Origin of the sequence: Oleiagrimonas soli (assembly GCF_000761445.1) — a bacterium.
Classification (GTDB): Bacteria; Pseudomonadota; Gammaproteobacteria; order Xanthomonadales; family Rhodanobacteraceae; genus Oleiagrimonas; species Oleiagrimonas soli.
This window is the reverse complement of sequence record NZ_KN196470.1, coordinates 1-55,184: the sequence shown is the minus strand read 5'-3', so window position 1 is coordinate 55,184 and position 55,184 is coordinate 1. Positions and strand designations below refer to the sequence as shown.

Here is a 55,184-nt window from a genome sequence, read left to right as displayed (position 1 = left end):
GTCGCTGGCGCCGAGCATCACCTGGGACGGACTGAACGTGCAGCGCGTGCGCGCCAACCTGCACGCCAGCGAGGCCAATGCCGACGCCGCCGAAGCGAACTATCGGCAGACCGTGCTGCTGGCGATCGAGGACGTCGACAATGCCGTGACCGGCTTCAACCAGGAACGCGTGCGCGTCAACGAGCTGCTGGAACAGCGCCGGCAGAGCCGCCGCGCCGCCGAACTGGCGCGCGTGCGCTACCGCGAGGGCGCGACCGGCTTCCTCGAACTGCTCGACGCCGAACGCACGCAATTGGCGGCCGAAGACGAGCTGGCGCAGGCCGAAACCGCGATCAACACGCGTGCCGTGGCGCTGTACAAGGCGCTCGGCGGCGGTTGGCAGGCCTGCGGCGACGTCGCGTGCAGCGCCGTCGCGCAAGCGGACGGGACGCCGTGAACGCGCGCGCCCGTCCGGGGCCGACGGCGACGCCGGTGCATCGCGTGGCGCTGGTCAGCGGCGCCAATCGCGGGCTCGGTTTCGAGGTGGCGCATCAGTTGAGCGCCACCGGCATGACCGTGCTGCTCGGCGCGCGCGATCTGGACAAGGGCCTGATCGCCGCGCGTCGTCTGGCTGGCGCGGCGGGTGAGGTGGTGGCGGTGCAGCTGGACGTCACCCAGCAGGAGCAGGTCGACACGCTGGCGCGCTGGGTCGACATCACCTACGGACGGCTCGACGTGCTGGTCAACAACGCCGGCGGCTACTACGACCACGACGCCCACGCCAGCGCCAACGACCTGGCCGTGGCGCAGGTGGCGATGGACACGCATCTGTACGGCAGCTGGCGCGTGACCAGCGCGATGCTGCCGCTGATGCGCCGGCATCGCTACGGACGCATCGTCAACGTCTCCAGCCGCTGCGGCGCGAGCACGTCCAGCGGTCCGCACTGCGTCGCCTACCGCGCGTCGAAGGCGGCGCTCAACAGCTACACGCGCACGCTGGCCGACGAACTGGACGGCAGCGGCATCACGGTCAATGCGGTCTGTCCGGGCTGGGTCGCGACGGATCTGGGCGGGCCGGGCGGGCGACCGGTGGAACGCGGCGCCGAGGGCATCGTCTGGGCCGCCTGCCTGCCGTCGCCCGCGCCGACCGGGCGCTTCTTCCAGGACGGTCAGGCCATCGGCTGGTGACGCCGGCGCGGTGGCGCGCTCAGCGTCCGACCAGGTGGGCGAACCACTCCCAGCCGCGAATGCGCTCGGCGATCAGCTTCACCGTGGTCAGCATGGGCACCGCCAGCAGCGCGCCGGCGATGCCCCAGATCCATGCCCACAGCAGCAGCCAGATCAGGATCGCGACGGGCGACAGACGCATGCGCCGGCCCATGATCATCGGCGTGATGAGGTTGCCCTCGACGGCGGTCAGCGCGGCGAAGCTCAGCGCCGGCGCCAGCGCGTCGAGCAGATGGTCGAAATGCATGCTGCCGGCGATCAGCAGCACCAGCGTCGTGCTGATCGCGCCGACGTAGGGCACGAAGTTGGCCAGCGCCGCCAACCCGCCCCACAGCAGCGGGTCGGGCATCTTCAGGCTCCACAGGATCAGCGCCGTCAGCGCGCCCAGCGAGATGTTGATGCAGGTGGCGGTGAAGATGTAGCGCGACACCTCGGCCTGGATGTTGCGCACGATGGTGACCACGTGGCGTTTGCTGGTGAACGAGGGCGAGACCTCGACCAGTTTGAGCAACATGCGGTCGCCGAAGATCAGGAAGAAGAACACCAGCAACCCGACCGTGAGCGCGAACGCCAGCACGCGCGGCGTGACCGCGATGACGTCCCAGACGTCCAGTCGTGCCGCTTGCGGCGCGGCCGTGTGGCGCACGCTGCCGTTGCCGACCAGCGACTGGGTGGCGCGGTTGGCTTCGTCGAGCTTGCGCGTGAACGGTTTGATCTTCGGCGCCAAGTCATGGCGGATCGCGCTCGGTGCCTGCTGCAGCCACTTCACCGCCGGCGGCGCCAGCAGCGTCACCGCGCCGACCGAACCGGCGGTCACGGCCAGCATCACCACGATCGCGGAGAGAAAACGCGGAATGTGCAGACGCGCCGCGCCAGCGACCAGCGGATTCAGGCCCAGGCCGAGAAACATCGCCAGCATCAGCGGCACGACCAGGGTCTGGCTCAGTGCCAGCGTGTAGATCAGCGCCAGCACCAGCAGCGCGGTCAGCATCAGGCTCATGGCCTGCGTGGGGCGACGCAGTTCGAGCGGACCGGAGGTCTTCTCCGTGGTCTCGCTGGCGGCGGCCGGAAGGCTCGCTTCGCCGGATGGGATGTCGTGGTTCATGGTCGTTTTCCGGCGCGGCACGGGCGCATGTCACCGCGCTCGAACCTTCGGCGGCGGCTCATTACAGCATGCCGCGCAGGAAGTGGAAGCCCCAGCGCCAGGCCAGCGACCAGGCGCGCCGCGGCGGACGCCAATCCGGGCGATGGCGGCCCAGCAGGAAGCCACCCAGCGCGGCGGCGCCGAGCGGCAGCGCCGGCGCGGCGCGGTACTGGCCTTCGAGCACCTGCACGGCGGCACGGGCGCGCACGCGATGCGCGGCAACCTCGGCGTGGCGCATGCGGCATTCGATCAGGGCGCGACGGTAACGCATGATGTTCAGTCCTTGGAGGCGTGTTTGCGGGCGCGTGCGAACAGATGGCGCATTTCGTCGCGGGTGGCCGGCATCGTCATGTTGCGCGCGGTGCGACGCAGCATCAGGCGCGCGACGACCAGCAGCACGACATGCACACCGACCAGCGCCGCCAGCGCCAGACCGACCGAGTGCGTCAGCAGGTACAGCCCCCAGCCGATCAGGGCGATGAGGCTGGCCCATAGCGACAGGCTGAGGCCGACCAGCACCACCAGCAGCGCGAACACCAGCGGCCAGCTGACGCGCGCCAGCCGCAGTTCGCTGCGCGCCAGCGCGAACAGCGAGGCGACGAATTCGCGCGTCGCGTCGAACAGGGTGCGGGCCGCTTCCCAGGCGGCCGGAATGTCCAGACGATCCGCCCCCGCCGAGGCCGCCTCGTCGCGAGGCGTCTCGTCGTGCGGGGCGTCGTCGCCCGGTCCGGGCCGCGGTTCGGCGGAGTCGGTCGATGGCACCGATTCAGCGCCGGCGCAGCAGGTTGCCGATCAACCAGCCGCCGGCCACGGCCATCGCCAGCGACTTGCCGGGATTCTCGCGCACGTAGTCGAACACGCGGTCCAGCGACTGCTCGGCGTAGGCGCGGCCTTCGGCCCACTTTTCCTGACCCTTCTCGCCCAGCTGCGCGGCGCGCTCGTGGGTGCGCTGCGCAGCCGAGGCGGTGGCGTCGGTGGCGCGATGCAGGGCGCGCTCGGTGCGCTCGGTGCCGCTGACCACCGCGTCGCGGGTGGCATGCAGGGCGGCCGACTCGCGCTCCTTCAGGCGTTCGGCGCTCTCGGCGATGCGGTCGTCGAAGCTCGTGTCTTTGTTCTTGCTAGCCATGGGAATGCTCCTGTGTCGTGCGTGGAATACAGCGATGCCGCTATGCGCGCTTGCCGCGGATCAGGGCGACGATGAACAGCACCAGGAAGATGATGAACAGGATCTTGGCGATGCCGGCCGCCGCGCCGGCGATGCCGCCGAAACCGAGCACGGCGGCGATGATGGCGATGATCAGAAACGTGATGGCCCAAGAAAGCATGTGCGATTCCTTGTGGTTGGCGCCGCGAGATTGCGGCGTCGACGCGTCATCGATGCATCGACAAAACCATCCTGAATCCGCGGCAGTGCACCCGTCCTGAACACTTGCATGGTGCGGCCGCGAGGGTTCAGCTAGGTGACTCGCCGCTGAACCCTCGAACCGCGTGGCCTCAGCCGGCCAGTCGCGGATTGAGCGTGTAGGTGCCCATCCATTCGGCTTCGGCCAGCACATGGCCGTCCATCGCGCGGCGCAGATCGGCGATGTCGAAGCGGCCTTCCAGACCGAGGCTGGGCACGTCCAGCGCGTACAGCCTGAAGTGGTAGTGATGGATGATGCTGTCGTTCCACGGCGGGCACGGACCGTCGTAGCCGTAGTAGTCGCCGGACATGCTGTCGTCGCCGGCGAACCAGCCGGTGTAGTCGTTGACGCCCTGCTTCGAGCCGGGCGGTCCGACCGGATCGCGCTTGCCGTGGGGTGTGGTGCCCTCGCAGCACGCGCCGGCCTCGAATTCGCCGCACTCGGCCGGAATGTCGGCCATGACCCAGTGCACGAACTCCACGCGCGGCAGGTCGGCGGGCACTTCGCGGTCGGCCTGATTGACGTCGTCGGGCTTGCTGGGCACGTCGGGGTCGACGCAGATCAGCGCGAACGAGCGCGTGGCGTCGGGCGCTTCGGACCAGGCCAGATGCGGGCTGCGGTTGCTGGAGAGCTCGACCGGATCGCCGATTTTGCCGAACGCGAATTCGGCGGGAATCGGGTCGCCGTTGGCGAAGCTGTCGCTGCGAAATTTCATGGCATCTCCTTGGCGGAATCGGTGGGATGGAAGGTGGGGTTCGCTGCGCCGGATCGCAAAGGCGTCACGCGCGCCGGGCGGGCGATGTCGGCCTGCGGGCAGCGTGGGTCGTCCAGCTCGGCCGCGGCGATCACGATGTCGGCGACCGATAGGTCACGCGGTAGACCGCGCCGGCCAGATCGTCGCTGATCAGCACGCTGCCGTCGGGCAGCGGCAGCACGTCGGCCGGGCGGCCCCAGGCGCTTTCGTTCTGCTCGAAGCCGGTGACGAGCGGCACCTGCTGCAGCACGTGGTCGCCCTTCACGCGCACGGCCATCACCCGGTAGCCGCTCTTCTTGCTGCGGTTCCAGGAGCCGTGTTCGGCGATCAGGATCGCGCCGTGGAAGCGCGCCGGGAACATCGTGCCGGTGTAGAAGCGCATGCCGAGCGAGGCCACGTGCGCGCCGAGCTTGGCCGCGGGCGGCGCGTAGTCCTTGCACGGATGGCCCTTGCCGTATTCCGGATCGGGCGTGTCGCCCTGGTGGCAGTACGGGTAGCCGAAGTGCTCGCCGAGGCGGTCGACGCGGTTCAGCTCGTCGCTGGGCATGTCGTCGCCCATCATGTCGCGGCCGTTGTCGGTGAACCACAGCTTGCCGCTGCCCGGCTGCCAGTCGAAGCCGACGGTGTTGCGGATGCCGCGCGCGACCAGTTCGCGATGACTGCCGTCCGGGTTCATGCGCCACAGCGCGGCGAACGGCAGCGGCGGTTCGCAGATGTTGCACGGCGCGCCGACCGGCACGTACAGCTTGCCGTCCGGGCCGAAGGCCAGAAACTTGCCGCCGTGGTGCGCCTTGTCGGGCAGCTGGTCGGTGACCAGCTGCGGTTTCGGCGGATCGCTCAAGTGATCGCCGATGTCGCGCAGCACCAGGATGCGGTCGATGGCCGACACATACAGGTCGCCGTCGTGGAAAGCGACGCCGATCGGATTGCGCAGTCCGCGCGCGATCGTCCGCACGCGGTCGGCGCGACCGTCGTGGCCGGTATCGGTCAGCGCGTAGATCTGGCCGGCGTTGGAGCCGACGTAGATGGTGCCGTCCGGGCCGCGCGCCAGTTCGCGCGCGCCGGGGGTCTGGTCCGAGTACACCGCGATGTGGAATCCCGGCGGCAGGCTCAATCGCTGAAGGGGCGGGGCGGCCTGCGCCGACACGGCGAGGGCGGCGAGCACGATACCGAACAGCATGCGCATGGGGCGTGGCTCCAGGGACGTTTCGGGCCTACCAGACTACACCGCCGGGCATGAAACCGGCGTGACCGCGCGCGGGCTTCTGCTATCGTTCGCGCGATACGTTGGGGGACGCATGAACGACCTGAAGGACCTGGGCACGCTGGTGCGCGCGGCGACGCCGTTGATCGTGATCGAGACGCTGGACGAGCAGCGCGTGATCGACAGTTTCCGTCACGTCATCGGTCAGCACCTGCGCCCGCTGTGGCGCTGGACCATCACCGACGGCCTGACGCGGCTGGATTTCGAGCAGCCCGAGACCCACGTGGTGCCGGACGTCTCGCGCACGCTGGAAGCCATCCGCGAGCACGACACCGCCGGCATCTATCTGCTGTTCGACCTGCAGCCCTACCTGGGCTACGCGATGACGCGGCGCATGCTGCGCGAAATCGTGCAGCGCCAGCGCAGCGCGCCGCACACGCTGGTGCTGGTCGGCGCCAAGATCGAACTGCCGGACGAACTGGAACGGCTGGCGACCACCGTGCGCCTGAGCCTGCCGGACCTCAAGGCCATGGCCGGCCTGCTGCGCAGCGAGGCGGTCGCCTGGCAGCGCGAGACCGGGCGCAAGCTGGAAGTCGACGGCGAGGCCGCGCGCCTGATCGTGCGCAACCTGCTGGGCCTGACCCGCGTCGACGCGCGGCGCATCGTGCGCAAGCTGATCCACGACGACGACGCGCTGGGGCCGGACGATCTGCCGCGCCTGATGCAGGCCAAGTTCGAGCTGCTCAACCGCTCCGGTCTGCTGCATTTCGAGTACGACACCGCCGGCTTCGCGGATGTCGCCGGGCTGGCCCGGGTCAAGCAGTGGGTCCAGCGCCGGCGGCCGGTGTTCCTCGGCGGCGAAAACGCGCCCAGGCTCGATCCGCCCAAGGGGGTGCTGCTGCTGGGCGTGCAGGGCTGCGGCAAGAGCCTGGCGGCGAAGGCCATCGCCGGCGGTTTCGGCGCGCCGCTGGTGCGGCTGGACTTCGGCACGCTGTACAACAAGTTCCACGGCGAGACCGAGCGCAACCTGCGCGAGGCGCTGCAGTCGACCGAGCTGCTGGCGCCGTGCGTGCTGTGGATCGACGAAATCGAGAAGGGTCTGGCCGGCGGCGGCGAGGACGGCGGCGTGTCGCGGCGCGTGCTCGGCTACCTGCTGACCTGGATGGCCGAGCACAAGGCGCGCGTGTTCGTGGTCGCCACCGCCAATGCGGTCGACCAACTGCCGCCGGAACTGCTGCGCAAGGGCCGTTTCGACGAAATCTTCTTCGTCGACCTGCCGAGCGCCGACGTGCGCGAGGAAATCTTCGCGCTGCACCTGCGCCGGCGCGAACTGGACCCGGCGAACTTCGACATGCCGGCGCTGGCCGCGCTCAGCGAGGGCTTCTCCGGCGCCGAGATCGAGCAGGCCATCGTCAGCGCGCTGTACGACGCGGCCGGCGGCGTCGGCACGCTGAATCAGGCGTTGCTGGAGAACGCGCTGCGCGGCACGCGGCCGCTATCGGTGCTGATGGCCGAGCGGGTGCAGGCGTTGCGGGAATGGGCCAGCGCACGCTGCGTGCCGGCCGACTGAGCAACGCGGCGCGGCGTTCGACAGTCATATGGCCCAGCCAAGGCGTCAGAGAGCCGCGGCACATGGCCTTCGGTGCCATCGAAACGCCGCGTGCAGGGCGAGCGCTGCCCATGCGCGAGCAGATGGCGAAGCGCACCCGCCCGATGGGATGCGTTTCAGGAACGGTCGGCGGCGGCGTTGAAACGCGCGGTGATGTAGCCGTCGGTGAAGCTGCGCAGCTTCCAGTTCTCGATGAAGCTGCAGTGGCCGCCGTACGGTGCGATGTCCAGCTCGACCTCGGGCGGCAGCGTCAGTTCGCGGAATTCCTTCACCGGGATCACCGGATCGTCCTCGGCGGTGAGGATGGTGGTCGGCACCTTCAGCTCGGCCAGGCGCTCGCCGCTGACCGAATAGCCGTCCAGATAGGCGTCCAGCGTGCCGAACTCGGTGTGCCGCTCGACCTGCACGCGGGTCAGGCCGCGCAGGCCCTGGCGCAGGTCTTCGTCGGTGAAGTAGTCCTGCTGCGGGTACAGCTTCTGCTTGCGCTTGAGCGAGCCGCGCCACTTGTGCATGAAGTACCACTCGTACATCCACGGCGCGGTCTCCAGCGAGAACAGGCCCGCGTGCGGATCGATCACCGGACACACCGCGATGGTGTGCGCCAGCGGCAGTTTCGAGTCGGGCGCGCGCAGCGCCACGCGCAGCGCGAAGTTGCCACCCAGAGAGAAGCCGGCCAGCGTCACCGGCGCGTCGGGCGCGCGGAAGCGAGCGATGGCCTCGGCGGTCGCCTCGACCACCTCGTTGATCAGGCACGAATGGAACAGGCCGACGTTGAGGTGATGGGTGTCGCCGTGGTCGCGGAAGTTGAGGCGGAACACGTCCCAGCCGGCGTCGAGCAGGCTGGCGCCGGTCTGCAGCACGTAGGACGAGTCGATGCTGCCTTCCCAGCCGTGATAGACGATGGCCAGGCCGCGCGCCTTGTCGCGCACCTTCTGCCGGGTGATGGCGCCGGTCAGGCGCACGCCGTCGGACAGCGTGAAGCGCACGTTCTCGCTGCCTTCGTTGACCTTGCGCGCCAGCGGGCGCAGTAGCAGACGACGCAGGCTGCTGGAGGACAACATGGTCTGCATGTGACCGTTGCGCAGCAGCCGCGGCGGCTGGAAGTCGTTGCCGCGAGGCAGGCTCACCGATCCCCCTCGCCCACGCCGTCCAGTGCGTCGGCGATGGCCTGGCGCGCGGTCTCGGCCATGCGCTTGCGGCCCGCCTCGAAGCGAGGCACGGGCTTGAGGAAGTGCACTTCCACGTCCAGCGGCGGATCGCCGAGCAGGCGCAGGAAGTTGCCCATGAAGCTTTCGTCGGGCAGGAAGCCGGCGTCGTAGCAGCGCACGCCGTTGCGCATGAAGCGCAGCGCGGCCGGCTGCACCTGGGCGTCGGCGTCCAGCGCGGCCTGGAAGATGCGCGCGTGGAACACCTTCAGCGTGCGCCCGTCGTTGGTGCCGCCCTCGGGGAACACGGCCACCGAGCGGCCGATGTTCAGGCGCCGGGTCATCTCCTTCATCACCACGCTGAGCGAGTGGTTGTTGCCGCGACGGTGGAAAATGGTGCCGCCGGTGGACGCCAGCCAGCCGACCAGCGGCCAGCGCGCGATCTCGGCCTTGGCCACGAAGCACACCGCGCGCTGGGTGTGCATCAGTTCGATGTCCAGCCACGAGGAGTGATTGCACACGAACATGGCCGGATCCGGCAGCGGTTCGCCGTAGCGGTAGACGCGGAAGCCGAAGATGCGCAGCAGCACGCGCGACCACCAGCGGATCAGGCGGTGCGCCAGCGGCTCGCGGCCCTTGTCGACAGTCTGTCGCGCCCAGGTGAACACGCTGATGGCCAGCACGACGGCGACGATCACGTGCAGCAGCAGCAGCGGCACGCGATACAGGTAGCGAACGACGCGCCAGGGGTCGCGTGCGCGGGCGGTGGACGAGGCGGAGGTGTTCATCAAGCTTGCAAGGATACGCGACGCGCCGTGTGCACTGCCAGCAGGTTGGCGGGCGATGCGTATCGCGACGGTTTCCCGGTTGCCCGTTTCTGCCACAGGCGGCGGCCATGTTGCGTGCGGCAGGCGCGGGGTGACTCGCTGCACTCGCCTCTTTGGGGCCGCCCTTCGGATGCTCTGCGTGCTTCGCGTTTGTCCGGCGTTCGCCGGGATCACGATCATGGCAAGGCCGTGCAGCGCGATGTGTGCGAGGACGGCGCAGGCATCGCCGAGACGTCAGCCTCGCTCAGCGGGCCTCTTCCAACTGGGTCAGCGGCAGCGACGCCGCGCGCTTGACCGTGCGCAGCACGAAACTGGAATTGACGTCGGCCACGCCGGCCGTGTTCAGCAGCTGATCCAGCAGGAAGCGCGAGAAATGCTCCAGATCGGCCACGTGGATGTGCAGCAGGTAGTCCATGTCGCCGGTCAGCGCGTGGCAGGCGGCGACCTCGTCCCAGCCGTTGACCAGATCGACGAAGCGCTCGATGGTCTCGCCGTCATGCTGCTTGAGCTGCACGCGCACGAAGGCCTGCAGACCCAGCCCCACCGACTGCGGATCGACCTGCGCGGCGTAGCCGGCGATCACACCCGCTGCCTCCAGCCGCTGCACCCGGCGCAAGCACGCCGAAGCCGACAGACTGACCTGCTCGGCCAGCTCGGCATTGGTGATGCGCCCCTCGCGCTGCAGCACTTCGAGAATGCGCCGATCCGTGCGGTCAATGGCCATGATGCGACATCAAATCGTCAAAAAATGACATTTGTTGAAAGAATATTGCGCCTTGAGGGTTGTTCAGCGCAAGTCGGCAACCATCTTGCGCGCGCATCTGTCTATGCTGATGAGGCCTACACGTTTCATCCGGAGTCACGCCATGAACACCCCACGACGCGTCGAACACCAGCAGACCGATCGCGGCACCATCCCGGTCTACGCCACTGGCGTGGTCGAGCAGCCGTGGGACGACTACACCAGCGTCGATCACCACGTCTGGGGCGAACTGTTCGCGCGTCAGCGCGAGGTGCTGGCCGGACGCGCCTGCCAGGAATTCCTGGACAGCCAGAACGTGCTGCAGATGACGGCGGATGCGATTCCGAAATTCAGCGAACTCAACCCGATCCTGCGCGAAGCCACCGGCTGGGAGCTGGTCGGCGTCGAAGGCCTGCTGCCCGAGTACACCTTCTTCGAGCACCTGGCCAACCGCCGCTTCCCGGTCACCTGGTGGATCCGCAAGCCCGAGCAGATCGACTACATCTCCGAGCCGGACCTGTTCCACGACCTGTTCGGCCACGTGCCGCTGCTGATGAACCCGATCTTCGCCGACTACATGGAAGCCTACGGCCGCGGTGCGCTGAAGGCGCACGGCATCAGCGAGGAAGCGCTGCTCAACCTCACGCGGCTGTACTGGTACACGGTCGAATTCGGCCTGATCCGCACCGCCGCGGGCCTGCGCATCTACGGCGCCGGCATCGTCAGTTCCAAGGGCGAGTCGATCTACTGCCTGGAGTCGGATGCGCCCAATCGCATCGGTTTCGATCTGGAGCGCATCATGCGCGCGCAGTACCGCATCGATACCTATCAGCAGACCTACTTCGTCATCGACAGCTTCGAGCAGTTGTTCGAGGCGACCTTGCCGGACTTCACGCCGATTTATGCGCGGTTGGCGAATCAGCCGTCGATTCGGGCGCGGGATGTGCTCGATTCCGATGACGTGATTCATCGGGGGACGCGGGAAGGGTTTGCGACCGACGAGGACGCCTGACGCCTGACGCCTGGTTGGTGCTTGGCGTGTCGTTGGGGTTTTTTAAGAGCGTTCCGTCCGGCTGCACCGGCCGGGTTCATTTTCTTGCTTCTCCAAGAAAACGAACCAAAAGAAGGAGACCCCAGCGTCCGCGCCCTACGCGCCTGCGGCGCTCCGGGTTCGCTCCGGGCTCCGGGGGTTCGCCGACAGGTCATCCTGACCTGACGACGAACTGGCGCACATCCCTGTGCGCCACCCTGCGGGCCTGATCCTCCACCCTCCGCCGCTGCCGAAGGGGAAGAATTGCAGGCTGGATCATCTGGCAAGAAGCAGCTATTTCGCCTTCATTGAGCGACAGGCTACTTCCGGTCAGGCGTGGACGTTCAGAAGCGCGCCTTGCGCCCAGCTTTCACGGGTCAAGTCCGATTTCAAACGCAGGTAGGCGAACCTGGAGCCATTTTTTTGCCGAAAAATTACCGTAACCATTGTTCGTAAATGGATCGGGTCGCTGTTGGCACCGAGGATGGGTTGATCATTTTCGCCAGCTCTTTAAATGCACTATGACAGCGGGGATAGGACCTTACTCGATGTCCAAGGATGGTGTCTGTGGTTGTGGAGAGTGTAAGCATGATTGAAACTTCTGCTGGCGAGAAGTTTCGTATTATATGATGGTAGAAGGGTGTGGCGGCGTTTGAAATCCCATATTGATTGCCTACGGCGCAGGTAACAACTGTTGTCACTAATTCATTTTTTGCTGTATCTGGAATTGCGCCATCTGAAACGAGATAAAATACGCGCTCAGCAAATGGTGGTTCATTATAAAAGTTGTCGTATGCTTGGTGGACGCCCATTAGCCGCTTACAAGCATTAGAAATTAGGGCGTGCCTCTCCGAATCTCCGAGTAACCCCAAGAGCCCAAGCTTTTCAAAAAATTGCTGTGATGCTTTGTGCCGTGCTCCGTCTCCACCAGCGATGTAGTCTTGGTGCCGATCGATAAGCTGGGAGCGCGTGGCTGGAGATAGGGTGTCGCGATAATTTTGTACTATTCCCAGAGCATTGAGTCTCGCTTCTTCACTGCTTGATGGGTCACAGTAAATTCCGTGCATGGAACCAAAAAGGAGCTCCCGCTGAGCTTGGTGTGTGTTATTTAGTCTTTGAATCCACTCATTAGCTTGCTCTTGGCTGAATCTTCCTACTTTCAGGGCGTTCATGAAGCCTTGAATATCTACTCCGACAGGGTTTTGCTCGTTGCCTAAAGCGTATTTCGCGCAGCGGCTCACAAAGACAATGAACTCATGATCATCGATGTCGCCGATGGTGGGATGTGCTGCAGAAAAGTTGTTTCTTATATCTCGACATTGGTCAAGAAAGAAATATCCATCCTCCGTTATTAAGTTCAATTGTAGGCAAAGAGATAGAAGTTCAGCGGATTTGAGGTCATTTAACTTTGATTCGTCAAAATCTTTTTTAGTAGTGACTTGCTCAACGACATTCAGGCCAAAACGCTTGATCTTATTACGAAGCTCTACTTCTGAAGCATTCCAGACGTAGTTGATGGCACTATCGAATAATCCCGAGGCGACTGCGACACACATGCGAGCCATGCCTTTATCTCTGAGCTCGGGTGGTATTCGTTGCATCGCTCGCGGAAGGTTTCCCCAAGCAGCTTGAATTTCATCATCGCTTGCAATCACATCCCGTGGCACACCAAGAGCTTGCGTCAAAGCGATCAATGCTGGGCTCGTGTTGTGGATCACAGCTGGTAAATTTATGTCATTCATCCTTTTTTCTTCCAGTTTGTTGAGTTCATCCATGGGTTGGGTTTTCTTCGTAAGTTCAACCTACCGCTCCGCATGAAGATACTTTCTTAACGGGAGTGGTTCCAGGTTCACTTATAGCCGCTTGATTTGGTAATCGGAATCCTTGCATCTTTGTGACTTGCGAGGGCGTGCGCAATGAATGCCTGCCGTAGCTTTCGGCGTGCGGATCCGTCCCCTTCGGTAGCGGCGGAGGGTGGAGGATCAGGCCCGCAGGGTGGCGCACAGGGATGTGCGCCAGTTCGTCGTCAGGTCAGGATGACCTGTCGGCGAACCCCCGGAACCCGGAGCGAACCCGTAGGAGCGTAGCTCCGTAGGGCGCGGACGTTGGGGTGTCCTTGTCTTGGTTACTTCTATTGGACAAGCAATAGAAGTAACCCGGCCGGCGCAGCCGGTCGGAACCGCTCTTGATAAAGCCACAAACTTTGAACCGAACACACCCGCCATACTAGGCTTCCCCCTCCCCAGGAACGAAGCCAAACCGTGACCGCACCTACCATCCGCGCCGCCACCCACGACGACCTCGACCACCTGGTCGACTGGAACGCGGCGATGGCCGCCGAAACCGAACACAAGACCCTCGACCGCGCCGTACTCACGGCCGGCGTGCGCGGCGTGTTGGACGAGTCGCGGCGCGGCTTCTACCTGATCGCGGAACGCGACGGCGAAGCGGTCGGCAGCCTGCTGGTCACCTACGAATGGAGCGACTGGCGCAACGGCGACTTCTTCTGGATCCAGAGCGTCTACGTGGTCGAATCCGCGCGCCGCAGCGGCGTGTTCCGCGCGCTGTACACCGCAGTCGAACAACGCGCTCGCGAGGCCGGCGCAGTGGGCATGCGCCTGTACGTCGAGCACGAGAATCACCGTGCGCAGAAGACTTACGAGGGGCTGGGCATGCAGCGCTGCGATTACCACATGTACGAAGTGACGTTCGGCTGAGCGTTGCAACGTCAGGCCGTGTCGTGGGCGGATGGCGTCACCGTTGCCGGATGACCATGCTCCGATACCACTTCAAGTCTTCTTCCGCGCCGATTTCGTAGCCTTGGGCTTTTTGGGCTTCGGCCTCGGCAGCGCCTCGGTCGTGACGCGCAGCAGGCGTGCCAGGGTGTCGCTGTCGTCGAGGTATTCGTCCAGCACGAGATGCGGTTTCGCACCGGGATAGGGGGCGTCTTCCTCGACGCGTTCGAGCAAGGCGCGCGCGGCGTCGGTGGGTTTCAGGAACACGCGGTTGTCGCACACCAGCGCGACCACTTTGTCATCGAGATACAGCGCGTATTCGCCGAACATCTTGCGATAGCGCAGCGCGTCGCCGAGGCCTGCCTGTTCGTGGACGTAGGCGACGAAATCGGCGTCGGTGGCCATGTGTGTCTCCGGTGAGCGCGGTGTCTGAAAGCAGTATAGGTGCGGTGCGCGGCGCGAAGGCGGTTAGCGGCTGCGCAGCCATTGCGTCATGTGCGGATAGGCCGGCGCGTCGTTGGGCGCGGCCGCCGCGCCGACGTGGGTCAGGCCGATCTGCGCCAGGCCGAACGCGCCCGGATACACGCCGAGCAGAAAGGTCTGGATCAGACCCTGCGAACGGCCGTGGTAGCCGCCTTCGTGGAACAGCACGCTCGGCGCCAGGCGCAGATGGCACAGCGCGGCCCAGGCCCAGGCGGTGGCCTCGATCTCGGAGGCGTGCGGGATGTCGGCGGGCAGTTCGACGTCGCCGCTGAGCTGCGCGCGCAGGTCGGGCGGCGCCACGGCCAGATGGCCGGCTTCGTGCAGCAGGTCGCCGGGCCAGCGCAGCGCGGCGCGGTCGAAGATCAGCCCGCCTTCGTGCACGCGCACGCCGGGCAGGAACGCATCAGCCGGCACTTCGCCTTCGCGGGTGTCGATGCCGATGCCGTTGAGGAAGGCGACGATGCGTTCGAGCGGCGTGTCGGGCAGCACGTTCACGAGGCGCTTCCCGAGGGCGTCGTGGTCCCGCGGTGCCAGCGCGTGGCATCGTCGAGGAAGCATTTGCGCATGGCCGCGCTGTCGAAGGCGCGTGCCGGAACGATCATCGCGTTGCCGTTGCGGCCCGCGATGATGACGTTGTCTTCCCACGCCTGCACGGAGGCGATCTGGCTCCAGGGGCGCGAGCCTTCCTTTCTGCCGATGCGCGTGGACCAGCCTTGCGCATCGACATCGAGCGTACGCACCTGGGGTTTGTAGAGCGCTTGCGGAACGAGCGCGAAGATCGCGATGACGACCGGCAGCATCCACGCGAAGACGTTCAGGAAAGCGTGCAGCGATACGGCGCCTTGCGCGTCGGAAGCAATCATGAAGGACAGGAACACGGCGGCCAGGGCGTGAATCATCCACAGACGCCGCTTCCAGGCGCGCAGGTACCAGCGCCAGACTTCGCCGCGCGTGGCGCGATAGCGCAGCGTGTAGGTTTTCGGCGGCGTCACTTAGTTCTCCGAAGACGAGGCGGCCGCGGCCTTGCGTCGGCGCGCCCGCTGCGCGGCCTGCGCGCGCGCCATCATCGCGATCACGAGGCCCCACAGCGTGTAACCGGCCACGGTGGCGCCGATGCGCAGGGCATGCGTGTGCGCCAGCGCGGTGAACCACTGCACCGGCAGGCGCAGCAGATAGGCCAGGTGGATGAACCCCGCGCCGATGCCGTGCGGAATGCGCGGTGCGTTGCCCGGCGCGTGCAGCCAGTGGCCGATGGCGTCCAGTCCCCACGCGATGGCGTAGACGAGTACGGCGCCGAGGACGATGTTTCTCAGAAAGCGCAGCATGGTGGGCGAGACCCCTTCGGAAGTGGGATGCCATGGGTCGCGTGAGCGCGATGCGGTGCGCCGTGTCGGCAGGCGTTCAAGGCGCGAACTCGGCACGGATGCGCGCCGAGCGCAGGCGCACGAGAATCCACGCGAACACACCGGCGATCGCCAATCCCTGGAGGATGGTGAACACGTAGATCACCGTCACGAACGCATGCATGTCGGGCATGTTCGGCATCGCGTCGAACTGGGTCTGCATCGATGCCATCGTGTAGTGCTGCAGCACGATGGCGGCGAGCTGCCAGGCCACGCCGATACCCAGCATGACCATGAACAGTCGACGCGCCCATGCACGGCGTTTCAGCAGCCCGATGGCGGCGATCAGGGTCGCGGATGCCAGCGTCAGACCGAGCAGGGCGAACCCGGTGTAGTGCGCGAACATGAACTGCGACACCGGCGAAGGGCGCGGCATCGTTCGCAGCAGGTGTTCGAACGCCTGCGTCTTGAAGACGGAGACGGAGACGACACTCTGCACCAGCATCATGAAGGTGGCGAAACCGGCGAGGCCGATGAAGGTCCACGCGACGATGGTGACGAAGGTCGAGCGAGCGGGCGGGTGTTCCATGAGGCCTTCTTCCCCCGAGAAGACAGGGTTTAAGTCTAACGCCGAACCGGCAATGCAAGGCGCGTATGAGCGCAGCGCAAGGCTTGCCGCTTGCCTGCTTCACCTTGCGAACATCATCACGCCAGAGGATTCGCGCAGCAGTGACTTTCTGAGGCGTAACCGCGCAGCCAGGGCGATGCACAGTAGCCATGGAGTGCGCGAGAGTTTGTCCGTCGATGAATCGCGCTCAGGAGAAGCGATTCATCCCCGATGGATAATCGATTGGTTAAGTGCCTCGATGACGCCATCGATGTAGCGCCGATCCTTGCTGGTCAATGCTTGCGTTTCACCGGAAGCACTGTTGAGTACGACGATCCACTCCGATTTCTGGCTGAACCACCAGAGTGCGGCGATGCTCAGTGCGATGAGTCCCCACATCACGCCGCTCGATCCCCCGAAGAGCAGTATCAAACCTAGAATCCCGAGCACGATGGGCAGCAGTCGGGATGGATGTCTGACGGATTGCTTGACCGACGTGACACCGTTCATGGCATAGGTCTGACCGCGAACCATGAATCGTGCATTCGAGACGCTGACGCCGCCTTGATTGAAAAAGAATTTTTCTTCCATGTCCCCCTCCGTGTGTTGAACCACCGTGAATGAACAGTGGCTGCTCCTGACGCCATCCTGAGCGCAGCTCGAATCATCAAATACATGCGGACATGGGTCAAGAAAGTAAGGCACGAGGGGTGCATCTATGCGATGGCCTTTGGAGCGCGCGGGTAGAGCGGCCGCGCGTAGAGCGTATTTCCATGGGCGACAGGTATTGAAGCGCACAAGGAAGACGCCTTTTCATTAGTCGGCGCCGACGATGCTGCCCATGAACAGCAGCAGCGCCAGGAACTGGATCAACGTGACGATGACGCTCACCGCCAGGCCGCGCAGGAAGGTGGTGTTGAGCACGCCGGCCAGGATCGCCGCGCCGCCGAGGGCGGAGATCAGCACCGCCAGAATGGCGTAGGGCACGAAATGATCGATCGCCGCGCCCAGTGCCGCGAGCAGGATCACGGCCAGCAGGGCCGAGCCGAAGCCGGTGTTCTGCGCCTTGACGATGCGCGCGCCGATCATGACCGGCACGACGGTGAGCGCCAACAGCAGCGCCAGGATGAGAAGCAGTTTCATGGGTCCGTCCTTGTCGTGGTTTGTTGTTGGACGGGTCGATCAGTGCTGCGGAACGCGCGTCCCCCCGGACGCGATGACGTTCCATGATCCCCCCGACGTGCCGACCATAATGCGGAACGTTTCGGGTTTCCATCCAGCGCGCGCGGCGGCGTCGATGTTGGCCTCCGGCAGCGCGGTTCGCACGCGGAAGATCGTCACGGGTGCGCCGTCGCGTTGCGTCTGCGGTGGCTCCCAGTGCAGGAACGTCCAGCCCTTGCGCGGCGGGAGGACGTAGAGCGAGGGCGTCTCGCCGAGATCGCCGCTGGATACGCTGACGAACAGGCGCACGTCCGGGCAGGACGCGACGCTGCCAGCGCATTCTTCGATGGCGTCGGGGATAGCGTAGATGCGCACACGATACGGTTGCTCCGAACGGCCGTCGGTGGCAGCGATTTCCTGCGCGAGACCGAGGATCGTGGCCAGGCGGTGATCCGTGCTCGGCGGCAGGTCCGCGGCGCGGACCGGGCTCGCGCACAGCAACAGAACGAGAGCGCAGCGAAGCAGCATGTCGGTTGTCCAGTGCGGCAGGCAGAGGTCGGAAACGAGCCTAGCGCGATGCCTGCGCATGCGGAAGCATACAGGCGACGGGCCGCGTGCTTCATCGGACGACGACAGGCATGCGATGCGTCACGACGTGGCGGCAAGCGGGAACATGCGCCGGCTTTTCGGTCAGGCGGTCATGCCTTGGCCGGCGAAGTTGCGCCGCCGCGCGTCCTGCGCGGATGCTGTGCGCGCGCGTCTTGTCCGCAGGCGTGCGTCGCGCTCGCGATGGCGCTACCAGATGAAGCTGGTCACGACCGTATCCGCGGCCAGCATCCTGAAGCCGATCGTGAAGACACGGCCCTCGGGCAGCGTCGGATGCAGCGTTTGCGTGAGCGTCAGCTGCAGGCGGCCCGTGTCCGCGTCGAGCGACGACAGGCGCGCCGCCTCGAACTCGAAGTAGCGGCCGACGGTGGCGAATGCGCCCTTGAAGAAACTTTCCTTGGCCGAGAAGACCGTGGTCAGCAGCAGGTCGGCATCGAAACGGCTGCATGCCGTTTTCAGCAGCGCGTATTCGTCCGTGGTGACGACCGTGCCGCGAAGCGCGTCGCGTGTCGCCGCGTCCACGATCCTTTCGACATCGATGCCGATGCCGTTTATGTTCGACGCCGCCACGGCGACCGCGGCGGCAAGGCCGTGGACATGCGTGATGCTGCCGGCCACGCCGTTCTGCCAGCGCGGTTCGCGCGATGCGCCGATGCCGGGGATCGATGCGGCGAGTCCGAGACGCGCGATGGCCTGTCGGGCGGCGATCCGTCCCGTCAGGAACTCGGCTTGCCGCTTGGGCACCGCGTGCAGCAGAGCGGACGGCTGGCGGACCTCGTGCCGCCGCCACGCCGAGGCGTCGAAGGCGGTGGGGTCGAATGCGATCACGCAGGCTGGCGGCATCCGCGGATCGTCGTGTCCCAGCGGTTCCCAGTACGCATCGCGGATCATCGCGTCCGGGGCGACGGTTGAATGGACGTTCGGTTCAGTGACGATGGCTGTGGCGCAGTCGGGGTGGTGTTCGTGCATGGCTTCACTTCCATGTCGCGGCCGTGTCGAAGACGGTGGCGCAGTGTGCATCGCGCCATGTGTCTGAAGCGTACTGCATGGCGCGATCGATCGTGGTGGCGCGCTGTACGAAGATCTGACGGTGCGCATGGATCGACTGGCGCAATGCCATGCAACCAAGGGGCATGTGAGCGGCCCTTGCCGCGATGACTCGTGATGTGCGCAGTGGTTGCGCCTGCATCGTGCACGCTCGGTGCGCGCAGGCGAGCATGCAAGGGCGGACAAGATTTCCGCGCGCTCGGTACGCGCCGGAACCCGAGGGCGTCATGCGCAAAAACAAAGGGTGCGGATCGCCGCACCCTTTGTTTTTGCCGTCGTTCGCGGCCTGGCCGCGAACGGGCGTGGTCGACCGTCAGACTTCGGCGGTCAACTGCTCCGGATCGTCGCCCTGCTTGTCGGCGTGATGATCGGCCGACAGCAGCAGGTAGAAGGCGGGTACCACGAACAGCGTGAACAGCGTGCCGATGGCCAGGCCGGTGGAGATCACCAGGCCCATGTTGAAGCGGCCCGCCGCGCCGGCGCCGGTGGCGATCACCAGCGGCATGACGCCCAGCACCATCGCCGCGGTGGTCATCAGAATCGGCCGCAGACGCACCGAGGCCGCATGCAGGATAGCTTCCAGCTTGGACATGCCCTCCATCTGCGACTGGTTGGCGAACTCCACCATCAGGATGCCGTGCTTGCTGATCAGGCCCATCAGCGTCACCAGGCCGACCTCGGTGTAGATGTTGAGGCTGGCGAACAGGTTGACGAAGATCAGCGCGCCGAACAGCGCCAGCGGCACCGACACCAGGATCACGATCGGATCGCGCAGGCTGTTGAACTGCGCCGCCAGCGCCAGGAACACGATGATGACGGCAAAGAACAACGTGCCCGCGAAACCGCCCGATTCCTGCATGAACTGGCGCGACTGGCCGGCGTAGTCGACGTTGTAGCCGGTCGGCGCGACCTTGTGCACGAGATCGCGCAGGTAGGTGAGCGCCTCGCCCTGCGACATGCCGGATACGCCGGAGATCGTCGCCGAGTTGAGCTGCTGGAAGTGGTTCAGCGAACGCGGCACGACTTCGTTGGCGACCTTGGCCACGGTCGAGGCCTGGATCACCGAGCCGTTCGGGGCGCGGATGTAGTAGTCCAGCACCTGGTCGGGGTTGAGGCGGTCGACCTGCAGTACCTGCGGGATCACGCGGTAGGAGCGTCCGGAGATCGAGAAGTAGTTGACGTAGCCGCCACCCAGCGCCGCGCCCAGTGCCGCACCGACATCCTGCTGGGTCAATCCCAGTGTGGTGATCATGTCGCGATTGAGCTTGACCGTACTCTGCGGCTTGTCGACCTTGAGATCCGAATCGACGAAGTAGAACTTGCCGCTGGCCTGTGCCTCGGAGAGCACTTTGCTGGCGACCTCGTTGAGGTTCTGGAACGGTTCGGTGGTGGTGATCACGACCTCGATCGGCAGACCCGAAGCGCCCGGCAGCGAGGGGAACTGGAAGGCCGCGATCTGGGCGCCGGCGATGTTGTTCCACTTCTGCTGCAGCTCCTGCTGCAACTGCTGCGCGCTGCGGTCACGCTGTTCCCAGGGCTTGAACAGCACACCGCCGATGCCCTGGTTGACCGTCGGGACGCCGGTCAGCTGGAACATCTGGTCGTATTCGGGCAGGGTCTTGGCGGCCTGGAACATCTGTTCCGCATAGACGTTCATCTGCTGCGCGGTGGCATTCGGCGCGCCGACGATCTGGCCGGCGACGACGCCCTGGTCTTCTTCCGGCGCCAGCTCCGACTGCGCGGTCATGCCCAGCGCGATGGTCGCCAGCAGCAGCAGCGCGGCCATCACGATGACCACGGACTTGGTGGTCAGGATGCTGCTCAGCATGCGCCGGTAGCGGTTCTGCACGCGGGTGAACTGGCGGTCGATGAACTGGACCAGTCGCGCCTCGTCCTGCCCGCGGCGGAAGAAGCGCGAGGTCATCATCGGCGACAGCGTCAGCGCGACCACGGCCGAGACCGTTACCGCGCCGGCCAGGGTGAAGGCGAACTCGGTGAACAGCGCGCCGGTCAGGCCCTGCTGGAAGCCGATCGGTACGTACACGGCGATCAGCACCACGGTCATGGCCAGAATCGGTCCGCCCAGTTCGCGCGCCGCCAGCAATGCCGACTGCAGCGGCGTCTTGTGCTCTTCCTTCATGTGCCGGTCGACGTTCTCGACCACGATGATGGCGTCGTCGACCACCAGACCGATCGCCAGCACCAGCGCCAGCAGAGTCAGCAGGTTGATCGAGTACCCCAGCGCCAGCATCACGAAGAAGGTGCCGACCAGCGACAGCGGAATCGCGACCACCGGGATGATGACCGCGCGCAGGCTGCCCAGGAACAGGAAGATCACCAGCGTCACGATCACCAGCGCTTCGACCAGGGTCTTGATGACCTCGTCGATGGAGCTGTTCACGAACTTGGTGCCGTCGTAGACGATCTCGCCGGACAGGCCGTTCGGCAGTTGCTTCTGGATTTCCGGGAACTGCTCGCGCACGCGCTTGGCGACGTCGAGCACATTGGCGTCGGGCGCCACCTTGATGCCGATGAACACCGAACGCTTGCCGCTGAAGGCGACGTTGAAGTCGTAACTCTCCGAGCCGAGGTCGACCTTGGCGATGTCCTGCAGGCGCACGATGGAGCCGTTGACCTGCTTGATCGCCAGCTGCTTGAACTCGTCCACCGTGTGCAGGTCGCTGTCGGTGGTCAGGTCGACGGTGACCGCCTGGCCCTTGCTCGATCCGACCGCGGCCAGATAGTTGTTGGCGGCCAGCGCCTGCTGCACGTCCGTGGCGGTGACGCCGTGGGCGGCCATCTTGGCCGGATCCAGCCAGGCACGCAGGGCGAACTTGCGCGCGCCGAGCAGTTCGGCGGTCTGCACGCCCTCGATGGCGTCGAGCTTGGGCTTGACCACGCGCGACAGGTAGTCGGTGATGTTGTTGGTGGGCAGCACATCGCTGTAGAAGCCCATGTACATGGCGTCGATGGTCTGGCCGGTCTGCACCGTCAGCACCGGCTGCTGCGCCTGCGGCGGCAACTGGTTCTTGACCGAGTTCACCTGGGTGGTGATTTCGGTCAGCGCGCGGTTGGCGTCGTAGTTCAGGCGCAGCGTGGCGGTAATGGTCGATACGCCCTGGACGCTGGACGAAGACAGGTAATCGATACCCTGCGCCTGCGAGATCGCCTGCTCCAGCGGTTGCGTGACGAAGCCGGCCATGGTCTGCGCGTCGGCGCCGTAGTAGGCGGTGCTGACGGTGACCGTGGCGTTCTCGGTTTTCGGGTACTGGCGCACCGTCAGACTGCTGACCGCCTTGATGCCGAGCACCAGGATCAACAGACTGACGACGATTGCCAGAACCGGCTTCTTGATGAAGACGTCGGTGAAATTCATGGCGTTCGCTCAGTGCTCCTGCGGCGTCGGGTTCGGGCTGTCGGCCGGCTGGACGCGGTTGTCGACCTTGATCGGCGCGCCGTTCTTGAGCTTGATCTGGCCGCTGGTCACCACTTCGGTCAGCGGTTTGAGGCCCTTGAGGATCGCCACCTGGTCGCCGCGCGTCTCGCCAGTGGTGACGAAGGCCTGCTGCACGGTCGGCGGATTCGGCTTGCCCTGGTCGTCCTTGCCCTTGCCCGGCTGCACCACGTAGACGGTGTCGCCGTACGGGTTGTAGACGATGGCGGCCTGCGGCAGGGTCAGACGCTCCATCTTCTGGCCCACGTCGATGCGCACTTTGGCGAACATGCCCGGGGTCAGCGCCTTGTCGTGGTTCGGCACCGTGGCCTCGACCTGCACGTTGCGCGTGCTGGTGTCGACCTTGGGATTGATCGCGCTGAGCTTGGCGTCGAACACGCGCTTGCCGTAGGCGTCCAGGCTCAGGTGCACGGTCTGGCCCACGCGCAGGCGGCTCAGCTCGCGCTGCGGCACGTTGAAGTCGACGTACAGCGGATCGAGCTGCTGCACCGTGACCAGCGTGGTGCCGGTGTTGACGAAGTCGCCCGGGTTGACGGTGATGATGCCGGCGCGGCCGCTGAACGGCGCGCGTAGCTGCTTCTTGGCAACCACGACCTTCTGCTGCTCGACGGCGGCCTGGCTGGCCTTGTAGTCGGCTTCCGCGCTGTCATAGCTGGCCTTGCTGATGGCCTTGGCCGCCAACTGCTGGCGTGCGCGTTCAAAGGTGATGCCGGCGAGCTTGGCGTTGGCCTGCAGCTGATGCAGCTTGGCGACTTCGTCGCCGTCGCGCAGTTGCAGCAGCACCTGACCCTTTTTCACGTCCTGACCGGAATGCAGGTTCACGTCGGTGACCAGGCCGGAGACTTCCATCGCCAGATCCGCACCGCGCGCAGCGCGCAGCGAGCCGACCGCCTGCAGCGACGGCTGCCAGGTCTGCGTCTCGGCCTTGGTCGTGCTGACCGTGATCGGTCCCGGCTTGGGCATGCTCTTGATCATGCGCATCACCAGCATGACCTTGATGCCGACGATCACGGCGATGAGCACGAGCACGCCCACGATCATCAGGATCATGCGCTTGGCGAGGCTGGGCTTGTTCTTGTCGGCGCGCTTGGGCATGCGCGAACTCCTTAGTTGGCTACGGCCGGAGCGGCGGACGATGCCGTCGCGGCGGGGGTGGTCGTGCGGTCGTCACCGCGCCAGCCGCCACCGAGGGCGGTGTACAGCGCGGCGGTGTCGGAAAGACGCGCGGCGCGCGCCTGGATCAGGTTGATGCGGGCCTGCTGCAGACTGCGTTCGGCGTCGAGCAGATCGAGGTAGCCGGTCGCGCCCAGGCGGTATTGCTGGCGCGTCAGCGACAGGCGCTGCGAGGCGGCTTCCTCGGCGGTCGCCTGCGCGGCCAGGGTCTGCGCGTCGTATTGCAGCGCCTGCAGAGCGTCGGCGACGTTCTGGAATGCGACCAGCACGGTCTGCTGCCAGTCGGCGCGGGCCTTGTCCAGTGCGGCTTGTGCGGCGCGCTTCTTGTGCAGCAGTTCGCCGCCGTGGAACAGCGGCTGCGTGAGGTTCAGTCCCAGCGACCAGGCGCGGGTGCCGGCCGAGAACAGATCGCCGGCGTTCAACGCCTGCGATCCGGCGCTGCCGGACAGGGTGATCTGCGGCAGCATCGCCGCCGTGGCGACGCCGACCTGGGCCGACGCTGCGTGCAGTTGCGCGGACGCGGCGCGGATGTCCGGACGCTGATCGACCAACTGCGACGGCAGACTGACCGGAATGTCGCGCGGCAGACGCATGGCGTCGAGCGTCAGCGGCGCCGCATCCAGCTGTGCGGGCGTGACGCCGAGATAGGTGGCCAGACGATTGCGCGTCGCGGCCAACTGCGCGCGCAGCGGCGGCAGCGTGGCCTCGGTCGCAGCCAGCTGCGCGCGTACCGCCAGCGTGTCCGACAGCGAGGTCGCGCCGATCTTGAGTTGCTTGTCGGCGATGTCCAGCGAATCGCGCTGCATCTTCACGATCTGCTCGGTGGCGCGGACCTGCTCGCGCAGCGAGGCCTCCAGCAACGAGGCCGTGACCACGTTGCCGGCCAGGGTCAGGTAGGTGGAATCCAGCTGCGCCTGCTGCACGTCGCTGAGCGCTTCCTGCGCTTCGATGCCGCGCTGCACGCCACCGAACAGGTCGAGCGTGTAGCCGACGCTGATCGAGGCGTTGTACAGCGTGTACGGGCCTATCGCGCGACCGGTCCCCGACTGCGCCGCCGACAGTTTCTGCCGCGTCGCACCGGCGCTGGCGTCCACCGCAGGAAACAGCGCGCCGCCGGCGGCGCGCGCGTTTTCCTGCGCCTGGCGCAGGGCGGCCTGGGCCGAGGCGATGGTCGGGCTGTGCGCGAGCGCCGTGTGCACGCGGCGGTCCAGTTCGGCGTTGCCGAACGCGGTCCACCAGCGCTGCGGCACGTCGCTGCCGCTCAGAAAGCGTTGCGCATCGCCGTCGATGGCGTCGGCGGACACCGTCGATGCCGGCAGGGCTTGGGTGGTGTACCGATCCACCTTGGGCGCATCCGGCCTGCTGTAGTTGGGGCCGACGGCGCAACCAGCCAGCAGCACGCCGATCAGCAACGGCAACATGCCGCGGCGGAGCACGGGTGCGAGGGTGGTCGATGGAGTGTTGGGTAGCGTCAAGGCGGAGACCTTAAGCAGCAGTAGCCGGCACGGACAATACCATACCGATCAGTTTAGATATAGATATCGAGCGCAATCAATCGCGTGCGCCCACGCAGGGGCACCTCCCCGGTGCTTGCGTATGATACGCAGTTCGCGATGTCAAGGTGAATACACCATTGTGACGACGTGCGCGTCGCGTCGCCGTATGCTTTCAGTGCAGACGCTGGACCGGCGGTGGCGTCAGCGAGCGGTCGGCATCGAGATGCACGCGATCGAGCGTCTGTACGGCACCATCGGCGCCGAAGCGCGCGCCGAGGGCGTGCAGGTGGGCCTCCAGGCGACCGCCGAGCACAAGGGCGTTGGCCAGCACGCGCATGCGTGTGGCGTCGGTCTGCGCGACGCTGATCGCGATCACGCCGAGGCCCGGGGCGCGATGGGTGTACAGCACCGGAGCGGGCAAGGCTGGATCGGGGTCGGCGCAGGTTTCGACGGATAGCATGGCGTCGTCGGTGCAGGCATCGTCCAGATGCATCGGCACGGCATGCGCCTGCAGCACGGCCGCGTATTGACGCAGCTCGAACACCCAGCCGGCCAGCGTGTGGGCGGCATCGTCCGTGGTCTCGGCGGCATGCGCACGCAGTTGTGCCAGCGGCGAGGCCACATGCAGGACGCCATCGGCATAGCGCAGCGGCAGGCCGCGTGCGCTGAGCGTGGTTTCGGTGGAGTCCGGGCTGAGCAAAGCCGCTTCCAGCATCGTCCACAGCGGCGCCAGGTTGGCGTGTTCGTACTGCACGCAGGTCAGCGCCAGCAGGTCGTGGCGGCTCAGGTAGCGCGCATGTTCCAGGCGCAGATCGAGCGTACGCATGAGGAAGTCGGCGGTGCGCGTGCCGGCTTCGCCACGGCCGATCAGTTCGACTTCCATGGCTTCGCCGAGCGCCTTGCCGATGGTGGCTGGCGCTTGCAGCGTCCACGGCAGGTACAGCATCGGGCTGCCGGCCAGCGCGGGTTCCGGGGACAGCGGCTGTGCCGGCATGCGCCCGTCGCGCGCGCCGAAGGCGACGATGCCGCCGCGCTCGCGCGGCAAGCGCGCGGCCAGCTCGTCGAGCGTGGCGTAGGCGGGGAAGTGCGGGCGCAGCAGCTGCGCGGCGTCGAACAGCGCGCCGGCCACGGCCAGGCGCGCCTCGGTGACGTCGGGCAGCAGCGCGGCCAGGTCCTCGGCCATGAAGCCGGCCAGTGCGTCGACCTCGTCGCGTTCGAGGGTGACGCGGGAAGGCGCGGCGTCGGGCGCGCATTCGAGCGCCAGCACGCCGGGGCAGCTGATCAGGTCGTCGTGGTCCACGCCGGGCTCGCCTCGCAAAAGGGCAAGTGTACCGCGACCGAACATCACGGCTGCACAGGCTTCCGCCCGCGCGGCGCGCGCGTTACCTTAAAAGGCCCACAGGAGCGGGACAGATCATGCAAAAGCGTGTTGGCGTCATCGGCGGCGTTCGCATTCCCTTCTGCCGCAACAACACCGCGTATGCGGAGGTCGGCAATTTCGGCATGTCGGTCAAAGTGCTCGGCGCGTTGGTCGAACGCTTCGGCTTGCATGGTCAGGAGCTGGGCGAAGTGGCGATGGGCGCGGTGCTCAAGCACGCCTCGGACTGGAACATCGCGCGCGAGGCGGTGCTCAGCTCCGGCCTGGCGCCGACCACGCCCGGCATCACCACGGCGCGCGCCTGCGGCACCTCGCTCGACAACGCCATCCTGATCGGCAACAAGATTGCCGCGGGCCAGATCGAGGCCGGCATCGCCGGCGGCAGCGACACCACCAGCGACGTGCCGGTGGCGCTGAACGATCGTCTGCGCAAGCGTCTGCTGCGCATCAACCGCGCGAAGACGCCGATGGACAAGGTCAAGGCGGCCTTCCGCGGTTTCTCGTTCGGCGAATTCAAGCCGTCGTTCCCGGGCGTGGCCGAGCCGCGCACCGGCAAGTCGATGGGCGATCACTGCGAGCTGATGGCGCGCGAGTGGAACATCAGCCGCGAGGATCAGGACAAGCTGGCGCTGCAGAGCCACCACAAGTTGGCGGCCGCCTATGAGGCCGGTTTCTTCGACGACTTGCTGGTGCCGTTCCGCGGCCTCAAGCGCGACGGTTTCCTGCGCCCGGACTCCACCCTGGAGAAGCTCGCCACGCTGAAGCCGGCCTTCGACCGCAACTCGGGTCACGGCACGCTGACCGCGGGCAATTCCACCGGCCTGTCCGACGGCGCGGCCGCCGTGCTGCTGGCCAGCGACGAATGGGCGACCGCGCACGGCCACAAGGTGCAGGCGTACATGACCCACGCGCGCGTGGCCGCGGTCGACTTCGTGCATGGCGAGGGTCTGCTGATGGCGCCGACCATCGCGGTGCCGCGCATGCTCGCCGAGGCCGGTCTGACGCTGCAGGACTTCGACTTCTACGAAATCCACGAGGCCTTCGCCGCGCAGGTGCTGTGCACGCTGCGCGCCTGGGAATCGGAAAGCTACTGCCGCGACCGCCTCGGCCTGGACCAGCCGCTGGGTTCGATCGATCCGGCCAAGCTCAACGTCCACGGCTCCTCGCTGGCGGTCGGTCACCCGTTTGCCGCCACCGGCGCGCGCATTGTCGCGACGCTGGCCAAGCTGCTGGAGCAGAAGGGTTCGGGCCGCGGCCTGATCTCGATCTGCACAGCCGGCGGCATGGGCGTCACGGCGATTCTCGAACGGCCCTGAGCCGGCGACGACGCGTGCCGCGCCTGCGCACCATCCTGGCCGTGAGCCTGCTCGTGCTGCTGCTGAGCATTGGCGCCACGGCCCTGCTCAGCAGCGTGCAGCGCATCAGCGACGGCGTGACGCTCGATCCCGGCGCGCGTGCCGTGGCCGCGCCGCCACCGGTGCGGGCGCGCCGGCACGCAGCAACGCATGCGCGGCTGGCACGCGGCGAAGCCTCTACCGTCGCCAGCACGCCGGAAGTCGCGCCACAACCGACCTTCGCGCCGTCGCCGCGCTATCCCATCGCGGCCCTGCGCACGCATCGCGAGGGTCTGGTCCGGGTACGGGTGATGCTGGATGCGCAGGGGCGCGTCACCGAGGCGCGCGTGCAGCAGTCCAGCGGCGACGCCGACCTGGACGAAGCGGCCCTGGACGCGGCGCGACGTTGGACCTTCGACATGCCGCCGCACGCGCGCCGCGAGGCGGTCCTGCCGATCCGCTTCCGCATCGACCCGAACGCGCGCTGACGCGTCGGATCGCCGGCGACCGCGTTACAGAATCCCGCTCAGTCCGACGCCGAACGCAGTGATCATGCGCGTGTAGATGGTCTTGAACGGCAGCGCGACGCCGGGGAAGTCGCCGACCGCGTGATAGCACTGGAAAAACTTCGGATCCGACGGCGTCAGCGGCCGGCAGCCGGGGTCGATGTCGTAGCTGGTGGCGTAGCGGAACGGCCAGAAGTCGAACAGCGGCAGGTGCTCGGACACGGTGCCGATAGCCTGGTTGATGTAGGTCAGCACCGGCACCTTGGGCTGGCGTGGCGCGATGGTCCAGGCGTTCTTGGGCTGGGTCTCGCGCAGGATGGATTTCTCTAGCTGCCGGGCAAAGCGCGGGTCGTAGATGATGATGCCGGCCTCGGTGTTGTAGTGATCCGAGCGCGGATCGAAGTTGTGCGAGCCGACCATCGAGAAGGCGCCGTCGACGACGATGGACTTGGCGTGCAGGCCGATGCGCATGCCCTGGGTCTCGATCAGCGGCGCCGGGCTGTTGCGGCGGCGGGTGCGATGCAGGTCCTGGCGCGCGCTCGGTGGCACGGTCGCGGCCGCCGTATTGTCGTCGCTGGCGGGCGGCGTCAGCACCGGCAGGTCGGCCGGATGCGGCTTCAGTTCGTAGATCTCGAAGCCGTAATCTTTCAGGTAGCGCTTGCGGTGCTTGTACGACATCGCGTACACGGCGAAGGCGTCGGTCGAGGCCAGCGAATTGGTCGACACGATGACGCGCGGCTGCGGATGATCGCCGTGCAGCTTGAGGAAGATCTTGCGCGCCTGCTTGCTCATCACCAGGTACGGCGTCTGCAGCACGATCTGGTGCTTGGCGTTGGCCACCATGCGCATGATGTGCTCGGTCAGTTCGAGCGAGCGCTTGCGGTCCGGGTTGTCGGTCTTGCCGGGGAAGTCGGAGAAGAATTCGACCGGCCCGACGCGCAGGGTGTGGTCGAGGATGTGCTGGCCGAGCCAGCTCGGGTCCTCGGCCTGTCGTCGCACCTTGGCGACACGGCCGGGATGCTCGTAGACGGGTTCGGTCCAGTGCACCGGCTGCACGCCGGTGTCGCGCAGGATCGCGTTGACGTCGCGTAACTGGGTCAGCCGCTTGGTGCGCTTGTGCACCCAGAAATGCTGAAAGCTGGTCGCCATTTCGCGCGCGGCGGGGCCGCCGACCATCACGTCGCGGTCGATGTAGTTGAAACTCGGGTCCCAGCCGTAATAGCGGTCTTCGATGTTGCGGCCGCCGGTGATGCCGATGGTGCCGTCGACCACCATCACCTTGTTGTGCATGCGCTGGTTGAACTGGAAGAAGCAGCACATGATGCCGGCGGCGAATTCCAGCGGCGGGGTCTTCGCGTTGGCGAAGGTGGGGTTGTATAGCCGCAGCTGGAAGTTGGGGCTGACCCGCGCCAGCCGCGCCAGCTGCTCGGGATCGGAGAACGAGAACAGCTGGTCGGCGATGATGCGCACCTTGACGCCGCGCTGGGCGGCGCGGACCAGTTCGTCGAGCATCAGCTTGCCGGTGTCGTCGGGCGCCCAGATGTAGGTCTGCAGATCGATGCTGCGGCGCGCGGCGCGGATCAGGTTGATGCGCGCGGCCAGCGCCGCCTCGCCGCTGTTGAGCAGGGTCACGACGTGTTGCGGATGCTTGGCCGTGGAATAGTGCATCGCGTCCTCGGCCGCGGCCATCAACGGAGAGGGCGTGGGGCAGTGGTCGGCACGCTTGCAGCGGGTTGCGCCGGCAGGCTGGCTCTGCTCGACGATGGAAGTGGCTTCGCGCACATGCACCCGCGAAACGACGCATCCCTGCAGCAGCATGATCAGCGCCAGCAAGGACAGCGCACATCGAAGTCGGCTGGTCATGCCGGAGATTCTAGCTGCTGCTCGCCCTGGCCGGCGCGGACGAGGCCGGAGACGGTTCAGGTTCGGCCTGCAGGTGGATCACCAGATCCAGATGCACCCGCGACGAAACCAGCGCGCGATAGGCGCGCATGTCGAAGCGCGTGCGATCCAGCCAGCCGCGCAGGCGCAGGGTGCAGTCGGCGAGGTGCGGGGCCGGGCAATGCGCGCCGTACAGTTGCAGCGTCATCGGCCGGGTCACGCCGTGCAGGGTCAGCGTGCCCTTGAGGTGCTCGTGGCTGCTTTCGAGCAGGGACAGCGGCATGGGATCGGATACAAACAGGATGTCGGGGTAGGTCCCGACATCGAAGAAATGCTTGCCCAGCAGGCGTTCGCGGAAGCGCGAGGGTTTCACCACAACGCTGTCCACGCGAATGCTTGCGTGCACCCGCGCGGTGCGTCGGTCGGGATCGATGCGCACCTGTCCGCGCACATCGTTGAACTGTCCGACGACCGATTGCCACCAGATCAGGCGCACGCTGAAGCCGGCGTAGGACTGCACGGGATCGATGTGCAGCACGTCGGGCACGCTGGCCCGAGCCGCGGTTGCGCATGCCAGCAGCATCGCCAGCGCAAGCGGCCAGCGAAAACGGCGACGGAGCGATTCTGTGCGCATGGCGGACGGCTCGGTGCCGGCCATTGGCGATTCAGGGCGACCAGAAGGCGTGCAGCAATGCGCTGCCGGGCTCCAGCGGAAGCGGAGAACGCAGCCAGGCGATACCCGCCGGCGGCATGCCGCGCACTTCGTTGGAGCGCCCTTCGCAGAGCAGGCCGACCAGCTGTTCGAGTCCCGGGTTGTGGCCGATCAGCATCAGTGCGCCGGAGGTGGCGTGCTGATCGATGAGGCTGATCAGCGTGCCGGGCACGGCGTCGTAGATGGCCGGTTCCAGGGTCGGTTTGACGTCGCTTTCCAGCGTGTCGAGCACGTTGCGCGCGGTCATCACCGCGCGTTGCGCCGGCGAACACACGACGTGCGTCGGGCGCACGTCGTGTTCGCGCAACCAGCGTCCGGCGGCGCGGGCTTCCTCCTCGCCCAGCGTGCTCAGCGGGCGTCCGCCGTCGGTACCGTCGGGCGCCGAAGACATGGCGGCAGCGTGGCGCAGGAGAATGATGTCGTGCATGGTTTGTCCAGGGCGTGCGGCGCGAGCGCCGGATCAGGTGTTGCGTGCGATCCATCGCAGCGGCCGGCGCCAGTCGTCCTGATGTCGGCGCACGTGTTCGGAAGCATAGTCGAAGATGCTCTTGCCGAGGCCGGTCAGCAACACGTAGGCCTGACTGTCGCGCAGCGCGCCGACCACCGGGAAGGACATTTCGCGCAGCCGCTCGACAGCGTCCTGGCTGGCATGCGTCCACGGTTTCAGGCGATTGCCGACTAGGCCGACCGGCGCCTTGCGGCGCTTGACCGGCTCCATGCCGTGCAGCATCTCGAGAAAGCCGCCGGTGGCGTCGAAGTCGATGACCGAGGGCAGCACCGGCACCAGTACGGCGTCGGCGCGTTCGAGCCACGGCGTGAGTTGGTATTCGCTGATGCCGGCCGGGGTGTCCACGATCACCAGGTCGGTGTCGGGCGGCAGCCGGTCGAAGGCCTGGCTGGGCGAGCCGTCCATGCCCAGCACGCCGGGCAGGTGCTCGTGTTCGGCGCGGCGCGCGCACCAGTTGAAGCTGGAATGCTGGCGGTCGGCGTCGATGACCACGACGTTGCGGCCCTTCTGGGCGCGCGCGGCGGCCAGGTTGGTGGCCAGGGTGGTCTTGCCGCATCCGCCTTTGCTGCTTGCCACAAGTATCGTCTGCATCGCCGACTGCTCCCGTAGCCCGAGAAAACGGTCCCGCGCGTTTTCGCCTGCGGGACCTGCGACAAGCCTACACGGCGCGGGCCGCAGCGCAAGTCAGGGTGCGTCGGAGGTTTGCGGAGTCTCGGTCGGCGTGGTGCGCGGCGACCAGCCGGACGGCGCTTCCAGCGGCACGTCCGCGCCGCGCAGGGCGGCCTGCATCAGGCTCATCTGGGTGCCGCCCTGGCGCGCCAGCATCAGCATGCGCTGCGCCAGTTCGGGGTCGGTGCGGGCGCGCGCTTCGAGCTGGCCGAAGTGCTGCACCTGCCAGGTCAGGTCGCGCATGGCGGCATCGGCCTTCTGCCGCGTGGCGTCGTCCGCGGCCAGCGTGGACTGCAGGTGCAGGCCCAGCGAGCGCGCCAGCGGGCTGCTGCCCCAGACCAGCACGTGCGCCAGCTTCAGGCAGGTCGCGCGGCGATCCGGCTGTTCCTTGACCACCTTGGGCAGGCATTGCGCGGCGGCCAGGTGGAAGCCCGGCAGCGGCTGCGCGTCGCCGATGCCGTAGACCAGCGCCATCTGCAGGTCGGCGACCTGGGCGCGCTGGCTGCCCTGTCCGGACAAGGTGGCGGGCGGGGGCGGCAGTTGCATCACGGCGATGGCCAGTGCCTGCAGGCTCTGGCCGGTGTAATCGTCGTACTGACTGGCCTCGGCGGCCTTCTGCAGCGCCGTCTCGGTGTCCTTGGCGTGGCCGTCATGGGCGGCCTGTCCCATGCGCAGCAGCCACACGGCGGCATTGTCGGGCGCCTGCGCGCTCAGTGCGCTCAGCGCGTCGGGATTGGGGCAGTTGTCGGCCTCGGCGTCGCAGTCGCTCAGACGCACCCAGTTTTCCGCCGGACCCGCGCCTTCGGCCTTGGCGGCGCGGGTGATGAGGTGATGGAAATCGAGCGGCCCGCCGTGATCGATGTCGCCGGCGCGCGCCAGCAGCGCGGCGCCGAGCAACGGCTTCGGTTCGGCGCGCAGGGCCAGCACGGACACCAGGTCGTGCTGGAACTGCCGACGCGCCTTGAGCTGCTGCGCGGCCGGGTCGGCGTGCGCGGGCAGCACGGCCAGGCCGAGCAGGGCCGCGAACAGGGGGGCTAGGGTGGTGCGCCATGTCATGAGTGTTCTCCTTGGCGAGAGCATCCGCTCCACCTTACCCGTCGATGATGAAGAGCGGCTGAGTCGCGCGACGCGGGCAAACGTCGCGGTAACGTCATCGTTGCTAGAGTGCCGCTGGATGTTTCATGCCGGTTCGTGCGCGCGCGAGTCGATCCGGCGCGCCCCTTTCCAAAATTGCGGAGAACAGCAATGGATGATGTCGCGACCCTTGCCTCCCACGGCGCCCCGTATTTCGTCGGCTGGGGCACGCTGGCGTTGATCAATGCCGGTCTGGCGCAGGGCAAGAATCGCAGCGGTCTCGGCTGGTTCCTGTGGTCCCTGCTGCTGGGGCCGGTCGCCACCCTGATCCTGGTGCTGCTGCCGAGGCAACGGCAGACCTTGTTCTGATCGCATGCGACGGACGGCGCACGGCGCCGCCCGCGTGCGTCACTCGCCGAACGCCTGGCGCATGAATTCCGGCTGCGCCAGCGCGGCCTTGTGCATGTCGACGTTGTAGTAACGCGTGGCGAAGGTCTTGGTCGCGGCGCCGCGCTCGCGGAAGCCCGACAGGTCGCCGCCCTTGCGCGCCATCGTGCAGCTCCACCAGCCGGTCGGATAGCACGGCTGCGGGAACGGCAGCGTCTTCAGCGCGTTGAAACCGGCGGTGCGCATCGCGCCGCGCATGGCCTTGATCAGGTCCAGATGCGCCAGCGGCGATTCGGACTGCTGCACCAGCAGGCCGCCATGACGCAGCGCTTTGAAGCAGCTGGCGTAGAAGTCGGCGTTGAACAGGCCCTCGGCCGGACCGACCGGGTCGGTGGAATCGACGATCACCAGATCCACGCTGCCCGGTTCCAGCTCGGCCATGTACTTGATGCCGTCGTCGAACAGCAGTTCGGCGCGCGGATCGTCGTTGGAGTCGCACAGTTCCGGGAAGTATTCCTCGGCCAGGCGCGTGACGCGCTCGTCGATGTCGACCTGGGTGACGTGCTCGACTTCCTCGTGCTTGAGCACCTCGCGCAGCGTGCCGCAGTCGCCGCCGCCGATGATGACCACGCGCTTGGCCAGCGCATGCGTGAACAGCGCCGGGTGCGTCATCATCTCGTGGTACAGAAAGTTGTCGCGCGAGGTCAGCATGACGCAGCCGTCGATCACCATCAGGTTGCCCCAATCGGTGGTCTTGTGGATCTCGATGCTCTGGAACGGAGTCTTCTCCGCGTGCAAAAGCCCCTCGGTGCGAAAACCGATGGACGAGCCGGAAGCCTCGTGGGCCTCGGTGAACCAGCTGGGTTGCGACATGACGGTTCCTTGAAGTCATGGGGGACGCGGACGGACCGCACATTGTAGCGGCTTGTCCGCATCCGCACATGCTGCACTACACTACGTCGTTTCAGGCTTTTCGCGGAGTACGGCAACGATGGGCACGGACTGGAACATCGAGCGCGCGCGCCGTACCTGGTCGATCCCGAACTGGAGCGCGGGTTATTTCGACGTCGGCGACGACGGCGCGGTGACGGTGCGCCCGCAGGGCGTCGATGGGCCGTTGCTGTCGCTGCCCGAGGTGGTCGAGAAGGCGCGCGCGCAGGGTCTGCGCATGCCGCTGCTGGTGCGTTTTCCGGACATTCTCGCCGACCGCCTGCATCGTCTGCAGAACGCTTTCGAGCAGGCGATGGAAGCGCACGAATACACCGGCGGCTACACCGCCGTGTACCCGATCAAGGTCAACCAGCAGCGCGGCGTCGCCGGCGAGCTGGCGCGCGTGGGCGACAAGGGCTTCGGTCTGGAGGCCGGCTCCAAGCCGGAGCTGATGGCGGTGCTCGGTCTGGCGCGTGCGGACAGCCTGGTGGTGTGCAACGGCTACAAGGACCGCGAGTACGTCCGCCTGGCGCTGATCGGCATCAAGATGGGCCTGCGCGTGCACATCGTCATCGAGAAGCCGTCCGAGCTCGACTACGTGATCGCCGAATCGAAGGCGCTGGGCGTCGAGCCGCTGCTCGGCGTGCGCGTGCGGCTGGCCTCGATCGGCGCCGGCAAGTGGCAGAACACCGGCGGCGACAAGGGCAAGTTCGGCCTCGGTCCGCGCCAGCTGCTGGCGCTGGTCAAGCGATTGGAGGACGCGGGCCTGAAGCACACCCTGCGTCTGCTGCATTTCCACATGGGTTCGCAGATCTCCAACGTGCGCGACATCGCCACCGGCATGCGCGAGGCGGTGCGCTACTACATCGAACTGCGCAAGCGGCAGGTGCCGATCACCATCATGGACGCCGGCGGCGGTCTGGGTGTGGACTACGAGGGCACGCGCTCGCGCAGCTTCAATTCGATCAACTACTCGATGGAGCAGTACGCGGCGAGCCTGGTGCAGCCGCTGGCCGAGGCCTGCATCGCCGAGGGCATCAACAAGCCGCGGCTGGTCACCGAGGCCGGCCGCGCGATGACCGCGCATCACGCCGTGCTGGTGGTCAACGTCAGCGAGGTCGAGCGCGTGCCGGAAGGTCGAGTCGACCCGCCGCACGAGAACGAGCCGGCGGTATTGCGCCATCTGCGCGACGTGCATGCGGCCCTCGACGAGCGCCCGCCGCTGGAGCTGTTCCATGAGGCCCAGCACCATCTCGCCGAAGGCCAGACGCTGTACGCGCTGGGTCAGCTGGACCTGGCCGACCGCGCGCGTCTGGATGATTTGTACTACGCCATCGTCGGCGCCGTGCGCCCGCGCCTGATGCCCGGCGAACGCGCGCACCGGCAGGCGCTGGACGAGCTGGACGAGAAGCTGGTCGACAAGTACTTCGGCAACTTCTCGGTGTTCGAGTCGGTGCCCGACGTGTGGGCCATCGACCAGGTGTTCCCGATTGCGCCGATCGCGCGCCTGGACGAGGCGCCGACGCGACGTGGCGTGCTGGTCGACATGACCTGCGATTCCGACGGCCGCATCGACGCCTACGTCGACGCCGAGGGCGTGGACGTGAGCCTGCCGCTGCACGAGGTGCGCGAAGGCGAGTCCTATCGTCTGGGCATCTTCATGGTCGGCGCGTACCAGGAGACCCTGGGCGACATCCACAACCTGTTCGGCGACACCGATGCGGTCAACGTGCGCTGCGACGGCTACGGTTTCCGCTTCGACCACGTGCGCCGCGGCGACACCGCCGACCTGATGCTCGACTACGTCGGCTACGCGCTGGACGATCTGCGCGCGGCGTATGCGGAAAAGCTGCAGGCCGCCGGCATCGAGGGCGCGGAGGCCGAGTCCCTGCGCGCGACGCTGGAAGCGGGGCTGACCGGGTACACCTACCTCGAAGAGGTCTGAGACGAGGCCGGCTTGCCGGCCGCGATGCGCGCGGGCAACTCGCGCATGTCCTCGAACACCGCGTGCGCGCCCGCCGCCAGTAATCGATGCGACGGCATGCTCGCGGCGTAGCCGAACACCGTCATGCCTGCCGCCACGGCCGCGGCGACACCCGTCGGCGTGTCCTCGATCACCAGGCAATCGGCCGGATCGGTGTCGCTGCGTTCGGCGGCGAGCAGGTACACGTCCGGCGCCGGTTTCGGGCGCGGCACGTCCTCGGCGCTGAAGGTCCGGCCACGGAAACGCGGCCAGAGGCCGGTGGCGCCCAATGTGGCGCGCATCTTCGCCTGTTCGCCGTTGGAGGCCACGCAGCAGGGCAGTGTGATCCGATCCAGGGCTTCGACGATGCCCGGGACCGGCTGGACTTCGCGTTCCAGTGCGGCGCGGGTGCGTCGATCGTAGGCGGCGACGAAACCGGGCGGTGCGGGATGGCCCAGCAAGTCCGTGATGCGTTCCAGGCATTGCGTCATCGTCAGGCCGACGAAGTACTCGAACATGTCGGCCAGCGACAGGCTCAGGCCCAGTTCGCCGAGCATCTCGGCGAACACGCGGTTGGTGATCCGCTCGCTGTCTACGAGTACGCCGTCGCAGTCGAGAATGAGCAACTGGAACGGTTCGCCGGCCGCGTGTCCGTCACCGGGGTGCGGTCGATGGTCGGGCACGGGCATATGTCGCGGATCAGTCCCGATGCACCTGCAGCCCCGCGGCCGACTGGCTGGTCGGCATCACCTCGATGCGGTTGACGTTGAGGTGCGGCGGCAGGTGGGCGATCCAGGCGACGGTCTCGGCGATGTCCTCGGCCGTGATCGGATGCGCGCCCGTGTACAGCTTGTCCGAGGCGGCCTGATCGCCACCGGTGCGGACCAGGGTGAATTCGGTTTCGGCCATGCCCGGCTCGACCGAGGTCACGCGCACGCCGGTGCCGTGCAGATCGGTGCGCAGGCCCAGCGAGAACTGCGTGACGAAGGCCTTGGTGCCGCCGTAGACGTTGCCACCCTTGTACGGATAGCTGCCCGAGATCGAGCTGATGTTGACGATCGCGCCGCGGCGTTCGATCAGCGCCGGCAGCAGCGCATGCGTCAGCGTCACCAGCGCGGTGACGTTGGTGTCGATCATCTGCCGCCATTCGTCCAGGTCGGCGAACTGCGCCGGTTCGGTGCCCAGCGCCAGGCCGGCGTTGTTGACCAGCAGGTCGATGTCGGCGAAGGCGGCGGGCAGCGCATCGAGCGCCTCTGACATCGCTTCCGCGTCGCGGATGTCGAAGGCGGCTGCATGCGCCTTGTCGGCGCCGAGGCGGTCGACCATTGTCTGCAGCCGCTCCTCGCGTCGGCCGCAGATCACCACGCGCCATCCGTCCTTGACCAGTCGCTCGGCGATGGCTGCGCCGAATCCGGAAGTGGCTCCGGTCACCATGGCTGTTTTCGTCATCCGATCAGTGTAACGGTTCCGCGGCGAATCGCGTGTCGCGGCATGTGCACGGTTTCGCGTTCGTGTGGTCTAGAATCGGGCACATCGGGGGATCGTTGGGGGAATCATGACCGAAGCCATGTATTCGGTGACCGTGACCGGTCAGGTGCAGTCCGGGCGCGATGCGCCGTCGGTGTGGGAGCGGGTGGCGCAGCTGCTGAAGCTGGACGCCATCGCGTTCAGCGAGCGCGTGCTGGCGCGAGTGCCAGTCACCTTGAAGGCCGTGCCGCGCGAGGCGGCGGAACGGCAGCTGGAGGCGCTGACCTCATGCGGCGCCGAGGCCGTGATGCTGGAGGAAGGCGACGCGCCCCGTCTGTGGGTGCGCATGCGCCAGGGCACACGCGGGCCGCTGAGCGTGGCCTATGTCCGCCATGCGCTCGCCGCCGGGCAACTCGCCGCCGACACGCAGGCCTGTGCGCAGGATGCGCAGCAGTGGCGCTCGCTGCGCGAGTGGATGCCGGCACCGGGCGCGCCCGCGCCGATGGCACCGCGCGAGATGCCGGCGTCGGCACCGGCCGCCGCGGCGTCGGACGCGCCCTTGCAGTTGCTGCCGACGAAGTTTGAATACCCGGGCCTGCATGCCGGTTTCTGGCTGCGCTTCCTGGCCTATCTGATCGACACGCTGGCGCTGTGGGTGCCGTTGAGCATTGTCGATGTCGTGCTGATGATTCCTCTCGGCGGGCGTCCGGAACAGGTCGGGGCGACGCTGTTCAGCGTGTATGCGACGAATTTCCTGCTGATGCTGGTTTATTTCGCGTTGTTCGAGTCTTCGCCGCTGCAGGCGACGCCGGGCAAGCTGGCGCTGGGCCTGCGCGTGACCGACGAGTGCGGACGACGCATCGGTTTCTGGCGTGCGCTCGGGCGTTTCGTCGGCAAGCTGTTCTCGGGACTGATCTTGTGCATGGGCTACGTGATGGCCGGCTTCACCGAGCGCAAGCAGGCCCTGCACGACGTGCTGGCCGGTTGCCTGGTGGTGCGCAAGACGCCGCTGGCCGCCTGGCGCGCCGATCCGGGCGCGCCGCCGCTGCCGCGCACCGGTCTGCCGGGCTGGGCGATCGGCCTGATCGTGGTCGGCGTGAGTCTGGTGCCGCTCAGTATTCTCGCCGCGATCGCGATACCGGCCTATCAGCAGTACGTGGTTCGCTCGCAAGTGGCTGAAGGCGCGAACTTGGCGTTTGCGCCGCGCGAGGCCGTGGCCCGCTTCATGCGCGACAAGGATCGCCCGCCGGAGGACAACGCGACGCTGGGTCTGCCCGCGCCGACCAGCATCACCGGACGCTACGTGGCCGAGGTCAAGGTTGATTACGGCGACGTGACGGTGCGTTACGGCGAGCATGCCGCGTCGGTCGTGCGCGACCGGCATCTGCTGTACACGCCGGAGCTGAGTCACGGCGTGGTGGTGTGGAAATGCCTGAGTCCGGATCTGCCGCGCAAGTACCTGCCGCGATCCTGTCGCTGAAGCGCATCGCGCCGCGTGGCTCGAAGCCGCGCGGCGCGGTGGCGATCAGTGTTCCTTCAGCGCGATGGCCTTGATGCCGGCCGAGGCCAGGCGCTGCTTGGCGGCTTCCAGCTTCGCGGCCGAGGCGTAGGGCCCGAGGCGCACGCGGTTCCAGGTCTGGCCGTCGATGGTCACCGGTTTGACGTCGGCGACGAAGCCCTGCAAGGCCAGCTTGGCCTTCATCGATTCGGCGTCGGCCGCGTTCGGGAACGAGCCGACCTGCAGCAGGTAGCCGCCGCTGTCGGCGGGTGCCGGCGTGCCGGGTTGGGCCTCGGCCTTGGCCTGGCGGCTGATCTCGGCATCGGGAATGATGACTTCCTTCTCCGGCAGCACCGAATAGAAGTCGTACTTGGCTTTCTTCTTGACGCCGGTCTGGTCGGCCACGCCTGGTTCGCTGTCGCGCGGCACGGTCGCGTTCGGGTTGGGCTGCGGGCCGTCGTGCTTGCGGCCCATCGGCAGCCAGCCGCCGCGAGTGGCCATGGCCATCAGGATGGCGCCGACGATCAGGCCGATCAGAACCCAGCCCCAGGCCGGGAAACCGCCGTTGCGCACGGCCTGCTTGCTCTTGCGTGCTGCCATTACATGCTCTCCGGGGCATCGAGGCCCAAAAGGTCCAGTCCGTTCACGAGCACCTGACGGGTCGCCGTGACCAGGGTCAGGCGCGCCTGGCGCAGGTCGTCGTCGTCGACCAGGAACTGGTGCGAGTTGTAGTACGTGTGGAACGCCTGCGCCAGTTCGCGCAGCCAGTTCGCCAGCAGGTGCGGTTCGAGCGTGGAAGCCGCCGACTCGACGATCTCCGGATAGCGCGAGAGCTCGGTCATCAGCGCCTGCTCGTGTTCGTTGTCCAGGCGTGCCAGATGCTTGCGGCCTTCGCCGGGATCGAACGCCAGGCCTTTTTCCTTGCACTGGCGCAGCACGCTGCATACGCGAGCATGGGCGTACTGGATGTAGTAGACCGGGTTGTCGTTGGACTGCGAACGCGCCAGGTCGATGTCGAAGGTCAGGTGCGAATCGCCCTTGCGCGAGATCAGGAAGTAGCGCGTGGCATCGCGGCCGACTTCGTCGATCAGGTCGCGCAGGGTCACGTAGCTGCCGGCGCGCTTGGAGATCTTCATCTCCTCGCCACCCTTCATCACCGTGACCATCTGGTGCAGCACGTAGTCCGGGTAACCCTTCGGAATGCCGGCGTCGAGCGCCTGCAGGCCCGCCTTCACGCGCGCCAGCGAGCCGTGGTGATCGGCGCCCAGCTCGGTGATGGCGCGGGTGTAGCCGCGCTGCCACTTGCTGCGGTGGTAGGCCACGTCCGGCACGAAATAGGTGTAGGTGCCGTCGGACTTGCGCATGACGCGGTCCTTGTCGTCGCCGAAGTCCGTGGTCTTCAGCCACAGCGCGCCGCCTTCCTCGTAGGTGTGGCCGTGCGCTTCGAGCTCGCGCACCGTCTCCTCGACCTGGCCGCCTTCGTACAGCGAGGATTCGAGGAAGTAGACGTCGAAGTGGATGCCGAAAGCCTTCAGGTCCAGATCCTGCTCGTGACGCAGGTAGGCCACGGCGAAGTCGCGGATGGCGTCGAGGTTCTCCGGGTCGCGCGCGCCGGTCACGGTGCGGTCGTCGGCCGCGACCGACTCGCCGGCCAGATAGGCGCGCGCCACGTCGGCGATGTACTCGCCGCGGTAGCCGTCCTCGGGCCAGCCGTCGTCACCCGGCGCCAGGCCGCGGCAGCGCGCCTGGGTGGAGATGGCCAGGTTCTGGATCTGCACGCCGGCGTCGTTGTAGTAGAACTCGCGCTTGACGTCCCAGCCGCTGGCGTGGAGCAGGCGCGCAATGCAGTCGCCCAGTGCGCCGCCGCGGCCATGGCCGACGTGCAGCGGTCCGGTCGGGTTGGCGGAGACGAACTCCACGCCGACCACCTGACCGTTGCCCGCGCCGTTGTGGCCGTAGTGCGCGCCGCGGTCCAGCACCTGGCCGATCTCGGCGTGGTAGGCGGCCGGGCTGAGGAAGAAGTTGATGAAGCCCGGTCCGGCGATCTCCACGCGGTCGACCAGCGCGTTTTCCGGCAGCGCGGCGACCAGCGCCTGCGCCAGTTCGCGCGGATTGCGGCGCACCGGGCGCGCCAGCAGCATGGCTGCGTTGGTGGCGAAATCGCCATGTTCGCGGCTGCGCGCGCGCTCGATCACGAAATCGGGCGTTTCCAGGTCGGCGGGTAGCGTGGCGGCATGCTGCAGGACGGCAAAGGCCTGCAACACCAGGTCGTGGAGCTGCTGTTTCACGGTCGGGTTCGGTGATTGCGGGAAGCCGCCATGCTAGCAGCCCGCAGGCCGCGCGAACATCCGCAAGTCGGCGTGCGGACTGACCTTTTGCGGTCGATTTCGGGGCGTGTACAGGCCTGTGGATAACTCTGTGGGCAAGGCGGAGCGTTCGCTGTGGCGTCTGGACTTCACGCTCGGTTCATCAGGATGAAGATCAAAAAAGATCATTTAAAACATGTATTTATTGATTTTTCCTTGCACTTTCGGTCAGCTTGAAGTTCTAAGTGACCGTTTTGTGAAATTGTGCATAAGTGTGTGGCGGAGGGGCGAGAAAGCGTTTTCGCCCGCCTCGGGATGTCATACGCCAGTCATGCGCTCGCGGCACACTGCCGTCGGCGCTGGAGCGGGTCGGGACGCCCGTCCCAGCGCTTTCGCACTTGCCCGTGGCGCAACTCCCCCGCTGATCGGGACGGTGGTCGCTGATCTCCTCCAAAGAACTCGCGACGAAGTCTGTGCGCGGCTCCGGCCGCGCTTTTTTTTTGCGTGTCGTCCGGGCCCCGGGGCTCAGATCAGGCCGCGCGCCGCCATCGACACCGGCAGGCCGCTACCGACGACCAGATGGTCCAGCACGCGCACGTCGATCATCTGCAGCGCTTCGCGCAGTTGCAGGGTGAGCGTGCGGTCGGCGGCGCTCGGCTCGGCCACGCCCGAGGGGTGGTTGTGGGCGAAGATCACGGCCGCCGCGTTGTGCCGCATGCAGGCGCGCACGACTTCGCGAGGATGCACGCTGGCACCGTCGATGGTGCCGCGGAACAGCTCCTCGAAGCCGAGCACGCGGTGCCGGTTGTCCAGATACAGGCAGGCGAACACCTCGTGCGGGTGGTCGCGCAGACGCGCTTTCAGGTAGGCCGCGCTGTCGACCGGGTCGAGTAGCGGCGCGCCGCGTTCGAGTTCCTCGCCCAGCGCGCGCCGCGCCAGTTCCAGGCTCGCGCACAGGCGTGCGTGCTTGGCCGGCCCGAGGCCGGACATCCGCGGCGGTTCGGTGCCGGCCATCAGCGAAGCCAGCCCGCCGCCGCTCTGCAGCAGCTCGCGTCCCAGGGCCACGGCGTCCTTGCCGCGCACGCCGCTGCCCAGCAGCACGGCCAGGAGTTCGGCGTCGCTGAGCGCGGCGGCGCCGCGGGTCAGCAGGCGTTCGCGGGGTTGTTCGCTGCGCGGCCAGTCGGCGATTGCCATAGGTACTCCGTTGCGGAATCGAATGCGCAGCGTGCCAAGGACGGTGCACGACGGACAGCAGCGTACGCGGGCGAATCCGGTAAGCTACGGGCTTGCTTGTCTGTCAGCGAGTTCCGACATGAGTCTGGCCCAACGTCGCCTCCTTCTCGGCGTGTCCGGCGGCATCGCCGCCTACAAGGCCTGCGAGCTGGTTCGCCGCCTGCGCGAGGCCGGCGCCGAGGTGCGCGTGGTGATGACCGAAGGCGCGGAACATTTCGTCACCGCCACCACGTTCCAGGCGCTGTCCGGCCAGCCGGTGCGCACCAGTCTGTGGGATGAACAGGCCGAAGCCGCGATGGGTCACATCGAGCTGGCGCGCTGGGCCGACCGCATCCTGATCGCGCCCGCTTCGGCCGACACGCTGGCGCGTCTGGCGCACGGCATGGCCGACGATCTGCTCAGCACCGTGTGCCTGGCCAGCGCCGCGCCGCTGCACGTGGCGCCGGCGATGAACCAGCAGATGTGGGCGCATCCCGCCGTGCAGGCGAATATGGGCATCCTGCGCGCGCGCGGCGTACAGGTGCACGGCCCGGGTCGAGGCGATCAGGCCTGCGGCGAGGTCGGCGCCGGGCGCATGCTCGAAGCCGCCGAGTTGCGCGATGCGCTGGCGGCCAGCTTCAACGACGGCCCGCTGCGCGGCGTGCGGGTACTGATCAGCGCCGGACCGACCTTCGAGGACATCGATCCGGTGCGTTATCTGGGCAACCGCAGTTCCGGCCGCATGGGCTACGCCGTGGCGGCCGCGGCCGCGGCCGCCGGTGCGGAGGTCTGTCTGGTGTCCGGGCCGGTGTGCCTGGATACGCCGGCCGGCGTGGCGCGCCGCATCGACGTGCGCAGCGCGCAGCAGATGTACGACGCCGTGTTGACCGAAGCGCGCGCCAGCGACATCTACATCGCGGCGGCGGCAGTGGGCGACTACCGCCCGAAGGGCGTCGCCGAGCACAAGATGAAGAAGCGCGATGGTGCGCCGCTGACGCTGGAACTGGCGGAAAATCCGGACATCCTCGCCGCGGTCGCCGCGCTCGACGCATCGCCGTTCCTGGTCGGTTTCGCCGCCGAGACCCGCGACGTGGAGACCTACGCACGCGACAAGCTCGAACGCAAGAAGCTCGACATGATCGCCGCCAACCAGGTCGGCGGCGGCCTGGGCTTCGAGGCCGAGGACAACGCCCTGACCCTGATCGACCGACAGGGTAGCGAAACGCTGCCGCGCTGCGACAAGCGTGAACTGGCGCAGGCCCTGATCGCCCGCATCGCTGCACAATTCCACGCCCAACGACCATCGCCGAACGCATGATCGACGTAGAACTGAAGATTCTCGACCCCCGGCTGGGCAAGGACATTCCGCTGCCCGCCTACGCCACCGAGGGCAGCGCGGGTATGGACCTGCGCGCTGCGATCGACGAGCCGCTGACGTTGGAGCCGGGCGAAACCGCACTGGTACCGAGCGGTCTGGCCATCCACATCGGCGATCCGCGCTGGTGCGCGCTGATCCTGCCGCGCTCCGGACTGGGCCACAAGCACGGCCTCGTGCTGGGCAACCTGACCGGCCTGATCGACGCCGACTACCAGGGGCCGTTGATGATCTCGTGCTGGAATCGGGGCGCACAAGCGTTCACCATGCAACCGGGCGACCGCATCGCGCAGTTGATGTTCATGCCGGTCGCGCAGGCTAGATGGCGCGTGGTCGAGGCATTCGATCCGAGTCGTCGCGGGGGTGGCGGATTCGGTTCCACGGGCGTGAGCTGAGCCGGGAGAGGTAGATGAACAAGAGTGCAAACCTGCAGATGGATGCGCTCAAGCAGCTGTTGCAGCGCCTTTGGCAGCTGGCCGCGGCGACCGTGCTGATTGCGGCAGCGGCGTTCTGCGGCTGGCAGACCTGGCTCATCGCCGGCAAGAGCGGCGAGGTCGATCGTGTGCGCAGCGCGCAAAAGCAGGCGGTCGATCAACTCTCGATCCTGCTGCGCGCCGGCCGCGACAAGGTGCAGGCCATGACCGACGACAGCGGCGTGCGCGACGACCTGAAGTCGGGTGATGCGGCCGGCCGCGAAGCGGCGGCCAAGCGCGCGGCGGTGCTGCTGCCGGAAGCCGAGCAGATTGCCTTCTTCAGCGCCAGCCTCGACGAGGTGGTGCATGCCAACTACGACAAGTTCGGCTATTCGCGCGCCGCACAGTTGCTGGCCGCGCAGAGCGACGGCACGCAACCGCTGATGCAGGCCAGTTTCACGAAGCAGCATGCGGTGCTCACCCTGGCGCGACAGGTCGGCAGCACGGATGCGCCGCTTGGCTATGTGTGGGTCGAGCTTCCGTTCGCGCCGGTGCGCGACATGCTGGGCCGGATCGACCCCGGCATGGGGCGCCTGGAACTGCGCCTGGGCGACGGTGGCGACGGCTTGCTGCTTACCCGTCACGGTCGAACCAGCGCGCGTATCCCGGATGGCGATGCGGGGATGCAGATACCGGGGACGCGTCTGCGGGTGATCGCGGCGTTGCCCGAAGCGTGGATCGTGCTGCCGGATTCGCTCATGTTCAGCGGCGCTCTGACATTGTTGTGCCTGGCCGCAGCAGCAGGCCTGTTGTGGATCCGCCATCGCTCCATGAAGTTGTATGCCATGCCGAAGCAAAGGGAACCTGTCTTGTCCGATGTAGTGGAAAACGAAAACGCCGCCGAAACCGCGACCGCCGCGAGTAGACAGGCGAAGAAAGACGCCGTCGCGGCGTCGCCCGCCGCCACTCGCGCCGTCAACCGCAGCATCTTCCGCGCCTACGACATCCGTGGCGTGGTGGGTACCGATATCGATGCCGATGTCGCGCGCCTGATCGGTCTGGCCATTGGCAGCGTGATGCAGGACAAGGGGCTGAAGGAAATCGTCGTCGGTCGCGACGGCCGTCTGTCCGGCCCGGAGCTGTCCGAGGCGCTGGCGCAGGGCCTGCGCGAGGCCGGCATCGACGTCATCGACATTGGCGCGGTGCCGACGCCGCTGGTGTATTTCGCGGCCTACCATTTCAACACCGGCTCCGGCGTCGCCGTGACCGGCAGTCACAATCCGCCGGACTACAACGGCTTCAAGATCGTGGTCGGCGGCGAGACGCTGTCCGAGGGCGCGATCCAGGATCTGTACGAGCGCATCGCCGAGAACCGCCTGCAAAGCGGCGGCAGCGGTGAGCTGCGGCGCATGGACGTGGTTGGCGAATACATCGACCGCATCGCCGACGACGTGCAGGCCGAGCGTCCGCTGAAGGTCGTGGTCGACGCCGGCAACGGCATCGCCGGCGCTATCGGACCGCAGGTGCTGCAAGCCATCGGTTGCCAGGTCGTGCCGCTGTACTGCGAGGTCGACGGCGAATTCCCCAACCATCACCCCGATCCCTCCGATCCGCACAATCTGGAGGATCTGATCCTTTCGGTGAAGAGTACCGGCGCGGATCTGGGCGTGGCTTTCGACGGCGACGGCGACCGTCTCGGCGTGGTCACGCGCGAGGGCGAGATCATCTATCCCGACCGTCTGCTGATGCTGTTCGCGCGCGACGTGCTGGTGCGCAATCCGGGCGCGACGATCATCTACGACGTCAAGTGCACGGGCCACTTGCAGAGCGACATCCTCAACGCCGGCGGCAGCCCGATGATGTGGCGCACCGGGCATTCGCTGATCAAGGCCAAGATGCGCGAGACCGAGGCGCTGCTGGCCGGCGAGATGAGCGGCCACTTCTTCTTCCGCGAGCGCTGGTTCGGTTTCGACGACGGCATCTACGCGGCCGCGCGATTGCTGGAGGTGATCGCCGGCGATCTGGAGGAGCGTAGCGCCGAGGAGATTTTCGCCACCCTACCGAAGGGCGTCTCGACCCCGGAACTGAAGATTCACATGCAGGAAGGCGAGCACTACGCCTTCATCAAGAAATTCAGCGAGAAGGCCGAATTCGAGGGCGCGCGGCTGACCACCATCGACGGCGTGCGCGCGGACTGGAAGGACGGCTGGGGTCTGGTGCGCGCGTCCAACACCACGCCGGTGCTGGTGCTGCGTTTCGACGCCGACGACGAGGCGGCGCTGCAGCGCATCCAGCAGACCTTCCGCGAACAGCTGCTCGCGGTCGATCCGGAGCTGAAGCTGCCGTTCTGATGGATCGCCCGTTCGTCCGCGACGAAGCGCACGGCTTCGTCGCGGACGGTGCGCGCGTCAGGGCGTTTGAGCGTCCTCGGCGGCGCGCAGTTTGCGGTAGCGCGCGAGCAGTTCTTCGACGTGCTTCTCGGCGTCGACCTTGGCCTGCTGCTGACGCGCCAGCGTGGCGCGCTGTTCGGTCACGGCCTTGCGCTGGGTGTCGATGCGCTGGTTGAGAAATGCCGGCACCGGCTTGCCGTCGTGCTTGATGTCGGCCGCGTGCGACAGCAGATCGGCCAGATTCTGTTCCTGCGCGTGCAGGTTGATCTGCGTGGTGCGGATCGCCTGGGTCAGCTCGTTGATCTCGGCTTGCTGGGCGTCGCGGAAGACCTGTTCGTTGGGATACGCCGACAGCATCTGCATGTCCTGTGCGTGCTGACGTTCGGCGGCGGCCTGGGCGGCATCGGCCTTGGCCTGCGCGGCCTCGGCGACCTTGCGCTCCTCCGGACTCAGCTGACGCTGTACGTGGCGCACCACCAGACCGCTGCTGTTGATGACGTCGTAGCCGTTCTTGATGGCCTCGTTGTTGAGGCTGTCGCTGAAATGCTGCAGGCCGCTGTCGTCGCGCCAGCTGTAGCGGTAGCTCTCCGGATTCTTGGCCTGCCAGGCAAGCGCGGACGCGCTGCAGGCCAGCAGGCCGATCAGGACGAGACGGGATGTGGTGTTGTGCATGGACGATCCTCCGAGGATCGAGTATAGCCGTGCGGTGATGCCGGTTTGTATGCGGCCGCGCACAGGTTGTTCGAGGGTTCAGTCGCTGCCGTAGCGATCGCGGTAGGCCTGCAGGCGCTCGCGTTCGGCGGCCAGTTCGGGGCGCTGCGCGGCGTAGCTGAGCACGTCGGCGAAGCCGGCGATGGCAACCACGGGCACGCCTTCCTGCGCGGTCAGTTCCTGCGCGGCCGAGCGCGTTCCTTCGCCGCGTTCCTGGCGGTCCAGCGCGATCAGCACGCCGGCCGGCGTGGCGCCATGGGCGCGGATCAGCGCCAGCGACTCGCGCACGGCGGTGCCGGCGGTCATCACGTCGTCGACGATCAGCACGCGGCCCTGCAGCGGCGCACCGACCAGGCTGCCGCCTTCGCCGTGATCCTTGGCTTCCTTGCGGTTGTAGGCGAACGGCAGATCGCGGCCGTGCGCATCGGCCAGCGCGATGGCGGTCGCCGCCGCCAGCGGAATGCCCTTGTAGGCCGGGCCGAACAGCATGTCGAAGTCCAGCGGCGAGGCCACGGCGGCATCGGCGTAGGCGCGGCCGAGCTGACCCAGCGCGGCGCCGGAGGCGATCTGGCCGAGGTTGAAGAAATACGGGCTGATCCGCCCCGACTTCAGGGTGAACTCGCCGAAGCGCAGCACGCCCCGATCCAGGGCAAGTTCGATGAATTGGCGCTGGTGCGCTTGCATGGACATCTCCCGGGCACGAAAAGGGCCGGAAGCCGGCCCTGCGAGATTGTTATGATGCCGCAACCTTCACTGGAACGTCGCGCATGCGCATCATCAGTCTCAACGCCAACGGCATCCGCTCGGCGGAACGCAAGGGTTTCTTCGAGTGGTTCGAGCAGCAGGACGCCGACTTTTTGTGCCTGCAGGAAACCAAGGCGCGCACGCATCAGCTGGTCGACGACCCGGCGTTCACCCGCGACGGCTACCACGACTGCTTCCACGATGCGCGCAGCAAGAAGGGCTACAGCGGCGTGGCAATCTACTCGCGCGAACAGCCGGACGAGATTCGCACCGAGCTGGGCCGCGAGGACTTCGACTGCGAGGGCCGCTACATCGAGGCGCGCTTCGGCAATCTCAGCGTGGTGTCGCTGTACTTTCCGTCCGGTTCGTCCGGCGACGAGCGTCAGCAGTACAAGTTCCGCATCATGGAATGGTTCGCGCCGGTGCTCGACGAATGGCTGAACAGCGGCCGCGACTACGTGGTCTGCGGTGACTGGAACATCGTGCGCAGCGAACTGGACATCAAGAACTGGAAGTCCAACCAGAAGAATTCGGGCTGCCTGCCCGAAGAGCGCGACTGGATGAACGACCTGATCGACACGCGCGGCTGGGTCGACACCTTCCGCGCGTTGAAGCCGGACACGGTCGAGTACACCTGGTGGTCCAACCGCGGTCGCGCGCGCGAGAACAACGTCGGCTGGCGCATCGACTACCAGCTGGCGACGCCGTCGCTGCGCGAGCGGCTGCAATCCTGTTCGATCTATCGCGACGAACGCTTCTCCGATCACGCGCCGTTCACCGTGGACTACGACGCATGACCGCCGCCAAACCGCGTGGCTGGCGCGGCATCATGCAGGCGTTCGCCACGCCGTCGGCGGGCACGCTGTGCCTGCTGGGATTCGGTTCGGGGCTGCCGTTCCTGCTGATCGGCTACACGGTCTCGATCTGGCTGCGCGAGTACGGCCTGACGTTGGGCGCGATCGGCCTGTTCAGTTACGTCAGCTTCTTCTACGTGTTCAAGTTCCTCTGGGCGCCGCTGCTGGATCGCTGGAAGGCGCCCATTCTGGGCTTTCTCGGCCGCCGTCGCGGTTGGCTGGCGCTCTCGCAGATCGTGTTGATCGCGGCGCTGGTGGGCATGGCGAGCACCGGCCCCGCGCAGCTGGATCTGTTCGTGGGCATGGCGATGCTGGCCGGTTTCTCCGGCGCCACGCAGGACACCATGATCGACGCCTACCGCATCGAGATCGCGCCGCAGGAAGCGCAGGCCGCGCTGGCTGCGACGTACACGCTGGGGTATCGCTTCGGCCTGATTTTGTCCGGTGCCGGCGCGCTGTACATCGCCGCGTACAGCAGCTGGCACGTGGCCTATCTGCTGATGGCCGCCTCGTTGCTGGCGCCGCTGCTGACCACGCTGGCGATGCGCGAACCGGACGCGATCCGCGTGCGCGAGCGGGTCAGTTTCCAGGCCTCCTTCGTCGAACCGTTCCGCGATTTCTTCCGCCGGCACGGTGCGATCGTCGCGATCGCGTTGCTGCTTTTCGTCGGTCTGTTCAAGCTGCCGGATCAGATGCTGGGCGTGATCAATGGACCGTTCTACATCGACACGGGCTACACCAAGGATCAGATCGCCACGGTCTCGAAGGTGTACGGCGTATGGATCGGCATTGCCGGCGCGTTTCTCGGCGGCGTGTCGGTGGCGGGGCTGGGGCTGAAGCGCTCGCTCTACATCGCCGCGCTGGGCGTGGCGCTGTCCAATCTGCTGTACCTGCTGATGGCGCAGCATCCGGGCCAGACCTGGGCGTTCATCGCGGCGATTTCCGGCGACAATTCGACGCTGGGGTTCGCTGGCGTGGTGCTGGTCGCCTTCCTGTCCTCGCTGACCAGCATGGAATTCACCGCCACGCAGTACGCCCTGCTCAGTTCGCTGGCCAATCTGCCGGGCAAGCTGATCGGCGGTTTCTCCGGCTTCCTGGTCGAGCGATGGACCTACTCGGGTTTCTACATCTTCAGCGCGCTCTCGGTGCTGCCGACGCTGCTGTTGCTGGCATGGCTGTCACGGCGCATGTCGCTGGATCGCAGCGCCGGGGCCGACGACGAGGCTGCCAAGGCGTCGCAAAACTGACACAATAGGGCGCACAGGGGGCATGCTGCGCGGAGGAGGTTTCGCACGTGCCGGACATCGTAGTACGCCATATTGACGACGCCATGGCGACGCGCATCAAGGAGATCGCGCGCGACCGCAAGTGGTCGATCAACGACGTGGTGCTTCACGCCATGCGTAGCGGCCTGGGCCTGGGCGGCGAGGTGCTGGGCGCCGAACGCGAATTTCGTAGTATCGCGAAACTGGCCGGAACCTGGCAGTCCGAGGAGACGGCCGCGTTCGAGGAAGCGCTCGAGGCGCTGGCTGCCGCGCCGGAAGGTCAGTTGGCGGGCAAGCCCCGTTCCGGGGGCTGAGACTTAGCGCCGTGGTGCTGCATGGATCGCGCCGAGCAGGCGCAATCCCGCGGCGCCGGTCACGCTGGGCAGATTGCCCGGTTCGCCGCGCAGTCGACGGTAGGCCAGCCAGGCGAACCCCATCGATTCGACATGATCGGGCGCCACGCCCAGCGTTTCGCTGCTGACGACCCGGCATGGCGCCAGGCGTTTCGCCAGCGCGTCCATCAGTGCGCGGTTGTGCACGCCGCCGCCGCACACGATCAGATCGTCCGCCTGCGCCGCTTCGCGGCGTACGGCGTCGGCCACGCTGCGCACGGTCAACTCCAGCAAGGTGGCCTGCACGTCGGCCGGCGCCATCGCGTCGATGTCGCCGTGGGCGCGCAGCCAGTCCAGATGGAACACTTCGCGGCCGGTGCTTTTCGGCGCGGGCAGCGCGAAGTACGGATCGTTCAGCAAGGCTTCCAGCAGGGCTTCGTCGACCGTGCCGCCGGCAGCGATGGCGCCGTCGCGATCGAAGGGCTGGTGGTAGGTCTGGGCGCACCAGGCGTCCATCAGGCCGTTGGCCGGGCCGGTGTCGAAGCCGATCACGCGACCGTCCGGATGCAGCACGCTGAGATTGGCGATGCCGCCGAGGTTCAGCACGCCGCGCACGTACGCGTCGGTGCCGAGCACCGCGGCATGGAAGGCCGGCATCAGTGGCGCACCCTGACCGCCGGCGGCGACGTCGGCGCGACGGAAGTCGGCCACGGTGTCGATGCTGGTGCGTTCGGCGATGACGCTGGGGTCGCCGATCTGCAGCGTGAAGGGTTGTTTGCCTCCGATGCGGTGACGCACCGTCTGGCCGTGCGAACCGATGGCGCGCACGGCGGCGGGCAACACGTCGGCTTCCTGCAGCAGGCGCTGCACGGCCTCGGCGAAGCACTGACCGATGGCCACATCGAGACGGCCGTAGGCGTCGAGGTCGAGCAGGCGGTTGCCCTGCGAGACGTCGAGAATGTCTTCGCGCAAAGCATCCGGCCACAGGTGCGTGCGCGCGTGGATCAGCTCGGTATGCGGTTGGAAACGGCACAGCGCGGCGTCGATGCCGTCCGCGCTGGTGCCGGAGATCAGGCCGACATACAGCGCGGCTTCGGTATCGGACATGCGCGCGTCAGTCGGTCTGCGGCGTGCGCTTGCCGGCGTCGCTGCGGTTGGCCAGGCGGATATTCGCGTCGAGGGTATCGATGCGCGCCAGCATCGGCTGCATCTGCTGCTTGAACTGCGCCAGCAGCTTCGGCTCCAGCGGCTTCGGCTTCGGCATCGTCACCGTCAGCGGGTTCACCTGGTGGCCGTTGACGCGCACTTCGTAGTGCAGATGCGGTCCGGTCGCCAGGCCGGTCATGCCGACGTAGCCGATCACCTGGCCCTGGCTCACGCGCGAACCCACGTGCAGGCCGGGCGCGAAGCGCGACATGTGCGCGTAGGCCGTCGAGTATTTGGCGTCGTGCTTGATCAGGATGAAGCGGCCGAAGCCGCGCTCCCAGCCGCGGTAGCGGATCACGCCGTTGCCGGCGGCATGGATCGGCGTGCCGCGCGGCGCGGCGTAGTCCACGCCCTTGTGCGCGCGGGTGTAGCCGAGGATCGGATGATTGCGGGCCAGGCTGAAGCGCGAGGAGATGCGCGAGAACTTCACCGGCGTGCGCAGCAGCGCCTTCTGCAGCGGGCGGCCGTCTTCGCTGTAGTAGCCGAAAGTACCGTCCGGGCGCTGGAAGCGGAATGCGGTGTAGCGCTGGCCGCGGTTGTAGAACTCCGCGGCGATGATGTCGCCGCCGTGCAGGTAAGCGCCGTCGCGCCAGACATCGTCGTAGACCACGGTGAAGCGGTCGCCGCTGCGGATGTCCTTGATGAAGTCGATGTCGTACTTGAACACGTCGGCCAGCTTCACCACCATAGCCTCGCTGAGGCCGGCCTGGCTGGCGGCGCCGAACAGCGACGACTGGATCACGCCGTGCGCGATGTGCTCGCGCCGCTCCAGCTCGCGCGCCTGCACGTGGCGCGTGACCTCGCCGTTGGCGAAGCGCAGCGTGACGCGATGGCCGCCGTCGGCGTCGAAGCGCAGGGCTTCCAGCGCGCCGTTGGCGTCGGTCAGGTAGGCGAACTCGTCACCGGGGTGCAGGTCGTGCAGCGTGCCTGACTTCTTGGTCGCCTGCAGCGCCAGGTTCAGGTCGCTGTAGTCGAGTCCGTGCGATTCGAACAGGCCCGATAGCGTCTGGCCCGGCTGCACGCGCATCACCTGCCAGTTCTCCACCGGCTTGCGCGCCGGCTGCGGCGGCAGCACGGGCAGGTCCAGCGGCATCTCCGTGTAGGTGGTCACCGTGGAGCGGTGCTTCATCGCGCTCGCCCACGCCGGCATGATCAGCGCCGACAGCACCACCAGCAGCACCGCGGCAGCGCCCAGCATCCAGCGTTCGCGCGACCAATGCAGCGGAGGTCCCGGATCGGACGGACCGAGGGACCAATGGGTGTATCGTTGATAGAAGTGCTGATGCCGGCGCTGTGCCTTGCGGCGCATCGCCTGGCGGCGCGCGTGATGCGCGACCGAGGGACCCCGAGCCATGATCTAGTTTCCCGCCCCTGTATGCCGAAAGGAGTACGAATACAGGCTACGATAACGAGGGCCGGGAAACGCCGTCAACGCCTTTTTTTTCAAAGCGTTGCGCTCATCACCTCGGTTAACGCACAATTAACTGCATTCAGGTCGAGCCGCTTCCCGGTACGGCCCATACCACCCCCGCAGGACACGAGGTTTTCATGAGCGACATCGAGGGCGCGCTGGCGCTGATCGGCCGCGGCGCCGACGAGATCATCAAGGAAGAGGAGCTTGAAAAGCGTCTCGGGGAAGGTCGCCCGCTGCGCATCAAGGCCGGTTTCGACCCGACCGCGCCGGATCTGCACGTCGGTCACACGGTGCTGCTCAACAAGATGCGCCAGTTCCAGGATCTGGGGCATCAGGTGATTTTCCTGATCGGCGACTTCACCGGCATGATCGGCGACCCGACCGGCAAGAACGCCACGCGCAAGCCGCTCACGCCCGAGCAGGTCAAGGCCAACGCCGAGACCTACGCCGCGCAGGTCTACAAGGTGCTCGACAAAAAGCGCACCGAACTGCGCTTCAACAGCGAATGGTTCGGCGGCATGAGCGCGGCGGACATGATTCGCCTGGCTTCGCAGCACACCGTGGCGCGCATGCTCGAGCGCGACGATTTCGACAAACGCTACAAGGCGCAGCAGCCCATCGCCATCCATGAATTCCTGTATCCGCTGGTGCAGGGCTACGACTCGGTGGCGCTGAAGGCCGACGTCGAGTTGGGCGGCACCGACCAGAAATTCAATCTGCTGATGGGGCGCGCGCTGCAGGAACATTACGGACAACCGCCGCAGGTGGTGCTGACCATGCCGCTGCTGGAAGGTCTGGACGGCGTCAACAAGATGTCCAAGTCGCTGGGCAACTACATCGGCATCGACGAGCCGGCGATCGACATCGTCACCAAGACCATGAAGATCGGCGACGAGCTGATGTGGCGCTGGTTCGAGTTGCTGAGCTTCGATGTGTCGCTGGACGAGTTGGCGACGATGAAGCGCGATATCGAGAGCGGTCAGCTCAACCCGCGCGACGCCAAGCTGCGCCTGGCGCGTGAACTGGCGGCGCGCTTCCACGATGCGGCGGCGGCCGAACAGGCCATCGCCGGCTGGCATGCCGTGGTGCGCGGCGAGGGCGACACCTCGCTGCTGCCGCTCGACGAGATCGCCGTGCCCGAGGAAGGCCTGCGTCTGCCGGCACTGCTGACGGCGGCGGGGCTGACCAAGTCCAATTCCGAGGCCAATCGCAAGCTCAAGGAGCGCGCGGTGCGCATCGATGGCGATGTCGTCGAGGATGCGCAACGTGTGTTCGAGGCGGGCTTCGAAGGCGTGCTGCAGATCGGCAAGCGCAACTTCGCGCGGGTGCTGCTCAAGCGCGGCTGAAAAATTTTTTCATCGATTTCGCACGAAGGGCTTGCGCTTCGTGCGACGCCTCCCTAAGATGCGCGGCTCGCCAATGCACAGGCGGCTCGCGGCCCGTTTCCGGCGATGCAAATTTCCCTGAAAAAGGGTGTTGACGGAAA

56 protein-coding genes (1 of these 56 running past the window's edge) are annotated in these 55,184 nt (G+C 66.8%); 17 read left to right on the top strand and 39 right to left on the bottom strand.

Annotated features, from left to right (window positions below):
* On the top strand, positions 1-436 hold the 3' portion of the coding sequence (locus tag LF63_RS00315) for an efflux transporter outer membrane subunit (RefSeq protein WP_043098852.1). The gene continues 1,010 nt to the left of window position 1, outside the view; 436 of the gene's 1,446 nt are visible here — the last part of the coding sequence; its start codon lies beyond the left edge, outside the window; it ends in the stop codon at positions 434-436.
* Positions 433-1,167 carry an SDR family NAD(P)-dependent oxidoreductase gene (locus LF63_RS00310; protein ID WP_043102724.1) on the top strand — a complete coding sequence of 245 codons (735 nt, stop codon included), beginning with the start codon at positions 433-435 and terminating at the stop codon, positions 1,165-1,167. The genes LF63_RS00315 and LF63_RS00310 overlap by 4 nt, the downstream gene beginning before the upstream one ends.
* A 19-nt stretch (positions 1,168-1,186) precedes the next feature.
* Here LF63_RS00310 and LF63_RS00305 read toward each other — a convergent pair whose 3' ends face one another.
* The 7 genes from LF63_RS00305 to LF63_RS00275 all read right to left on the bottom strand — a co-directional run bounded on the left by LF63_RS00305 (position 1,187) and on the right by LF63_RS00275 (position 5,693).
* A complete protein-coding gene (locus LF63_RS00305; protein ID WP_081945013.1) occupies positions 1,187-2,311 on the bottom strand; it encodes an AI-2E family transporter in 1,125 nt (374 codons plus the stop codon).
* Between the two features lie 61 nt (positions 2,312-2,372).
* A complete protein-coding gene (locus LF63_RS00300; RefSeq protein WP_043098849.1) occupies positions 2,373-2,621 on the bottom strand; it encodes a hypothetical protein in 249 nt (82 codons plus the stop codon).
* A 5-nt stretch (positions 2,622-2,626) separates the two neighbouring features.
* On the bottom strand, positions 2,627-3,112 hold the full coding sequence (locus tag LF63_RS00295) for a hypothetical protein (RefSeq protein ID WP_043098847.1): 486 nt from the start codon (positions 3,110-3,112) through the stop codon (positions 2,627-2,629).
* 4 nt (positions 3,113-3,116) lie between these two features.
* A complete protein-coding gene (locus tag LF63_RS00290; RefSeq protein WP_043098846.1) occupies positions 3,117-3,476 on the bottom strand; it encodes a hypothetical protein in 360 nt (119 codons plus the stop codon).
* A gap of 40 nt (positions 3,477-3,516) precedes the next feature.
* On the bottom strand, positions 3,517-3,675 hold the full coding sequence (locus LF63_RS15405; RefSeq protein ID WP_043098845.1) for a DUF1328 domain-containing protein: 159 nt from the start codon (positions 3,673-3,675) through the stop codon (positions 3,517-3,519).
* Positions 3,676-3,844: 169 nt separating this feature from the next.
* Positions 3,845-4,468, bottom strand: coding sequence for a YbhB/YbcL family Raf kinase inhibitor-like protein (locus tag LF63_RS00280; protein ID WP_043098843.1), 624 nt, complete (start codon positions 4,466-4,468; stop codon positions 3,845-3,847).
* Positions 4,469-4,598: 130 nt separating this feature from the next.
* The gene (locus LF63_RS00275; RefSeq protein WP_043098841.1) at positions 4,599-5,693 is read right to left on the bottom strand and encodes a PQQ-dependent sugar dehydrogenase; all 1,095 of its coding nucleotides are present in this window, start codon (positions 5,691-5,693) and stop codon (positions 4,599-4,601) included.
* 112 nt (positions 5,694-5,805) lie between these two features.
* On the opposite strand from LF63_RS00275, the gene LF63_RS00270 reads away from it, so the two are divergent.
* Positions 5,806-7,281: an AAA family ATPase gene (locus tag LF63_RS00270; RefSeq protein ID WP_043098839.1), complete on the top strand. Its 1,476-nt coding sequence runs from the start codon at positions 5,806-5,808 to the stop codon at positions 7,279-7,281.
* Positions 7,282-7,436: 155 nt separating this feature from the next.
* Here the strand turns inward: LF63_RS00270 and LF63_RS00265 are convergent, their stop codons facing one another.
* The 3 genes from LF63_RS00265 to LF63_RS00255 form a co-directional block, all read right to left on the bottom strand.
* Positions 7,437-8,447 carry a YheT family hydrolase gene (locus LF63_RS00265; RefSeq protein ID WP_043098837.1) on the bottom strand — a complete coding sequence of 337 codons (1,011 nt, stop codon included), beginning with the start codon at positions 8,445-8,447 and terminating at the stop codon, positions 7,437-7,439.
* Positions 8,444-9,253 (bottom strand): lysophospholipid acyltransferase family protein, encoded by an 810-nt coding sequence (locus LF63_RS00260; protein WP_043098836.1) that lies wholly within the window; start codon positions 9,251-9,253, stop codon positions 8,444-8,446. Before LF63_RS00260 ends, LF63_RS00265 begins: the two co-directional genes overlap by 4 nt.
* 283 nt (positions 9,254-9,536) lie before the next feature.
* Positions 9,537-10,019 (bottom strand): Lrp/AsnC family transcriptional regulator, encoded by a 483-nt coding sequence (locus LF63_RS00255; RefSeq protein WP_152569185.1) that lies wholly within the window; start codon positions 10,017-10,019, stop codon positions 9,537-9,539.
* Between the two features lie 139 nt (positions 10,020-10,158).
* On the opposite strand from LF63_RS00255, the gene phhA reads away from it, so the two are divergent.
* A complete protein-coding gene (gene phhA, locus LF63_RS00250) occupies positions 10,159-11,046 on the top strand; it encodes a phenylalanine 4-monooxygenase (protein WP_043098833.1) in 888 nt (295 codons plus the stop codon).
* 452 nt (positions 11,047-11,498) lie between these two features.
* On the opposite strand, the gene LF63_RS15400 is transcribed toward phhA, so the two are convergent.
* The gene (locus LF63_RS15400) at positions 11,499-12,839 is read right to left on the bottom strand and encodes a hypothetical protein (RefSeq protein WP_200877517.1); all 1,341 of its coding nucleotides are present in this window, start codon (positions 12,837-12,839) and stop codon (positions 11,499-11,501) included.
* A 486-nt stretch (positions 12,840-13,325) separates the two neighbouring features.
* Between LF63_RS15400 and LF63_RS00245 the strand changes: the two genes are divergently transcribed.
* Entirely contained in the window at positions 13,326-13,781 is a 456-nt protein-coding gene (locus tag LF63_RS00245) for a GNAT family N-acetyltransferase (protein ID WP_043098832.1), read from the top strand.
* A 72-nt stretch (positions 13,782-13,853) separates the two neighbouring features.
* On the opposite strand, the gene LF63_RS00240 is transcribed toward LF63_RS00245, so the two are convergent.
* The 13 genes from LF63_RS00240 to LF63_RS00180 form a co-directional block, all read right to left on the bottom strand.
* Positions 13,854-14,204: a TfoX/Sxy family protein gene (locus LF63_RS00240; protein WP_043098830.1), complete on the bottom strand. Its 351-nt coding sequence runs from the start codon at positions 14,202-14,204 to the stop codon at positions 13,854-13,856.
* A gap of 63 nt (positions 14,205-14,267) precedes the next feature.
* On the bottom strand, positions 14,268-14,777 hold the full coding sequence (locus LF63_RS00235) for a hypothetical protein (RefSeq protein WP_052394441.1): 510 nt from the start codon (positions 14,775-14,777) through the stop codon (positions 14,268-14,270).
* Positions 14,774-15,181 carry a YcxB family protein gene (locus tag LF63_RS00230; protein WP_152569184.1) on the bottom strand — a complete coding sequence of 136 codons (408 nt, stop codon included), beginning with the start codon at positions 15,179-15,181 and terminating at the stop codon, positions 14,774-14,776. Before LF63_RS00230 ends, LF63_RS00235 begins: the two co-directional genes overlap by 4 nt.
* A 93-nt stretch (positions 15,182-15,274) precedes the next feature.
* Positions 15,275-15,607 (bottom strand): hypothetical protein, encoded by a 333-nt coding sequence (locus LF63_RS00225; RefSeq protein WP_043098826.1) that lies wholly within the window; start codon positions 15,605-15,607, stop codon positions 15,275-15,277.
* A 76-nt stretch (positions 15,608-15,683) separates the two neighbouring features.
* Positions 15,684-16,214 (bottom strand): hypothetical protein, encoded by a 531-nt coding sequence (locus tag LF63_RS00220; RefSeq protein WP_052394440.1) that lies wholly within the window; start codon positions 16,212-16,214, stop codon positions 15,684-15,686.
* Positions 16,215-16,454: 240 nt separating this feature from the next.
* A complete protein-coding gene (locus LF63_RS00215) occupies positions 16,455-16,823 on the bottom strand; it encodes a DUF6232 family protein (protein WP_043098824.1) in 369 nt (122 codons plus the stop codon).
* Between the two features lie 225 nt (positions 16,824-17,048).
* The gene (locus LF63_RS00210) at positions 17,049-17,375 is read right to left on the bottom strand and encodes a hypothetical protein (RefSeq protein ID WP_043098821.1); all 327 of its coding nucleotides are present in this window, start codon (positions 17,373-17,375) and stop codon (positions 17,049-17,051) included.
* Between the two features lie 39 nt (positions 17,376-17,414).
* Positions 17,415-17,921 (bottom strand): hypothetical protein, encoded by a 507-nt coding sequence (locus tag LF63_RS00205; RefSeq protein ID WP_043098819.1) that lies wholly within the window; start codon positions 17,919-17,921, stop codon positions 17,415-17,417.
* 267 nt (positions 17,922-18,188) lie between these two features.
* Complete coding sequence (locus LF63_RS00200) at positions 18,189-18,968, bottom strand: 4'-phosphopantetheinyl transferase family protein (RefSeq protein WP_161782306.1); 780 nt, start codon at positions 18,966-18,968, stop codon at positions 18,189-18,191.
* Positions 18,969-19,359: 391 nt separating this feature from the next.
* On the bottom strand, positions 19,360-22,422 hold the full coding sequence (locus tag LF63_RS00195; protein WP_043098817.1) for an efflux RND transporter permease subunit: 3,063 nt from the start codon (positions 22,420-22,422) through the stop codon (positions 19,360-19,362).
* Positions 22,423-22,431: 9 nt separating this feature from the next.
* Positions 22,432-23,595, bottom strand: a complete 1,164-nt coding sequence (locus tag LF63_RS00190; protein ID WP_043098814.1) for an efflux RND transporter periplasmic adaptor subunit — start codon at positions 23,593-23,595, stop codon at positions 22,432-22,434.
* 11 nt (positions 23,596-23,606) lie between these two features.
* Positions 23,607-25,148: an efflux transporter outer membrane subunit gene (locus LF63_RS00185; protein ID WP_235205218.1), complete on the bottom strand. Its 1,542-nt coding sequence runs from the start codon at positions 25,146-25,148 to the stop codon at positions 23,607-23,609.
* A 193-nt stretch (positions 25,149-25,341) separates the two neighbouring features.
* Positions 25,342-26,469: a hypothetical protein gene (locus LF63_RS00180; RefSeq protein WP_043098809.1), complete on the bottom strand. Its 1,128-nt coding sequence runs from the start codon at positions 26,467-26,469 to the stop codon at positions 25,342-25,344.
* A 116-nt stretch (positions 26,470-26,585) separates the two neighbouring features.
* Here LF63_RS00180 and LF63_RS00175 point away from each other — a divergent pair, with 116 nt between their 5' ends.
* Complete coding sequence (locus LF63_RS00175; RefSeq protein ID WP_043098807.1) at positions 26,586-27,863, top strand: acetyl-CoA C-acetyltransferase; 1,278 nt, start codon at positions 26,586-26,588, stop codon at positions 27,861-27,863.
* A 14-nt stretch (positions 27,864-27,877) separates the two neighbouring features.
* The gene (locus LF63_RS15990; protein ID WP_052394438.1) at positions 27,878-28,369 is read left to right on the top strand and encodes an energy transducer TonB; all 492 of its coding nucleotides are present in this window, start codon (positions 27,878-27,880) and stop codon (positions 28,367-28,369) included.
* 24 nt (positions 28,370-28,393) lie between these two features.
* Here LF63_RS15990 and LF63_RS00165 read toward each other — a convergent pair whose 3' ends face one another.
* From LF63_RS00165 to LF63_RS00145, 5 genes are all read right to left on the bottom strand, one after another.
* The gene (locus LF63_RS00165; RefSeq protein ID WP_043098805.1) at positions 28,394-30,250 is read right to left on the bottom strand and encodes a phospholipase D-like domain-containing protein; all 1,857 of its coding nucleotides are present in this window, start codon (positions 30,248-30,250) and stop codon (positions 28,394-28,396) included.
* Positions 30,251-30,260: 10 nt separating this feature from the next.
* The gene (locus tag LF63_RS00160; protein ID WP_161782304.1) at positions 30,261-30,902 is read right to left on the bottom strand and encodes a YceI family protein; all 642 of its coding nucleotides are present in this window, start codon (positions 30,900-30,902) and stop codon (positions 30,261-30,263) included.
* A gap of 31 nt (positions 30,903-30,933) precedes the next feature.
* Complete coding sequence (locus LF63_RS00155) at positions 30,934-31,407, bottom strand: SixA phosphatase family protein (RefSeq protein WP_043098803.1); 474 nt, start codon at positions 31,405-31,407, stop codon at positions 30,934-30,936.
* A 33-nt stretch (positions 31,408-31,440) separates the two neighbouring features.
* On the bottom strand, positions 31,441-32,079 hold the full coding sequence (locus LF63_RS00150) for a ParA family protein (protein ID WP_043098802.1): 639 nt from the start codon (positions 32,077-32,079) through the stop codon (positions 31,441-31,443).
* 93 nt (positions 32,080-32,172) lie between these two features.
* A complete protein-coding gene (locus tag LF63_RS00145; RefSeq protein ID WP_052394434.1) occupies positions 32,173-33,213 on the bottom strand; it encodes a hypothetical protein in 1,041 nt (346 codons plus the stop codon).
* Between the two features lie 189 nt (positions 33,214-33,402).
* Between LF63_RS00145 and LF63_RS00140 the strand changes: the two genes are divergently transcribed.
* The gene (locus LF63_RS00140; protein ID WP_043098801.1) at positions 33,403-33,600 is read left to right on the top strand and encodes a hypothetical protein; all 198 of its coding nucleotides are present in this window, start codon (positions 33,403-33,405) and stop codon (positions 33,598-33,600) included.
* A 39-nt stretch (positions 33,601-33,639) separates the two neighbouring features.
* Here LF63_RS00140 and speE read toward each other — a convergent pair whose 3' ends face one another.
* Complete coding sequence (gene speE, locus LF63_RS00135) at positions 33,640-34,491, bottom strand: polyamine aminopropyltransferase (protein ID WP_043098800.1); 852 nt, start codon at positions 34,489-34,491, stop codon at positions 33,640-33,642.
* Positions 34,492-34,609: 118 nt separating this feature from the next.
* Here speE and speA point away from each other — a divergent pair, with 118 nt between their 5' ends.
* Positions 34,610-36,493 (top strand): biosynthetic arginine decarboxylase, encoded by a 1,884-nt coding sequence (speA, locus tag LF63_RS00130; protein WP_043098799.1) that lies wholly within the window; start codon positions 34,610-34,612, stop codon positions 36,491-36,493.
* Here the strand turns inward: speA and LF63_RS00125 are convergent.
* Positions 36,475-37,194, bottom strand: coding sequence for an HAD family hydrolase (locus LF63_RS00125; RefSeq protein WP_221265685.1), 720 nt, complete (start codon positions 37,192-37,194; stop codon positions 36,475-36,477). The genes speA and LF63_RS00125 overlap by 19 nt on opposite strands.
* 16 nt (positions 37,195-37,210) lie before the next feature.
* Entirely contained in the window at positions 37,211-37,960 is a 750-nt protein-coding gene (locus tag LF63_RS00120; RefSeq protein WP_043098798.1) for an SDR family NAD(P)-dependent oxidoreductase, read from the bottom strand.
* A 106-nt stretch (positions 37,961-38,066) separates the two neighbouring features.
* Between LF63_RS00120 and LF63_RS15035 the strand changes: the two genes are divergently transcribed.
* Positions 38,067-39,458 (top strand): RDD family protein, encoded by a 1,392-nt coding sequence (locus LF63_RS15035; RefSeq protein ID WP_052394431.1) that lies wholly within the window; start codon positions 38,067-38,069, stop codon positions 39,456-39,458.
* Positions 39,459-39,503: 45 nt separating this feature from the next.
* Here the strand turns inward: LF63_RS15035 and LF63_RS00110 are convergent, their stop codons facing one another.
* The 3 genes from LF63_RS00110 to radC all read right to left on the bottom strand — a co-directional run bounded on the left by LF63_RS00110 (position 39,504) and on the right by radC (position 42,976).
* A complete protein-coding gene (locus LF63_RS00110; RefSeq protein ID WP_043098797.1) occupies positions 39,504-40,076 on the bottom strand; it encodes an SPOR domain-containing protein in 573 nt (190 codons plus the stop codon).
* A complete protein-coding gene (argS, locus tag LF63_RS00105) occupies positions 40,076-41,764 on the bottom strand; it encodes an arginine--tRNA ligase (protein ID WP_043098796.1) in 1,689 nt (562 codons plus the stop codon). Before argS ends, LF63_RS00110 begins: the two co-directional genes overlap by 1 nt.
* Before the next feature lie 543 nt (positions 41,765-42,307).
* A complete protein-coding gene (radC, locus tag LF63_RS00100; RefSeq protein WP_043098794.1) occupies positions 42,308-42,976 on the bottom strand; it encodes a RadC family protein in 669 nt (222 codons plus the stop codon).
* A 118-nt stretch (positions 42,977-43,094) separates the two neighbouring features.
* On the opposite strand from radC, the gene coaBC reads away from it, so the two are divergent.
* Genes coaBC through LF63_RS16370 form a run of 3 tightly spaced genes read left to right on the top strand, consistent with a single transcriptional unit; the run spans position 43,095 to position 47,133 of the window.
* The gene (gene coaBC, locus LF63_RS00095; RefSeq protein WP_043098792.1) at positions 43,095-44,312 is read left to right on the top strand and encodes a bifunctional phosphopantothenoylcysteine decarboxylase/phosphopantothenate--cysteine ligase CoaBC; all 1,218 of its coding nucleotides are present in this window, start codon (positions 43,095-43,097) and stop codon (positions 44,310-44,312) included.
* Entirely contained in the window at positions 44,309-44,764 is a 456-nt protein-coding gene (gene dut, locus LF63_RS00090; protein WP_043098790.1) for a dUTP diphosphatase, read from the top strand. Before coaBC ends, dut begins: the two co-directional genes overlap by 4 nt.
* 14 nt (positions 44,765-44,778) lie before the next feature.
* Entirely contained in the window at positions 44,779-47,133 is a 2,355-nt protein-coding gene (locus LF63_RS16370) for a phosphomannomutase/phosphoglucomutase (protein WP_043098788.1), read from the top strand.
* 57 nt (positions 47,134-47,190) lie between these two features.
* Here LF63_RS16370 and LF63_RS00080 read toward each other — a convergent pair whose 3' ends face one another.
* Together LF63_RS00080 and pyrE are read right to left on the bottom strand one after the other, a co-directional pair.
* Positions 47,191-47,844: a hypothetical protein gene (locus tag LF63_RS00080; protein ID WP_043098786.1), complete on the bottom strand. Its 654-nt coding sequence runs from the start codon at positions 47,842-47,844 to the stop codon at positions 47,191-47,193.
* Positions 47,845-47,922: 78 nt separating this feature from the next.
* Positions 47,923-48,567, bottom strand: a complete 645-nt coding sequence (gene pyrE / locus LF63_RS00075) for an orotate phosphoribosyltransferase (protein WP_043098784.1) — start codon at positions 48,565-48,567, stop codon at positions 47,923-47,925.
* Positions 48,568-48,650: 83 nt separating this feature from the next.
* Between pyrE and LF63_RS00070 the strand changes: the two genes are divergently transcribed.
* The 3 genes from LF63_RS00070 to LF63_RS00060 are packed head-to-tail and all read left to right on the top strand — an operon-like array spanning position 48,651 to position 51,060.
* Positions 48,651-49,424, top strand: coding sequence for an exodeoxyribonuclease III (locus LF63_RS00070; protein ID WP_043098782.1), 774 nt, complete (start codon positions 48,651-48,653; stop codon positions 49,422-49,424).
* Positions 49,421-50,728, top strand: coding sequence for an AmpG family muropeptide MFS transporter (locus LF63_RS00065; RefSeq protein ID WP_043098780.1), 1,308 nt, complete (start codon positions 49,421-49,423; stop codon positions 50,726-50,728). Before LF63_RS00070 ends, LF63_RS00065 begins: the two co-directional genes overlap by 4 nt.
* Before the next feature lie 47 nt (positions 50,729-50,775).
* A complete protein-coding gene (locus tag LF63_RS00060; RefSeq protein ID WP_043098778.1) occupies positions 50,776-51,060 on the top strand; it encodes a hypothetical protein in 285 nt (94 codons plus the stop codon).
* Positions 51,061-51,063: 3 nt separating this feature from the next.
* Here LF63_RS00060 and LF63_RS00055 read toward each other — a convergent pair whose 3' ends face one another.
* Both LF63_RS00055 and LF63_RS00050 read right to left on the bottom strand, forming a co-directional pair.
* Positions 51,064-52,185 (bottom strand): anhydro-N-acetylmuramic acid kinase, encoded by a 1,122-nt coding sequence (locus LF63_RS00055; protein ID WP_043098776.1) that lies wholly within the window; start codon positions 52,183-52,185, stop codon positions 51,064-51,066.
* Positions 52,186-52,192: 7 nt separating this feature from the next.
* The gene (locus LF63_RS00050) at positions 52,193-53,638 is read right to left on the bottom strand and encodes an OapA family protein (protein WP_043098774.1); all 1,446 of its coding nucleotides are present in this window, start codon (positions 53,636-53,638) and stop codon (positions 52,193-52,195) included.
* 194 nt (positions 53,639-53,832) lie between these two features.
* Between LF63_RS00050 and tyrS the strand changes: the two genes are divergently transcribed.
* Entirely contained in the window at positions 53,833-55,044 is a 1,212-nt protein-coding gene (tyrS, locus tag LF63_RS00045) for a tyrosine--tRNA ligase (RefSeq protein WP_043098771.1), read from the top strand.
* Positions 55,045-55,184: the final 140 nt, after the last annotated feature.

What these genes read in the sequence shown, in the direction of transcription:
- speA (WP_043098799.1), top strand. Translation starts at nt 34,610, where the DNA reads ATGGGCACGGACTGGAACATCGAGCGCGCGCGCCGTACCTGGTCGATC.
- LF63_RS00205 (WP_043098819.1), bottom strand. Translation starts at nt 17,921, where the DNA reads ATGCTGCTTCGCTGCGCTCTCGTTCTGTTGCTGTGCGCGAGCCCGGTC.
- LF63_RS00140 (WP_043098801.1), top strand. Translation starts at nt 33,403, where the DNA reads ATGGATGATGTCGCGACCCTTGCCTCCCACGGCGCCCCGTATTTCGTC.
- LF63_RS00240 (WP_043098830.1), bottom strand. Translation starts at nt 14,204, where the DNA reads ATGGCCACCGACGCCGATTTCGTCGCCTACGTCCACGAACAGGCAGGC.
- LF63_RS00215 (WP_043098824.1), bottom strand. Translation starts at nt 16,823, where the DNA reads ATGGAAGAAAAATTCTTTTTCAATCAAGGCGGCGTCAGCGTCTCGAAT.
- LF63_RS00280 (WP_043098843.1), bottom strand. Translation starts at nt 4,468, where the DNA reads ATGAAATTTCGCAGCGACAGCTTCGCCAACGGCGACCCGATTCCCGCC.
- LF63_RS00120 (WP_043098798.1), bottom strand. Translation starts at nt 37,960, where the DNA reads ATGACGAAAACAGCCATGGTGACCGGAGCCACTTCCGGATTCGGCGCA.
- LF63_RS00070 (WP_043098782.1), top strand. Translation starts at nt 48,651, where the DNA reads ATGCGCATCATCAGTCTCAACGCCAACGGCATCCGCTCGGCGGAACGC.
- LF63_RS00275 (WP_043098841.1), bottom strand. Translation starts at nt 5,693, where the DNA reads ATGCGCATGCTGTTCGGTATCGTGCTCGCCGCCCTCGCCGTGTCGGCG.
- LF63_RS00225 (WP_043098826.1), bottom strand. Translation starts at nt 15,607, where the DNA reads ATGCTGCGCTTTCTGAGAAACATCGTCCTCGGCGCCGTACTCGTCTAC.
- LF63_RS00155 (WP_043098803.1), bottom strand. Translation starts at nt 31,407, where the DNA reads ATGCACGACATCATTCTCCTGCGCCACGCTGCCGCCATGTCTTCGGCG.
- LF63_RS00300 (WP_043098849.1), bottom strand. Translation starts at nt 2,621, where the DNA reads ATGCGTTACCGTCGCGCCCTGATCGAATGCCGCATGCGCCACGCCGAG.
- coaBC (WP_043098792.1), top strand. Translation starts at nt 43,095, where the DNA reads ATGAGTCTGGCCCAACGTCGCCTCCTTCTCGGCGTGTCCGGCGGCATC.
- speE (WP_043098800.1), bottom strand. Translation starts at nt 34,491, where the DNA reads ATGTCGCAACCCAGCTGGTTCACCGAGGCCCACGAGGCTTCCGGCTCG.
- LF63_RS16370 (WP_043098788.1), top strand. Translation starts at nt 44,779, where the DNA reads ATGAACAAGAGTGCAAACCTGCAGATGGATGCGCTCAAGCAGCTGTTG.
- LF63_RS00175 (WP_043098807.1), top strand. Translation starts at nt 26,586, where the DNA reads ATGCAAAAGCGTGTTGGCGTCATCGGCGGCGTTCGCATTCCCTTCTGC.
- LF63_RS00160 (WP_161782304.1), bottom strand. Translation starts at nt 30,902, where the DNA reads ATGCGCACAGAATCGCTCCGTCGCCGTTTTCGCTGGCCGCTTGCGCTG.
- dut (WP_043098790.1), top strand. Translation starts at nt 44,309, where the DNA reads ATGATCGACGTAGAACTGAAGATTCTCGACCCCCGGCTGGGCAAGGAC.
- LF63_RS00260 (WP_043098836.1), bottom strand. Translation starts at nt 9,253, where the DNA reads ATGAACACCTCCGCCTCGTCCACCGCCCGCGCACGCGACCCCTGGCGC.
- pyrE (WP_043098784.1), bottom strand. Translation starts at nt 48,567, where the DNA reads ATGCAAGCGCACCAGCGCCAATTCATCGAACTTGCCCTGGATCGGGGC.
- LF63_RS00290 (WP_043098846.1), bottom strand. Translation starts at nt 3,476, where the DNA reads ATGGCTAGCAAGAACAAAGACACGAGCTTCGACGACCGCATCGCCGAG.
- LF63_RS00145 (WP_052394434.1), bottom strand. Translation starts at nt 33,213, where the DNA reads ATGACATGGCGCACCACCCTAGCCCCCCTGTTCGCGGCCCTGCTCGGC.
- LF63_RS00220 (WP_052394440.1), bottom strand. Translation starts at nt 16,214, where the DNA reads ATGGAACACCCGCCCGCTCGCTCGACCTTCGTCACCATCGTCGCGTGG.
- LF63_RS00210 (WP_043098821.1), bottom strand. Translation starts at nt 17,375, where the DNA reads ATGAAACTGCTTCTCATCCTGGCGCTGCTGTTGGCGCTCACCGTCGTG.
- LF63_RS00200 (WP_161782306.1), bottom strand. Translation starts at nt 18,968, where the DNA reads ATGCACGAACACCACCCCGACTGCGCCACAGCCATCGTCACTGAACCG.
- radC (WP_043098794.1), bottom strand. Translation starts at nt 42,976, where the DNA reads ATGGCAATCGCCGACTGGCCGCGCAGCGAACAACCCCGCGAACGCCTG.
- LF63_RS15400 (WP_200877517.1), bottom strand. Translation starts at nt 12,839, where the DNA reads ATGGATGAACTCAACAAACTGGAAGAAAAAAGGATGAATGACATAAAT.
- LF63_RS00230 (WP_152569184.1), bottom strand. Translation starts at nt 15,181, where the DNA reads ATGATTCACGCCCTGGCCGCCGTGTTCCTGTCCTTCATGATTGCTTCC.
- LF63_RS00080 (WP_043098786.1), bottom strand. Translation starts at nt 47,844, where the DNA reads ATGCACAACACCACATCCCGTCTCGTCCTGATCGGCCTGCTGGCCTGC.
- LF63_RS15035 (WP_052394431.1), top strand. Translation starts at nt 38,067, where the DNA reads ATGACCGAAGCCATGTATTCGGTGACCGTGACCGGTCAGGTGCAGTCC.
- LF63_RS00270 (WP_043098839.1), top strand. Translation starts at nt 5,806, where the DNA reads ATGAACGACCTGAAGGACCTGGGCACGCTGGTGCGCGCGGCGACGCCG.
- tyrS (WP_043098771.1), top strand. Translation starts at nt 53,833, where the DNA reads ATGAGCGACATCGAGGGCGCGCTGGCGCTGATCGGCCGCGGCGCCGAC.
- LF63_RS00305 (WP_081945013.1), bottom strand. Translation starts at nt 2,311, where the DNA reads ATGAACCACGACATCCCATCCGGCGAAGCGAGCCTTCCGGCCGCCGCC.
- LF63_RS00190 (WP_043098814.1), bottom strand. Translation starts at nt 23,595, where the DNA reads ATGCCCAAGCGCGCCGACAAGAACAAGCCCAGCCTCGCCAAGCGCATG.
- LF63_RS15405 (WP_043098845.1), bottom strand. Translation starts at nt 3,675, where the DNA reads ATGCTTTCTTGGGCCATCACGTTTCTGATCATCGCCATCATCGCCGCC.
- LF63_RS00195 (WP_043098817.1), bottom strand. Translation starts at nt 22,422, where the DNA reads ATGAATTTCACCGACGTCTTCATCAAGAAGCCGGTTCTGGCAATCGTC.
- phhA (WP_043098833.1), top strand. Translation starts at nt 10,159, where the DNA reads ATGAACACCCCACGACGCGTCGAACACCAGCAGACCGATCGCGGCACC.
- LF63_RS00050 (WP_043098774.1), bottom strand. Translation starts at nt 53,638, where the DNA reads ATGGCTCGGGGTCCCTCGGTCGCGCATCACGCGCGCCGCCAGGCGATG.
- LF63_RS00150 (WP_043098802.1), bottom strand. Translation starts at nt 32,079, where the DNA reads ATGCAGACGATACTTGTGGCAAGCAGCAAAGGCGGATGCGGCAAGACC.
- LF63_RS00110 (WP_043098797.1), bottom strand. Translation starts at nt 40,076, where the DNA reads ATGGCAGCACGCAAGAGCAAGCAGGCCGTGCGCAACGGCGGTTTCCCG.
- LF63_RS00065 (WP_043098780.1), top strand. Translation starts at nt 49,421, where the DNA reads ATGACCGCCGCCAAACCGCGTGGCTGGCGCGGCATCATGCAGGCGTTC.
- LF63_RS00055 (WP_043098776.1), bottom strand. Translation starts at nt 52,185, where the DNA reads ATGTCCGATACCGAAGCCGCGCTGTATGTCGGCCTGATCTCCGGCACC.
- LF63_RS00165 (WP_043098805.1), bottom strand. Translation starts at nt 30,250, where the DNA reads ATGACCAGCCGACTTCGATGTGCGCTGTCCTTGCTGGCGCTGATCATG.